We start from the raw sequence: 57671 nt of genomic DNA, 5'->3' as shown, positions 1-57671 counted from the left end.
TATGACCCAATAAAACCTCACGTTGGACGGTAGTGACATCGAGTTGCTGCCATTTAATATCCTTATTTACAGGCTTATTTTCAGCGTTAATTGCATTGCTATTATTCATACATTTCATCACTTAAAATGGGTAAATTAGAGGTAAAAATATCAATACTACTGCACTGTATGCCAACACCATGGGTACGCCAAGTCGAATATAGTCGCGTAACTGGTAATTGCCCGCCGAATACACCATTAAATTTGTTTGATAACCAAAAGGGGAAATAAAACTGGCTGAAGCACCAAAGGCGACCGCCATAAAAAAAGGTACCGGGTCCACCCCTAAATTCTGGGCTATGGCATAAGCAATAGGAAAAGTTAGCGCTGCGGCTGCGTTGTTTGTGACCAGTTCAGTAAATAGCCAAGTAGCAATAAATACCGCAATAAGCGCACCGTAAGCACCGCTGCCATCAAGCCACTGGATCAGCGTATTGGCGATATTACTGGCTATGCCGGTTTGGATCATCAACTGAGCTAAACCAATTGCCGAGCCGACAATAACCCATAATTCTAATGGAAAACGATTTTTTAATTCTTTTATGTTTATAGCACGACCCGCAACATAGCCTATTAACAGTATTGGTAAACTTTTAATCAGTGGAACAATACCAACAATAGCCAACATCAATGTCGCCAAAAAGCTGAATAACACCCAGTTACTCAGGCTTTTAGGCAAAGGTGCGCTGATAGATAAACCATTAACATAAATAAAGTCTTGGCTAAGTTGATGCTGGCCAGGAAAATGCTGACCAACGGATAAAATAAGTACATCTCCGGCATGCAGCACTAAGTCACCTAAGCCACCTTGCAACCGCTCATGCCCTCGGCGCACAGCAATTACTACGGCATCATATTCATGGCGAAAACGGTTTTGTTTTAAACTTTTACCGACTAAGCGTGAGCTGTAACTGAGTACCGCTTCAAGTAGCTCTCCGGGCTGCTGATCTTGGCGTAGTAGCTGTAAACCTGCAAACTGCTGTAAACGTGACACCGCCGTTATATCACCAACAAAGCGCAGCTCGTCGTCTGCTGCAATTAGTGTTTCGGGTGTTACTGGGCAAATACGTTCTGAACCGCGCTGTATTTCAGCTAAAAATAGCGCTTTAAGATCACGCAATTGATTTTGTTCAACAGTTTTCCCTATCAGTTGGCTGTCTGAGCGTACATGTGCACTTAAATAGTAGGGCGTGCTAGCACCGCTTTGCTCACGATTATCCGGCAACCAGTGGCTACCAATGATAAGCACGATACCCCCAGATATAAGCACTAAAACGCCAAGCAGGGTAAAGTCAAAAAAACCCAGTACAGGCTCGCCCGTTTGTTCAACAAAGCCGTTAACAATAAGGTTGGTAGAAGTGCCAATTAGCGTTAGCATGCCACCTAAAATAGCGCTGTATGATAGCGGTAGCAGTAACTTAGAGGCTGCGAAGTGGTTATGATGCCGTAACGAAGCCATTAACGCTGCTACCACCGCCGTGTTATTAATAAAGGCCGACATTAACGCGCTAGACAAGCTTAAACGGGCAATAACGCTGGCTAAGCAACGACCTTGAAAACCTCGACTTAACCAACTCACCAGTTGTGATTTTTCAATAGCGATGGATACTAACAGCAGTAATATTAAGGTAAGTAGTGACGGATTAGTAAAATTTTGTAGTGCAACATCCAGTGTTAACCAGCCGGCCAAATAACTTAATAGTAAAGCACCGCCAAACCACAGCGCAGGCGAGCGTTGACTAAAAATAAGCGCTGCTACTAGTGCCAATAATAGCGCAATAACACCATACTGCTGATACAGCATTACTTATCTGCCTTAAGTAACTCGCGCACGTCACGGGCACCCCAATGGCAGAAGTGCTTACGAATAAGGCTGTTAAGTTCTATTTCAAAGCCACTAATATCCGCTGCCTTAGTACTTTCTTCCGCTAAAACATTCTGAATTAAGCCGGCCGCTACAGTAGTATTGCTTAGCCGATCAATCAAAATAAAGTTACCGGTACCGGGTTGGTTTTTAAAAGTATCCAATGGCAGTGTTTCGGTCAGTTCTAATTCAACTAAGGCAATATCATTAATAGTTACATCTTCGGCAGATTCTTGGGCTAAAGTATTAATATTCACCTTATGATTTAATCGATTAATACTAACGCTGGTTTTACGCGTTGCCAGTTTTAAATCATATAATCGGCCGGTTTGTAATGGTTGGTCATTAAACCACACCAGATACGCCAAGGCGCGGTTAGTCAGGGTAACGGTTTCAGTAGAGGGCACTAACCAGTCACCCCGACTAATATCAATTTCGTCATCTAACGTCAGCGTTACTGCTTGCCCTGCACTAGCTGATGGTTGTTCGCCTGCAAAGGTAATTATTTGCTTAATGGTGGTTTTGTTACCCGATGGATATGCGGTAATAGCTTGGCCTACTGCTAAACGACCACTGACTACAGTCCCTGCAAAGCCGCGAAAATTTAAATCTGGCCGATTGACATATTGCACCGGAAAACGAGTAGCGCTACCGTTTTTTTGCGGTATGGGCAGTGTTTCTAGCAGGGGCAGTAGTGCGCTACCGGTATACCAAGGCATATTAGCTGAACGGGTTAAAATATTTTCACCCTTTAAGGCGCTAATGGGCACTATGTCTACCGTTGGCACCTGAAGTTGCGCCATTAAGGCCTGAATTTGTTGCTTAATGGCATAATAAGCCGGTTCGCTGTAACCAATAATATCCATTTTATTGACCGCAACAATTAAATGCTTAATGCCTAATAAAGCACAAATAAAACTATGACGACGAGTTTGCTTTTGTACTCCGTAACGGGCATCAATTAATAATATCGCCACATCAGACGTAGACGCGCCGGTGGCCATATTGCGTGTGTACTGCTCATGACCTGGGGTGTCGGCCAAGATAAACTTGCGCTCGGTGGTGGAAAAATAGCGATAGGCCACATCAATAGTAATACCTTGTTCTCGCTCGGCCTGCAGGCCGTCAACCAACATGGCTAGCTCTAATTCGCCATCGCTGTTCCGGCCTTTATGATCACGCTTTAATGCGTCTAATTGATCATCATATAACTGCTGGCTATCGTGCAACAGCCGGCCAATAAGGGTGCTTTTGCCATCATCGACACTGCCGCAGGTTAACACGCGCAACAGGCCTTTAGTTTGATGTTGTTGCAGGTAACCGCGAATACCTAGCGTATTTAACTGCTGATTTAATGATGTAACCGTTGCTGCTGACATTAGAAATACCCCTCGCGTTTTTTTAATTCCATACCTGACTGATCTTGATCAATAACTCGCCCTTGCCGCTCTGAGGTGCGAGCGCGCAGCATTTCTTCTACTATGGATTCAAGGGTATCGGCGGTTGATTCAATAGCGCCTGTTAGTGGATAACAGCCTAGCGTGCGAAACCGCACAGATTTTAGCTGCGGCGTTTCGCCAACCTCTAGCGGCATGCGTTCGTCATCAACCATAATAAGACTGCCGTTCCGTTCTAGCACTGGCCGCTTTTTAGCTAAATACAGCGGTACAATGTCGATATTTTCTTGCAGGATATATAACCAAATATCTAACTCGGTCCAGTTTGATAATGGAAATACCCGAATACTCTCGTTATCATTAACGGCGCCGTTATACAGTCTCCATAATTCTGGTCGCTGATTTTTAGGATCCCAGCGGTGATGTTTGTCGCGAAATGAATATACCCTTTCTTTAGCTCGAGATTTTTCTTCATCCCGTCTGGCACCGCCAAAAGCGGCATCAAAACCGTATTTATTTAGCGCTTGTTTTAAGCCAGCCGTTTTCATAATGTCGGTATGTTTGGCGCTACCATGTATAAACGGATTTATATTCATGCTTAGGCCTTCTGGATTTTTATGTACCAGCAGTTCAAAGTTATACGTTTTGGCCAGACGATCACGAAACTCAATCATTTCCCGAAACTTCCACCCGGTATCAACATGCAGCAATGGAAACGGAATTTTGCCTGGCGCAAAAGCTTTACGTGCTAAGTGCAATAATACCGATGAGTCTTTGCCTATTGAGTACAGCATGACCGGCTTTTTAAATTCGGCGGCAACTTCACGAAAAATATGAATGCTTTCTGCTTCAAGCTGTTGTAAGTGTGTTAGGGCGCTGGTTAATTCTGACATCGGTTAATCCTTAAGCCATCTGGCTTAGTTTTTGATTAAATACAGTAGCTTGACTAAAAACGGCAGGTTGATTAAGTACGGCAGGTTGCGGCCTTTGGCCAAACCAATGTAAGTCCTGTTGCAAACTCACTACATCACCAATAACCAGTAGTGCGGGAGAGCTGATTTGATGTTGTTGTACTAACTGGGCTAAATCTTGTAATTGACCTGACACAATACGTTGTTCAAGCCGAGTGCCGTTTTCAATGATGGCGACTAATGTTTCGCCGCTACGCCCCGCGCGAATAAGCTGCTGCTGAATATGGCCCGCTTTCATTAACCCCATGTAAATGACTAGGGTTTGATTTGCCTTGCTCATGCTTAACCACTCGGGTTCACTGCCTTCACTTTTGCAATGACCCGTAACAAACTGCACACTTTGAGCATGATCACGGTGGGTTAACGGTATACCTGCATAAGCAGCACAACCGGCAGCAGCGGTAATACCCGGCACGACCTGAAAAGCAATTTTATGTGGCACTAGGGCTTGTATTTCTTCCCCGCCACGGCCAAAAATAAAGGGATCACCGCCTTTTAAACGGCAAACTTTTTTACCGCTAAGCGCTAAATCTATTAGCAGTTGATTGGTGTCTTGCTGCGGCACTGAGTGCTCACCGGCTTTTTTACCGACACAAATTTTCTCGGCGTCACGACGCACCAACTCTATGATCTGTGGTGATACTAAATAGTCATACACCACCACATCCGCTTGTTGCATTAATTGCAGTGCTTTAAGAGTCAGTAACTCCGGGTCGCCTGGACCAGCGCCAACAATATAGACTTCTCCGCTTAACTGTTGCGGAGCATTAAGTAACTGCTGTAAATGTTGCTCGGCTTTGTCTAATTGATTAGCTTGTACCTCGCGTACCACAGCAGAATTAAATACGCCCTCCCAAAACTGCCTACGTGCCGCAAAGCTAGTAAACTTAGCCTTTACTTTGCTACGAAAGCCGCCCACTAGCTGGGCCAATGTACCTAAATGTTGCGGTAACAGTGCTTCTAATTTTTCACGCAATCGCCTTGCTAACACTGGCGCGGTGCCAAAACTAGAAATGGCAATGAGAATAGGGCTACGATCAATAATGGCAGGGAATATAAAGCCACACTTAGCTTGGTCGTCTACGGTATTTACCAGCATATTGCGCGCAGTTGCGGCTTTATACACAGCAGCGTTAACCCTATCGCTGTTGGTAGCAGCAATCACCAATAGTTTGTTATCAAGCAAACTAGGCACAAAATAGCCATGAATTAACTCAGCCTTACCCTGTTGTTGCCAGGCGATAAACTCAGCAGCAAACTCGGGGGCAACCACAATTAGCTTAGCGCCAGCACTTAACAGCGTACCAGCCTTGCGCAGCGCAACCGAACCGCCACCCACTACCAAAACGGGTTTATCCGTTAACTGAACGAAAATAGGTAAATACTGCATGGCCACTCCTACACCGTAATTAAAACAATAAAGATTCACTTTGCAGCATTTAGATTAGACATCTAAACGTCTTTACGGTAATAATTAATTACGCTTGTATATAACGAAATAGAATTAGCAGAAGGATTAATATATTTACATTGGCTAATTTAATGACTCATTACGCTAACTGTAATACTTATAGCGCCAATAAAAAGTCAAAAAAAAAGCGGCAACCGAAGTTACCGCAAAGAGGAAGAGCTAGGAGTGATAAGAGTGAAATAACCCAAATTTACAACTTTTACTTAAAAGCGAACTTAGTGGCGAATTAAGTAATCAAATGCGCCTAACGAGGCCGTGGCACCGGCACCCATGGCAATAATAATCTGCTTAAACGGTGTTGTTGTCGCATCGCCGGCGGCAAATACGCCAGGCATAGAGGTTTGGCCACGGTCATCAATAATAATTTCGCCACGAGGTGATAACTCAATAGCGCCACGTAACCATTCAGTATTAGGCACTAAACCAATTTGGACAAAAATACCTGCCAACTCAACATGGTGCGAGTCGCCTGTTTTACGATCAGTGTAGTTAATACCGTTTACTCTATTGCCATCACCAGTGACTTCTGTGCTTTGAGCGTCAGTAATAATAGTAATATTGGCCATAGAATTAGCTTTTTTAATTAATACTGCATCGGCGCGTAATTCCGGCGCAAACTCCAGTACAGTGACATGTTCAACAAGACCAGCTAAATCGATAGCGGCCTCGATACCCGAATTACCACCACCAATAACGGCAACACGTTTACCTTTAAATAACGGGCCATCGCAATGTGGACAGTAAGCGACGCCTTTACCGCGATACTCTTGCTCACCCGGCACGTTCATTTCACGCCAGCGCGCACCTGGAGATAATACTAAGGTTTTACTGTTCAGTACCGCACCATTAGCTAATTCCAGCTGAATTTTGTCGCCTTTACTTAACTTAACCGCACGTTGACCATTCATGATATCCACATCGTATTCACGAACATGGGCTTCTAGATTGGCAACTAACTTAGGCCCTTCAGTATGTTGAACCGAAATAAAGTTTTCGATACCCACGGTATCAGCCACTTGGCCACCAAAGCGCTCGGCAACAATGCCGGTTTGTAAGCCTTTACGGGCAGCATAGATAGAGGCTGCTGCACCTGCTGGGCCACCACCGACCACCAGAACATCAAAGTCGGCTTTATTTTTTAGGGCTTCAGCTTGGCGTTGTTCAGCATTAACATCAATTTTTTGAATGATTTTTTCTAAGGTAATGGCGCCTTGTGAGAATAGCTCACCATTTAAATACACCGACGGTACCGACATCACATTTTTGTCCGCGACTTCTTGCTGGAACAAAGCACCATCTATCATCACGTTGGTGATATTAGGGTTTATGGCCGACATAATGTTTAATGCTTGCACCACTTCAGGGCAGGTTTGGCAACTTAATGACACAAAGGTCTCAAAAGCGAAGTTACCCGGTAATTGACTAATTTGTTCAATAATCTCGGCATCCTCTTTAATAGGATGGCCACCTGAGTGTAATAAAGCTAGGACTAAAGAGGTAAATTCATGGCCTAAAGGTACGCCAGCAAAGGTAATTTCAGTGCCCTTTGCCACAGAGCGTACTAGCATCGATGGTTTTCGTTCTAGTGCTTCATCATCGCGACGCAATGTTACCAGATCAGATAATTCAGCAATTTGCGTTGCTAGGTCATTAACTTCTGCAGCTTTAGCGCTATCGTCTAAAGAGACTACCAATTCAACCTCAGTTTTTAGGTTCTGCAGATAGGTTTTCAAAGCTTGTTTAAGGTTAGTATCTAACATAAAAACTCCTTAATGTGTTTAGACGATAAATTTTGGGCACAACTAAGCTAAAACCTGGCCGTAACCTGAATCCAGATTGATAAAAGCTGAGCTTGGGGAAAGCCGGGCGAAGTAAATCACCCGGAGATAACACGACTAAAACTACTCGTATTGTAGCTAACTGGGGTAAATAACCGCAGTCAGCATTTGCACAAAGGCTGTGCCTTAGATTTTACCGACTAAATCTAATGATGGAGCTAAAGTTGCTTCACCTGGAGTCCACTTAGCTGGACATACTTCGCCATCATGGTTAGCAACATATTGTGCCGCTTGTACTTTACGGAACAATTCTGCAGCACTACGGCCAATGCCTAAGTCGTGAATTTCAGCAACTTTGATTTCGCCTTCAGGGTTAATAACGAAAGAACCACGTAACGCTAAACCTTCTTCTTCAATCATCACGCCAAAGTTACGCGTCATAGTACCTGTTGGGTCACCGATCATTGGGTAGGTAATTTTCTTGATAGTTTCAGAAGCATCATGCCACGCTTTGTGCGTGAAATGAGTATCTGTTGATACTGAATATACTTCAACACCAGCTTCTTGGAATTTAGGGTAGAAATCAGCTAAGTCGCCTAACTCTGTTGGACAAACAAAGGTGAAGTCAGCTGGGTAAAATACTACTACCGACCATTTACCGGCTAAATCTTTTTCTGAAACTGGTACGAATTTACCTTGATGAAATGCAGTTGCATTGAACGGCTTAATTTTTGTATTAATAATAGAAGACATAGTCTTACTCCTTTAGGTTAGTTCATAGTTTTTGTTCCAACTGCAGCTATCATAGCCCAGTACTCTTTACTTTTAAAACGAATAAAACAAATCACATCAATCGCTTTAATCGATTAGCATTTATTTTTTAATTATTCTGTTCAGCTGACAACAAGCTAAGCTTTGTCATAATCATCAGCAAATTAAGAATAATTGGAGTGAAAATATGCTATTTTTTAAACGTCTAACAGTTTTTTCTGCTGCGGCTTTACTTGCCGCCTGTCAACAAGTTAACTTGCCGCAAGGTGACTATCAGCAACTATCAGCTGAAGAAACTGAAAAGCCATTACAACTCTTATTACAAGAAGGTAAAATTTCTGGTTTTACTGGCTGTAATAACGTAATGGGCCAATATAGCTTAGATAAGGGCGAGCTTGTTGTTTCTCAACTGGCAAGCACCATGATGGCCTGTGCACCTGAAGATATGCAGCGTGAACAACAGTTTAATCAGTTTTTACAAAACAGACCCAAAGTCAGCATAGAAGATAACGTATTAATCTTAAGTGAAAATGAGACAATTTATCAATTTAGCTTACGCTAAAACATAGTGTTAATTATTATTTATACTGTTAGTTTTGCAAGCAGAAGCAATAATGCTTTTGCTTGTGATCTTACTTTTACTTTAGAAAGTTTAAATACCGTCACCGTCTACATGTAAACCACATTCGCGGCCAAAACCATTAAATCGGGTATCTTCTTCACTCATTCCCAGCTCTAACTTACGCGTGGAATGGGTATCACCAACCGATACATAGCCCTGCTCCCAAAGCGGGTGATAACTTAAGCCATGTTGTTTTAGGTAATAAAATATGTCTTTATTACTCCAATCAAGAATCGGCTGTACTTTTACTGCTCCGCGGCTAATTTCAACTACGGCTATATCGGCACGAGTACTACTTTGACTACGGCGTAAGCCGGTAAACCAACAGCCTACTTGCAGCTCTTTAAGTGCCCGTTGCATAGGCTCTACTTTATTGATTTGATTATATTGTTTAATACCTTCTGCACTTTGCCATAAACGACCATAACGTGCTTCTTGCCAAGCGGGGGTTAGGTTAGCGCGATACACCTGTAAATTTAGTTTCAGCTGCTGAGTTAACTGCTCTATAAACTGATAGGTTTCAGCAAATAGATAGCCTGTATCAACGAGTACCACGGGAATATCCGGTTGCTGTTGTGACAATAAGTGCAACATTACCGCAGCTTGAATGCCAAAGCTTGAGCTTAGCATTGGCTGTTGTGGCAAGTACTCTAGCGCCCAATTCACTCGCTGTTGTGCAGTTAATGGCGCTAGTAATTGATTAATTTGATCTAACCATAGCTGTTGCGTCGTGGCATCTTGATTCAAAATAGTCCGAAATTTATGATTTTCCACTTTAGTTATCATTGCAGTTGTGGCCTGTTTAGCTATAAAAGTCATCTTTAGGCACCACTACCGGCGTCACTACGCCAGCCCTTATTACAAAATCGCCAAAACCTTCACTATTATTGCTACGCTCGCTGGCCCAGCGGCCAATAAGGCTATCTAAGGTCGCTAAAATCTCGGCTTCGGCCACATTATCCAACAGTAAACGCGGAATACGCGTACCTTCGCGGTTACCGCCTAAATATAGATTATATTTACCCGGCGCACGGCCAACTAAGGCGACTTCCGCCAGCATGGTGCGACCACATCCGTTCGGGCAGCCTGTTACGCGCAGTATAATATGCTCATCGCCAATATTATGTTTAGTGAGCAAGGTTTCAACTTTACTAACAAATGCCGGTAAATAGCGCTCGGCTTCGGCCATCGCCAGCGGGCAAGTTGGTAACGCCACGCACGCCATCGAGTTTTTACGCAGTGCACTATGGCTATCATCAATTAAGCCGTGAGCACGGGCAATCGCTTCAATTTCTGCTTTTTTCGCCGCTGCTACGCCGGCAATAATCAGGTTTTGGTTAGCCGTAATGCGAAAGTCGCCTTGATGTATGGCGGCAATTTTGGCTAGACCGGTTTTTAAGGGTTTATTGGCAAAATCTAATACCCGACCATTTTCAATAAATAGGGTTAAATGCTGTTTACCATCAATACCTTGTACCCAACCAATTCGGTCACCGCGACTGGTAAAGTGATACGGTTTGATGGCTGCAAAGGTAATGTTAGCACGGCTTGCTACTTCGGCTTTAAACACCTCAAGACCAATCCGATCTATAGTATATTTAGTTTTTGCATTCTTACGATTTGAACGGTTACCGTAATCTCGCTGCACACTGACCACGTGCTCTGCCACTTTTAACGTATGCTGTAATGGCACAAACCCTAGCTCATCGGCCATGCGAGGGTAGGTTGCTTTATCGCCCCAACTCATGGCTAGCCCTCCACCCACTAACACGTTAAAGCCTATTAATTTGCCATGTTCAGCAACAGCAACAAAGCTTAAGTCATTAGCATGTAAATCAATGTCATTATTTGGCGGTATTACCACAGCGGTTTTAAATTTTCGCGGTAAATAGCTATCGCCTAAAATAGGTTCAACTTCGGTGGTTTCGATTTTTTCTTCATCTAACCAAATTTCAGCATAAGCTCGGGTTTTAGGCAGTAAATGCTCACTAATCTTTGCCGCCCATTCATAGGCTTGTTGATGTAATACAGATTCTACTGGATTAGGCGTGCACAGCACGTTTCGGTTAACATCACCGGCCGTAGCAATACTATCAATACCAATATGGTGTAAAAACTGATGCATAGGTTTAATATTTGGCTTTAATACACCATGAAATTGAAACGTTTGCCGTGTCGTTAAGCGAATGCTGCCATATAAGGTGTTGTCTGCGGCAAACTGATCCAGTGCCAGCCATTGCTTGGGGCTAATAATGCCACCCGGCAGTCGAGCCCGTAACATCACATTGTGCAAGGGTTCTAATTTTTGCGCAGCTCGCTCGGCACGAATATCGCGATCGTCTTGCTGATACATACCGTGAAAGCGAATTAACATAAAATTGTCGCCAACAAAACCACCAGTGATCGGGTTCGTTAAATCCCCCGCAATAGTACCGCGTAAATGCTGACTATTGGCCTTTAACAGCTCGTTACCCGACAGTACGCCCGGTGCCACTAAATCTGGGTTAATTGTAAATTGACTCATTAGTACACATCCTTCTGATAACGTTTGGCGACTCGCAGCTGTTCTAAATACTGCTCGGCTTGTTCTGCGGTTTTATTGCCATGTTGCTGCACAATAGCCAGCAGCGTGTGCTGTACATCTTTAGCCATCCGGTTGCCATCACCGCACAGGTACAAATGCGCACCCTGCTCTAGCCATTGCCAAATATCCTTACCGTTTTGGCGCAGTTTATCTTGCACATAAATTTTTTCAGACTGATCACGGCTAAACGCTAGGTCTAACTTGGTTAGCAGGCCAATTTTCAAATAGTTTTGTAGCTCTAGTTGGTATAAAAAGTCTTGGGTAAAATGGGGGGTGCCAAAAAACAGCCAATTTTTACCATTGGCAGCACGTGCTTCACGCTCTTGTAAAAATGCTCGAAATGGCGCAATACCGGTACCCGGTCCAATCATAATGGTGGCAGTATTGTCATTCTCAGGTAGGCGAAAGTTGTTATTCTGCTCAATAAACACCTTTACCTTATCACCCTCGGCTAACCGCTCTGCCAGAAAACCAGAAGCACCACCTAAATGAGTTTTATCAAATGCGTTATAGCGCACCACACCTACCGTTAGGTGCACTTCATCACCCACTTCAGCTTGTGATGAAGCGATAGAGTACAGCCGCGGTTGTTGCTTGCGCAGCGCATTTACCAGCTGCTGAGCTCGAATAAGCCCAGGGTGTTCGCGAACAATATCAATAATTTGTCGATTGTTAATGTAGTCTCGTAACATGGCTTTATCGCCACTAAGTGCGATTAGCGCTGAGTTATTACTAGCAATCGCATATTTCTCCACAAAGCTTGGATAAGATTGAGTAAGCTCTAACTGCTCGGTTAAGGCTTGACATACCGTTAAGCTAACGCTGCCTAAATTTACCGGCGTATCGGGTGCAATGGCGGTTAACAACAATAATTCCCGCACTAATTGCGGGTCGTTTAAAAAATATAGGCCTAATGCATCTCCCGGCTGATAATTTAAGCCCGAGTTGGCCAGTGAAATTTCAATATGGCGCACATCTTTAGTGGAGTTACGACCGGTAATTTTTTGCAGCGTATATAGCTCTGCTGCATACGGGTTTTGTTTACTGTATTGGCTAGCCTTGTCGCTAGTATAGTGGCTGGCTGTCTGACCCGCTGCCTGATTGGCATCGACACCCGGCCAGGCAATAACCTGTGCCGATAATGGCGCACTAGGCTCGTTGTTCGCAATTAGCTCAGGCTCTAGCTTAGTCATCACGGCCTCAGTCCAGCTGTCAGCTTCAGTCTGATAATCAACATCTAACTCAGCTCGAGTTTGCACCGATGTTGCTCCAAGCTCCGTTAAGCGTTGGTCAAAGTCTTGTGCTGTTTTGCAAAAAAACTCATAACTGGAATCACCTAAACCTAAAACAGCATATTTTAACCCAGCCAGTTGCGGCGCTTTTTTACTAAATAAAAAATTATATATACTGACTGCATTTTCAGGTGGCTCGCCTTCGCCATAAGTAGAAGTGATGATAATTAGATATTGCTCGTTTTTAGCTGGCTAGTTTTGTAATCAGCCATATCAATAATTTTCGCCGTAATGCCTTTAACTGTTACTTGTTTTGCTAGTGCTTCAGCAAGATGGCGAGCGTTGCCGGTTTGCGAACCAAATAAAATGGTCAGACTGGCGATAGCTGGTGCAGGCTGAGGCGCACCCTGAATCTGACCTTGAAGCGCATTCTGCCCAGCTAGCTGGGCGCCGGCAGCAAGATAGCCGCTGACCCAAGCTTGTTGAAGTGGGTTTAATTGGCTAACCACATTTTGCAGCTGACTTATTTGCTGCTCAGACAATGGGCTGGCCTGCGCCACTAGCGAAGATAAAAGCATAAAGCATCCTGTATACTTAATTGTTTCAGATACTTTAGCCATCTATACGTATATATGTATAAGAATGGATTTCTCTTTGATATTCCAAAAAGTAATTAAAAATATATATTAGTCGTCTATCCAACCTAGATATTTTAATTTAAGTTGTTCAGCTTACATTAGGTCTAGCCGTACCATAATGCTGAACAATTCAGGATGATTGGAGCAAATAGATGCTAATTAAACGTTTATCGGTGTTTTCAGCTATGGTGTTATTGACAGCATGTCAACAAATTAACTTGCCACAAGGCGACTACCAACAGCTAGAGGCAAATGCGACACAAAAGCCGTTACAAATAGCATTACATGAAGGTAAAATTTCTGGCTTTACCGGCTGTAATAACACTATGGGTAACTACCAAATAGATAATGGCGAGTTGGTGGTTTCTCAATTAGCTAGCACTATGATGGCTTGTGAACCCAGCGCTATGGAACGTGAGCAAGCTTTTAGTCAGTTTTTGCAAAACCGACCGCAGGTCGCTATTGCCGGTAAAACCCTGACCTTATCTAAAGCAGATCAGCAGTACCAATTTAGCTTACAACCTGACTTAAGCAATGCCACCACAAAGTTAGTCTATGTTGCTGCCGAACGCCAAACCTGCACCGGTGTTGCGGTACAACAGTGCTTAAAAGTACGTGATACTAAGCAAGCAGAATGGCAATTATTTTATGATGAAATTGAAGGGTTTACGCCACAACCCGGTGTAGCTTATCGCTTACGTATAAAAGAAGTTACGTTAAAAAATCCAGCCGCAGACGCTTCTAGTGTGCGTTGGGTTCTTGATATGATTATCGAACAAGAAGTAGTAAATCCATAATTAGCGGTTACTGTTTATTAATCATTATATTTAGCGGTGCATGTTGATACTGATCTCAAGATTTGTTGATACTCACCGCTGGTTTTCAATAACCAAAACATTTCGCTCTCAACACTATTTTTCCTCCTATAACGATATTATTATTTCTATTACTGTTAGATTTTTTTAACTATTTAATGGTTAAATGCACTAACTTATCCTCAACTCTCAGCCAAGATAAAATTTAAATCGTTTAAAAACAACAATATAAAACTGGCCTTAAGTTTGCTTTGTTTAAGTCATATTCACGCCAAAACGCGTTTAAAACATAATGACTAACAATATTAAGAAAGGACAAACTTATGAAAGCCATCATCATCGCCAGTAGCTTACTCCTCAGCACCGTCAGTCAGGCTGCACTCGCCAAGTCAGAGCACAGCTGTGACATCCATTTAGATAAAGATCTGGTGGTTAATTCTCAAAATGTGGCCATAAAAGCGGCTGATAAAGAGCTTTGGCGTATTAATACTCAGGGCCAGTTATGGTTAAAAAACCAAAACATTGCAACGGATCGCGCTACCCAACAAAACTTACAACAGTTTCAAGCTGATATTCGGCAGCAAACTATTCAAACACTAAGCTTAGTAGAAGATAGCTTAGTGTTAGCTAGCGATGCCATTAACAGTGCTGTCAGCGAGTTAACCGGAGAACCCATTGCAAAGTTACCAGCGCTAAATCAAGCTGTTACTAAAATTAAAGCTTATAGTGAACGCTTAGTTTTACAGCAAGAAGATGGCATAACCGTGTACGGTAGCCGCTTTGATACCCTAGATGATGTGTTTGACCAAGCGTTTGAACAAGCCATTGAGCAAGCCGTTACGCAATCAATTGGCAGTATGATGCTGGTGGTTGGCAAAGCGTTAACGACTGGCGAAGGCAGCTTTGAACAGAGAATGGATGCCTTCTCCCAGAAAATGGATAACTTTGGTACTCAATTAGAACAACGTATCGAAAGCCAAGTTGGTATGTTGGAGCAGCGTGGCGAAGCGTTATGTGATAGCTTAATTAAACTAGATGCTTTAGAAACAGCAATACAACAAGCCATACCGCAACTACGCCAATATGACTTAATTGATGCTAAGCGGAATGATAAAGCTTAACTAAATTGATCTTTTGCTGTGGCTAGCGTAGCTTTTGAACCTGTCACTCATATAGTGTCACTGGCCTAGCTTAATGCTGTATATTCAAGCTACTAGCTTTAACAAGTTAATGGCTAAATGGCCTTAAGCTAAAGTAGATTTAATTAATGGAGTAACCTAGGTGAATATAGCCACCCTTTGGATCATTGCCGGTATAGTCCTGATACTGACTGAGTTAATGGCAACCAGTATTGTTGCCGTATTTTTTGGTATTGCTGCCATTATTGTTGGTTTATTACTTAATTTCGGCATTATTGATAGCTATAGCCTGCAGTTTTTAATTTTTGCTGTGTTATCACTGGTGTTGTTGTTTAGTGTCCGTAGTCAGTGTAAACGCTGGTTTGTTGGCTATACCGCTGACAGTTCAGAACAGCCCTCAGCCGTTGCTTCCGATATTGGTAGTCGGGTTATTGTCCACAGTACCTTTGAACATGGTGCCGGACGTGTCGTGTTAAATGGCGTACAGTGGGATGCCGAGTCCGAGCAACCACTGCAAGCAGGCGATGTTGCTTGGGTTATTGCTAATCAAGGCATTAAGCTACAGGTAAGTACCATAAAGCCACATTAATAAACTAAAACAATATACTAAACGTAGTTCCATCTATTTAAGGAGTAAATTTGATGGTTGAGATTAACATTAATACCATTTTAATGGCGGGTTTTGCTTTAGCCGTTATTATTACCATTATTAAAACCGCACGCGTAGTGCCGCAAAAAAGTAACTTTGTTATCGAGCGTTTAGGTAAATATTCTCGCACCTTAGATTCTGGTTTTCATATTTTAATCCCCTTTATCGACAAAGTGGCTTATACCCACAGCCTAAAAGAAGAAGTGATCGATGTGCAGCGCCAAACCTGTGTTACTCGCGATAATATTCAAGTGGGTATTGATGGCATTTTATATCTACAGGTTATAGACCCGCACAAAGCTAGCTACGGTATAAACAATTACCGTTACGCCTCAGCACAGCTAGCCCAAACCACCATGCGTTCTGTTATTGGCCAAACTGATTTAGATAAAACCTTTGAAGAACGCGCCAAGATTAATGAAGAAGTGGTTAAAGCTTTAGACGAAGCGGCCGCACCTTGGGGCGTAAAAGTATTGCGCTATGAAATTGCTGATATTGAGTTACCGCATAGTATTAAAGACGCGTTAGAGCAACAAATGCGCGCTGAACGTGAACGCCGTGCCGCCATTGCTCGGTCAGAAGGCGAGCGCCAAGCCATGATTAACGTGTCGGAAGGCCATCAACAGGAAGTTATTAACCTGTCAGAAGCGGATAAAATGCGTCAGATCAATGAAGCCGAAGGTCGCGCGCGTGAAATTGAGCTAATTGCTATCGCTACCGCAGAAGGTCTGCGTAAAATTGCCGAGGCCATTAATCAGCCAGGTGGTTCAGAAGCGGTAAGCTTACGTGTTGCCGAACAATACGTTAAAGAGTTCGGTAATTTAGCCAAAACCAATAACACGATGATAGTGCCGGCTGAACTAGCCAATATTGGTGGTGCAGTGGCGGGTTTAACTGAAATTTTACGAGTGGCAAGACCAAAAGCGTAATGCAGTATTATTACCTGTTTAAGTATTTAGCGGTTTAAGTATTCAACGGTTTAAGCTTTTAACTTTAAGCTTAAACCGTTCTATTACTCGCTAAGTGCGCCTTTAAACCTGATCTGAAGAAGGTAAGTCTTTAGCCGCAAAATCTTCAGTTGTTTCGGCTAATAACACCGCAACTTGTTGCTCTAATTGTTCCAGCTTTTCTCGGGTACGTAATAATACTTGGCGCTGAACATCAAATTCTTCCCGGCTTACAAAATCCATATCCGCTAATTTCTGTTGTAAAATTTGTTTAATTTTACCTTCAGCGCTATCGGCAAACTGCTTTAACTGAGGCGGAATAACGTTACTAATTTGTTTGGCGATATCTTCAATTTTCTTTGGATCGATCATGCTGTTCTCCTTGGCCACTATACAACTTGGCGTTATTAAATTATCAGTCTTACTATTCTAGTGGCTAAATTTGCTAGGTGCATGCTATTTGCTTTCAATTTTCGTTACAATAGCTAACTAGGGCGTATTAACGTTTACTGGTTGTTTTTGCAGCTGTGTGCTTAATCTAGGTGTGTAAATGAAGTTAAATTCGCAACAAAATGCCGCTGTTCATTATATTTCTGGGCCTTGTTTAGTGTTAGCAGGTGCAGGAAGCGGTAAAACTCGCGTAATTATTAATAAAATCGCCTATTTAATTCAGCAATGTAATTTAAGTGCTCGGCATATTGCTGCGGTAACCTTTACCAATAAAGCCGCCCGCGAAATGCGCGAACGTATCAGTCAACAATTACCCAAAACGGCAACGCGCGGTTTAACCATCTCGACCTTTCACACCTTAGGCTTAGATATTCTTAAAAAAGAATACCGCCATATTGGCTATAAGGCTAATTTTACCTTATTTGATGCCCAAGACAGTTTAGCTTTGATTAAAGAGCTTAGTCAGAGCGATATTCAAGGTGACAAAGATTTATTACGCGCCTTACAAAGCCGGATTAGCCATTGGAAAAACGAGCTTATTTTACCGGCCAAAGCCATTGCCGATGCATCGGACCCACAAGATATAAGCTTTGCTAATTATTACCAGCAATATGTTAAACAACTCAATGCTTATAATGCCTTAGATTTTGATGATTTAATTCTTATGCCAACGTTATTATTTCAGCATAATCAGGCAGTAAAAGAAAAGTGGCAGCAAAAAATTCAATATCTGTTAGTCGATGAATATCAAGACACCAATACTAGTCAGTATCAATTAGTGAAAGCCTTAGTTAACGAGCGACAGCGCTTTACTGTGGTGGGCGATGATGATCAGTCTATTTATTCATGGCGCGGCGCTAAACCGCAAAATTTATCGTTACTTAAAACCGACTTCCCCAGCTTAAAAGTAATTAAATTAGAGCAAAATTATCGCTCAGCAGAGCGTATTTTAAAAGCGGCTAATATTTTAATTGCTAATAATCCACATGAGTTTGAAAAAAAGCTATTTAGTGAAAATGGTTATGGTGTGCCGTTAAAAGTATTGCCGTGTAAACATGAAGAAGATGAAGCTGAAAAAGTTGTGGCCGAAATCATCTCGCATCGGTTTATTAATCGCAGTCATTATCGCGACTACGCTTTATTATATCGCGGTAACCATCAGTCTCGGGTGTTTGAAAAAGCGTTGATGACTAACCGTATCCCGTACAAAATTTCTGGCGGTACCTCGTTTTTCTCACGCAGTGAAATTAAAGACATGATGGCGTATTTGCGCTTAGTGGTAAACCATGATGACGACAATGCGTTATTGCGCATTATTAATACCCCTCGCCGTGAAATTGGTGCCGCGACATTAGAAAAAGTTGGCCTATTAGCTAATGAAAAGCAAATTAGTTTATTTGCCGCTTGCTGTGAGTCTGAGCTGTCGATGCATTTATCCGCGCGCAGCCAAAATGCGGTACAACAATTCGCCAAGTGGATTAGTTTAATCGCCGATAATGCGCAGCGCGCCGATCCTGCTGAAGCCATTCGCGATTTAATTCGCCAAAGTCATTATGAAGCCTGGTTATTTGAAAGCAGTACTAGCCCTAAAGCAGCTGAGATGGCATTAAAAAACATCAATGAACTGTACCGCTGGATCAGTGAAATGTTGGCAGGTAAAGAAGACGAGCCGGCTATGACCTTACCCGAAGTTGTTACCCGCTTAACCTTACGCGACATGATGGAGCGGCAAGAGCAAGAAGATAATGCCGATCAAGTCCAGTTACTCACCTTCCACGCTTCGAAAGGGTTAGAGTTCCCTTATGTGTTTATGGTGGGTATGGAAGAAGGTATTTTACCGCATCAAACCAGTATTGATGAAGGCAATGTTGAAGAAGAACGCCGCTTAGCTTATGTTGGCGTTACGCGGGCGCAGCGCGAGCTTATTTTTACTTATGCCAAAGAGCGCCGGCAATTTGGTGAAGTGATTAAGCCAGAACCTAGTCGTTTTTTACTTGAATTACCGCAAGATGACTTAGACTGGCAAAAACAAGCGCCAGTTAAAACCGAGCAACAACGACAACAAACCGGTCAAGCTCATTTAGAAAGGCTGCGTCAGCTATTAAATAAATAACCAAAGCATAGGGTTAGCTTACAGACTCAGAAGCAGGATCTTTAAAGACAATAAATTGATTTCGTCCTTGAGACTTAGCTTGATACATAGCGGTATCTGCATCACGTAACAAGGCTTCTGCAGTGGTATGCTCTGGTTTCATGTAAGCTAAGCCAACGCTAGCACCAGAGTGAACCTGATGCTCATCCAGTTGAAACGGCTGCTCTAAAGAATTAACGATACGCTGGGCTATTTCTTCAGCGTCATGCTTAGATTGTAAGTTTGTTAATAAGGCTACAAACTCATCACCGCCTAATCTAGCAACGACATCATGCTCACGAATTAATCGCTTTAAACGCTGGCTAGCTTCAACTAAAAAGGCATCCCCCATATGATGACCTAAACTGTCGTTAATGTTTTTAAATCGATCTAAATCAATATACAACAAAACCATCTGCAGTTTTGGTTGCCGTTTACTTAAAGCAAATTGCTGCTTTAATAACTGTAAAAACATTTGTCTATTCGCTAAGCCAGTTAAAGCGTCATGATTGGCTTCATAAAACAATTTCGCTTCGACTTTTTTGCGCTCTTCAACTTGCTGGCGTAAAAACAGATTAGTTTGTCTAAGCTCTTGAGTGCTTTCAAACACTCTGCGCTCAAGCTCTTCTTGATGTTGTTTTTGTTGCTCTGTTGCTAACTTGCGCTGAATAGCAATGGCTATATTTTGTGACACAAAACGTAAAATACTCAGGTCTTGCTCACTATATTGATATTGCTGATGGTAAGCCTGCACCGTTATCACGCCTATGGCTTGGCCTTCAACTAAAAGAGGAGCACCTAACCAGCTAGTACAAAAGTGATTTAACTTATTTGGATTTGAAACTTCACGTTGTATTTCACCCGCTAAGACTAATTTAGTGGCATATTCAGCATTAATCAGTTTTGCTTCACCACAGCGCAATATATATTCAGTGAATCCTCGACCTAGTGGCCGCTCTATTGCTGGTTCAGAATACTGGTCAAGATAAAATGGAAAGCTCAATGTCGATTTATCTTTATTTAATAAAGCAATAAAGCAATTTTCTGCCGGCATTAACTCTGCTAATACTTGCTGCATGGCTAAATAAAAGCTGGCCATATCTTGGCTACTGCCCGTAATCTCTGAAATTCTATACAGCGCCGCTTGTAATTTTTCAGCATAAATTTTTTCTTGAATTTCTTTTTCTAACGATATATTTGTGCTTTGTAATTCTTTTGTACGATGCCGCACAGTTTCTTCTAACAACTCACGATTTTTTACTCGATCTAAGGCAGTAATAGTGTGGCCACCAATACTGTTAAACAATGCTAAATCAACTTCGGTATAACGATATTGAGCATTATAAGATTGGATCGCCATCACACCGATAACCTGACCTTCGCGGCACAACGGAATACCTAACCAATGAGCACAAGGTGAACCTTGCGCTTGAATCTCACCTTGTTCAACTAAGGTGTTAAATAGCCCTTCATCACATAACAGTGCTTGACGAGTACGAGCGACATAGCCGGTTAAGCCTATAGAAAACTCATTTGAGGATACTTGGTCGATAATGGCTTGATCTTTTTCATCTGAAAAATATTGTGCAGAATATTGGTTAGTACTGTTATCGTAAAACACCACATAGAAATTTTCTGCATGCAGAAACTCAGCCACCATTTTATGAATAGCGGGATAAAAATCGCGCATATCACTAATGGTACTGGCTAACTCAGATAATCTAAGTAGGGCACCTTGGGTAATATAAGCCTGCTTATAGCGCTGGATTAATAATTTTAGCCGCCGCAGATGGATGTTTTTATTTTTAGACACAGATTTAGCTCTTATCTTCCCTATAGGCTAAGTTTAGCTTGCTCTTATTCTGTACCACTTAAGGGCACTAATGTTAACACTTCAATTATGCATAAATTTTCGCCAGATGGAAGCTTTATCGATGTTTATTTGTCTGCTTAGGCTTATATAAGTGCAGCAATAAAAAAGCCGCGATTATCGCGGCTTCCAAAATAAATTTTATTTAGTCTGAGTATTACACGCCGTCAGTCATAAATTTAATCGCTGCGGCTAATTCATCATCAGAACAATCGGCACAAGTACCGCGGGCAGGCATGTTACGAATACCTTCAATAGAATGTTTTAATAAAATATCAAAACCTTGCTCTAACCGTGGCTTCCATGATGCGTCACCTTTTTTTGGGGCATCTAATGCACCCGTACCATGACAAGCAAAACAACTTGTTTGATAAACTTTTTCCCCACTACGAGGACCTGAAGCGTCAGTTGAGGCAACAACGGCCCCAGCAACATACACTTGTCCTACTGGTGCTAAGCGTTTAGCTAACTCTGCATTATCTGATTCTGAGCTAGCATTGACACCTAACGTCATTAAAAGCAGGGCAATAGCAATGGTCAGTTTGTTCATTATCTGTGATCCCGTCATGAAAGCCGTAGAAATTTGTTGCATTATAGCCCCCAAGCAATAAAAAGTGGAAGCTTAAAACACGCGCAAACCGCAGTTAGCTGCTAATAAAGTGGCAACTAGTCGCTAATTTAACTGCGATTATCATAGCAGATTTTTTTTAAATGATTAACCTTTGCCGCTGCAGATATTGCTAAGCCAAATGCTTTAAGCCAAATAAAGTGATATTTAATACAAAATATTTTTTGTTTTGGTTGGTTTCTGCTAACTTTATGCTAATCTAACTGGCTAAGTGGATTAGTTTTTTCGGTACTAGTTAACGCTAGTAACACAAAGTTAAAACAGTTTTCCACAAAATGGATATATAGTAACAATGACTAAGGAATAGTTGCCACCGCCACAAAAACAAAGCTAATTCAACGACTTACAAATAAACCCGCCAGTGCTTCAGTTTAAGCTCGCTGCGCTTACTCCTAGGTTTTGCACAAAGTTATCCACAGGTTGTGCTTATGCTAATTCTCTAATGAAACTAGCAGCATAAGGCCTGCTGTGGCATGCTATAGCTTTATTTCTGCAGGATGTTTAATTCATGACTAGCAACGCAGACAGTCCACTTATTTTAGTTGATGGTTCTTCCTATTTATTTCGTGCCTACCATTCGCCACCGCATTTAACCAATTCCCGTGGCGAAGCAACGGGGGCCATTTATGGTGTCGTTAATATGCTGAAAAGTTTATTACGCCAATATAAACCGACACAAATGGCGGTAGTGTTTGATGCTAAAGGCCCTACGTTTCGCAATGAAATGTATAGCGAATATAAAGCTAATCGCATCGCCATGCCGGATGATCTGCGAAGTCAAATTGAACCTTTGCATAAAATTATTAAAGCCATGGGCTTACCGTTAATTTGTATTAGCGGAGTTGAAGCTGACGATGTTATTGGTACTTTAGCCAAACAAGCGACGGCAGTCGGTCGAGACATGTTAATTTCGACTGGTGATAAAGATATGGCCCAGTTAGTGAATCAGCATGTCACGCTAATTAATACCATGACTAACACTATCTTACAGCCAGATAGCGTCGTCGAAAAATTTGGCGTTACACCAGAGCAAATTATTGATTACTTAGCTTTAATGGGTGATAAGTCTGACAATATACCGGGGTTACCTGGCGTAGGCGAAAAAACGGCTGTGGCCTTATTACAAGGCATGGGCTCAATTGATGCCATTTATCAACAGTTAGATAAGGTGGCAACCCTAAGTTTCCGTGGTGCAAAAACCATGAAAGCTAAGTTAGTTGAGTTTAAAGACCAGCTTGAACTGTCTCTCCAACTAGCCACCATTAAACTTGATGTTGAATTGCCGGTTACGCTAAATGATCTCACTATTACTGAGGTTGATACCGCTAGTTTGACTGCTTTATATCAGGAATGTGAGTTTAATCGCTGGTTAAAAGAAATATTAAGTGCGGCACCCGACGAAGTAATAACTGAAAACACGCCTGCAGAATTGGTGGCAAATGAAATAACAGCCGCAGAGCCACGCATAACCGACTATCAAACTGTGCTTACCCAAGCTGATTTTGCCGTTATGCTGGACGCTTTACGCCAAAGTGAATTAACCGCTTTTGATACCGAAACCACAAGTCTCGATTATATGTTAGCCGAGTTAGTGGGGTTATCAGTGGCTACCAGTGTTGATAAAGCTTGGTATGTACCCGTTGCCCACGATTATATTGGTGCACCTGAACAGTTAGATCGCGACTGGGTATTGCAACAATTAGCATTTTGGCTAGAAAGTGATGATTTTGCTAAAGTTGGCCAAAATTTAAAGTACGACCAAAGTGTACTAGCTCGCTATAATATTCAGCTTAAAGGTATTAAGTTCGACACCATGCTGGAGTCTTACGTGCTGAACTCTGTAGCAGGTCGCCATGATATGGACAGTTTAGCCTTAAAGCATCTGGGCAAAAAAACCGTCAGTTTTGAAGAAATAGCGGGTAAAGGTGCCAAGCAACTGACCTTTAATCAAATTGAACTCGAGCAAGCTGCAGTGTATGCCGCTGAAGATGCCGATATTACTCTACAACTGCATCAAGCATTGTGGCCTCAGCTACAACAGCAACCACAGCTAGTAGAAGTATTGCAGCAAATTGAAATGCCGCTAGTAGACGTTCTATCCCGCATGGAGCGTCATGGCGTGCTAATTGATGCTAAGTTATTACAAACCCAAAGTAAGCAGATAGCCGAGCGCCTAGCAACATTAGAGCAGCAAGCTTACGAGCAAGCAGGCAGCACCTTTAATTTAGCCTCACCTAAACAGCTACAAGAAATTTTATTTAACCAGATGCAATTGCCGGTATTAAAGAAGACACCTACCGGAGCACCGTCTACCGCCGAAGATGTGTTGGCTGAATTAGCCTTAGAATATGAGTTCCCTAAGCTGATTACAGAGCATCGCGGTTTAAGTAAATTAAAATCAACTTACACCGATAAACTGCCCAAAATGCAGCATCCGTTAAGTGGCCGTGTCCATACCTCTTATCACCAAGCGGTTACTGCCACAGGTCGTTTAAGCTCAACCGATCCTAATTTACAAAATATTCCTATACGGACTGAAGAAGGTCGGCGAATACGCCAAGCATTTATTGCGCCGAAAAATAAACAAATTGTTGCCGTCGATTACTCACAAATAGAATTACGCATTATGGCGCACCTATCGCAAGATAAAGCCTTATTAGAAGCCTTTGCTCAAGGCCGTGATATTCACAGTGCTACCGCAGCTGAAGTCTTTGGCGTTAGTTTAGAACAAGTAACTACCGACCAACGCCGCAGTGCTAAAGCGGTAAACTTTGGTTTAATTTATGGCATGTCAGCCTTTGGTTTAGCCAAGCAACTTGGGGTTAGCCGTGCGGAAGCTCAGCACTATGTTGACCGCTATTTTGAGCGTTTCCCTGGCGTTTTGGATTATATGGATCGCACGCGCAAACAAGCTCACGAACAAGGCTATGTTGAAACTATTTTTGGTCGCCGATTATACTTGCCTGAAATTACTGCTAAAAATATGGCGCGTAAAAAAGCAGCAGAACGCGCAGCAATCAACGCTCCAATGCAAGGCACCGCGGCTGATATCATTAAAAAAGCCATGATTATTGTCGATAATTGGCTACAACAGCAAAATGACGATAGTGTCAGCATGATTATGCAAGTGCACGATGAATTAGTGTTTGAGGTTGATAGCGACAAAGTAGACCAAGTTAAACAACAGTTGGTTGACTTAATGGCTACCGCCGCAAATTTAGATGTGCCATTAGTGGCTGAAGCCGGCCATGGTGATAATTGGGACCAGGCGCATTAACGCGCCTAAGCTGCTAAAAAATAAGCCTATAAATCGCATTTAATGAGCGCAAATCTTTTGGGGCTTTCTATTTATCAACATAATAAACGCAGTGTGTGAAAATAAACGACTACTTTAGAGCAATTACTTTAAACATAAAGTTTTTGCTGTATACTAGCTCTGTCTTTTTAAGACACCCTGTTGATTTAAAATTATAGCTTCTCCCCGTTTGCTATGACCGACACCTGTGAGTGTCGGTTTTTTTTGCCTTAATTTTGCTCTGAAGCAGGCAATTCGTCAGCTTGATACCAGGTATCTAATACTTGCTCTACTTCGTCTAAGCCGAATTTATTTAATGAGCTAAACAAATGTACCGTTACATCACCCATAAACGCCATAGACGCTTCGCGTACTTCTAACAATATTTTTTTCCGTGCGCCTGAAGCTAACTTATCAGCCTTAGTTAACAACACTAATACCGGTAAATCACTGGCAACAGCCCAAGAGATTAAGTCTTGATCTAAGTCTTTAAGTGGATGACGAATATCCATCAATACCACTAAGCCTTTAAGACTTTGCCGTTTCTGTAAATATTCAGCTAACGATTTTTGCCACTTTTCTTTTACCGCTAATGGCACTTTAGCAAAGCCATATCCAGGTAAATCGATTAATCTGCGATCGGCATCTAAGCTAAAAGTATTAATTAATTGCGTTCTACCCGGTGTTTTACTAGTTCGGGCTAAACTGTTTTGTCTGGTTAAGGTATTTAACGCGCTCGACTTACCCGCATTTGAACGACCAGCAAAGGCAACTTCTATACCTTGATCAGCTGGTAACGCCTTGATATCAGGCGCACTGGTTAAAAAAGTTGCACGTTGATAATTGATTTTTGACTTGTACACGGCCTACTCCGGCTATTTATTTATAGCTATTGTAACGGATCTACTAGATCGGCAGAAGCTTTTGCATGCTTTATGGGATTTTACTTTCTGTCGATTCGTGTAAAATAGACTTAAGAATTAAGGTTATTACTCCTGAATGCCAGTATGCTGGCACTTTACTGCGGACAGAGACGGATAAAACATGAAAAAACTTCTATTTCCATTGATGCTAATGTTTGGGCTTATCGGTACAGCCCATGCTTTCGACGGCGACGCCGAAGCGGGCAAAGCCAAATCGACCACTTGTGTCGCTTGTCATGGTACTGATGGCAATAGCCAGGTTGATATGTATCCAAAAATTGCTGGCCAGCATGCAACTTATTTATATAAGCAACTTAAAGAATATAAGTTGGGTATGGAAACTGGCGGCCAACAAGGCCGTAATAATGCCATTATGTTTGGTATGGTTGCCGCATTATCAGATCAAGATATGCAAGATTTAGCGGCTTATTTTTCCTCACAAAAAATGAAACCAGGTACAACTCCGGAAAATGTTATTACAGCCGGTGAAAAACTTTACCGTGGCGGTGACGCTGAGCGTGGTATTGCCTCTTGTATCGCATGTCATGGCCCAACCGGTACCGGTAGTGGTTTAGCCAAGTTTCCTAAAATTGCCTTCCAAAATACAACTTACTTAAAAACAACCTTAGCTGAGTTTCGTGAAGGCAAGCGAGCTAATGATCCAAATGGCATGATGCAAGATATTGCCAGAAAGCTAACAGATGCCGATATTGAGTTATTAGCTCAATATTTAGGTGGCTTACACTAAGCTAAAACTGCAAAAGTAACCTAAGCCGGTGTATTTAACCGGCTTTTTTGTAAGTTCATCGCAGAAAAATGTGCGATATATCGCACAAAGACCGTAAGAAATTGACCAAACTTCTCCGTTCCATATCCAGCCAACAAAACAGAAGTAACAATAAGCCATTGTTTAATATCATTAAAATATTTATTTGATTTTTACATTGAACTTTTTTTGTACTAGTACCTTGCCATATATTAGAAACAGCGTACATTAATAGCGGTTACACTTAGTGACAAATAATAACAGGGAATTTGCGCAAGGAAGGGACAGTACTTAAATATTAATGTCTTACATCTACTGTAAGTACTTTTATTGTAAGTACCTTCAGATTAACACATCAGGAAGATGTGCCGCGTGTTTCACGCGCAAGGACGACTAATAAAGTATCAGGATGATCGTAAATAATAAAAATCATGGAAGAGAAATAATAAAAACACGGAACTTGAGCTGATAGGGTGTTTACCTAGCGTCAGGATGACGACAGCGCACAATAAAAATAGTGTCCACAGACACACAAAAAAATCCAGGGCGATAAGTTAACTTATCGCCTTTTTCTTAGGTTCAAAAACTAGATAAGTCTGTTGCCGCGATGCCAAACCAACATTGCCCTCTGTGTCAGGAAAACACTCATTTTTTTTGCCAAGACAAATTACGTTGTTATTGGCAATGCAACTGCTGCGCTTTAGTATTTGCCGATCGAACCACGCTACTTTCTGCGACAGATGAATTAAAACATTATCAATGCCATGATAATGACATTAATGACATAGGTTATCGCCAGTTTTTGCAGCGTTTAGCCCAACCGCTGCAGCAGCATTTAGGCCGGTCTAATCTAACGGGTTTAGATTATGGTTGTGGCCCTGGGCCATTATTAGCAAAAATACTGCAGCAACAAGGCCACCATATGGCGATTTGGGATCCCTACTTTGCGACAGATAAGCAAGTGTTAAGCCACCAATACGACTTTATAACCTGCACTGAAGCCATAGAGCATTTTGTGCAACCTGCTATTGAGTGGCAAAAATGGCAAAATTTGTTAAAGCCCAGTGGTGTTATCGCCATTATGACCAAACGTTATACTACGCTTGAACAGTTCCAAAATTGGCATTATAAGACCGATCCGACCCATGTTAGCTTTTTTTCTAAGCATACTTTTAGTTTTCTTGCTAAACGTGACGGCTATAAATTGCATTTCCCGGTAAATGATGTTGTGATCATGCAACGCACAAAGCATTAGTGTTTATAACCAAAAGTGGTTAAAATGTGCGCCCTTTTTTGTAGGTATTCAACATGACTCGCCAGAAAAAAACTCGCTCTGCAGGCCCTAATGGTTTGCGCAACTTAACTGCAGAGGATGCCCGTAAAACACGGCAACCTAAAGAGCAAACAAAGAAAAAGGGAGCTGGATTAAAATCCGGTAACCGAAATAGTGTTGCGGCTACGACTAAGCCAGAACACGCAAATAAAGCGGCACAAGACAAACGCCTAGGCAGTAAAGCGCCGGTTGCGTTACGGCCAGAAGTAGAAGTTATTGCCAAAGAGTTACAGCCTCGTGCTAGTTTAAGCAAAGCTAAACCCGTTCCTCTCGCTCCAGAAGTTGAATTAGCGGCTATTGAAAACGATGTTTATTTACAGCAATTACTAGAAAAAATTGAAAAAGATGAGCAGTTAACAGGTAAAGACGCGAAGTACTTTAATGCTAAAACTAAGCGTTTAACTGAATTGTTAGCCGAACTTGGTTTAGATCAAGATGAAGAAACTGCTGAGCCAGAAGATGCTTTAACCGCCTTTGAAAAAACTGATTGGCGTAAAGATTTATTAGGTGATGACGACTAATGTTTAGCACTACAGCAATAACGTTAATAATTTCAGGTGCATTAATAATTGCAGCGCTGGCCTTTTATGCTGGAAAATTATTATGGCAATTGCAACAACAGCGACAACAGATGCAGCAAAAACAGCAGCAATTAACCGCTGAACGCAAAAAGTATTTAACTGACAGCATAGTGCTTATTTGCAAAGCCATGCTAGAGCAGCAGTGCGAGCTATCTGAAGGCGCGTTAAGGTTATGGGTGCTATTAGACCATCTAGCGCCTGATCGTATACCAGAGCCTAACACCACTTATACCGGCTTATACCAAATGTATCAGGTAGTAAAAGATATGCCTACACATGAGAGCCGGAATAAACAAGATAAAGTGGTTACTAAACAGCAAGATAAAGTACGTTTGCAAGCTGAAGAAGAGTTAAAATCTGCAATTTTAGCCGATACAGCCGCTTTACTAACACGTTTTAAACCGGAGTAATCCCGTTTAAAACGTGTTGTTTATTGCTTACTGACGAAATATTTCGCCCGCTTTCATCACAAAATTCACTTTACCCATCTGCTGAATATCCTGCAAAGGATCACCTGGCACCGCAATAATATCGGCTATTTTACCCACAGTGATACTGCCAAGTTGATCTTCAACGCCCAATAAACGTGCACCTTCTATGGTGGCACTTTGGATTGCCGTTAATGCTGGCATGCCGGCTTCCGTCATATAAATAAATTCACGCCAATTGTCACCGTGCTCAAAAACACCGGCATCGGTACCAAAAGCAATTTTTACGCCGGCTTTATAAGCATTAGCAAAGGTATTTTGAATTAAACCGCCAATAGTGGCCGCTTTAGGTCGAACAATATCAGGGAAAAAACCCTCTATATGCGACTTTTCTTCAGCCCATTTACCCGCGCTAATCGTCGGCACAAAGTAAGTACCATGTTTACGCATTAAGGCCATGGTATTTTTATCCATGTAAGTACCATGTTCAATAGAGGCTACACCGGCTTTAATTGCCCGCTCCATACCGTCTTTGCCATGAGCATGCACTGCGACTTTAAAGCCATAATCGTTGGCTGTACTGACAATTGCCGCCAGTTCTTCATCCGTAAACTGGGCATTAGTGCCACTTTTAGCCACGCTTAATACACCGCCAGTAGCCGTAATTTTAATCAGGTCAGAACCTTCTTTATAACGTTGCCGAACCGCTTTACGGGCATCATCAACACCATTAATTACGCCCTCTTTCGGCCCCGGATCTTGCATTAATGTATAAGCTACACCGTTTGTAGGGTCCGCATGACCGCCTGTGGTAGCAATAGTCTTACCCGCAGCATAAATACGTGGCCCTTTTACATAGCCTTTGGCGATGGCTTTTTTTAATGCCACACTAATTTGATAGTTATCGCCAAGCTCGCGTACGGTAGTAAAACCCGACATTAAGGTTTTTTCAGCAAAGGTTGCCGCTCTTAATGCGATATCGGCTTCGTTCATAGTAAAAGGTTCAGTATAAACCGTGGCACTAAACTGGGTATAAAAGTGGGTGTGCATATCCATTAAACCCGGCATCACAGTATGCTGGCGTAAGTCGATAACCTGATCATTATCGGTCGCGGTTTTATAACCAGATTCAATAGCGATTATTTTATCGTTTTCTACTACAACTGTTTGGCTAGACTTTACTTTATCACTATCAGCTGTAATCAGTTTTCCGGCATAAATTAAGGTCGCAGCAGACGCATAATGGCAAAAACCTAAAGAGATAAATAAAAGGGCTAATGGTGTTTTTTGCATATTGTTATAACCAAAAATTATTATTGTTATTCAGTGATAGCAGCTAGCACTAAATGAACAATACTATTGCGATAGTTAACCCATTTTTACCGACCAGCGTCAGATTGTAGCGCTGAAATACTATAATGAAGTTCTATTGTGGGTTGGTTGGATTTATTGTTCCTTTTAACAGATTTTAAATCCGAATTACGTGTTATTTCATTAGCACCTAATGTGCTACTTTACAGCTAGGCAGAATTGTGGGAGTTTCTCATTATTCGCTAGTTAATTGCTAATAAATGCTAAAGCAAGGAACCTAAGATGGTCTGGGTATTTTCTTTATTAACTTTTGTTATTGTTTTAACAACCTTGCTGCCGCTTTGGCGCCATCCACACTGGGCAGTACGCGGCTGGGATTTTCCTCGACTACAACTTGCTAGTCTTGCCGCACTGCTGGCAGTATTTCAATTCATTGTTCTCGATTTTACTGCGCCCAGTAGCTGGCTAATGTTGCTGGCCGTTTTGCTCTGCTTAAGCTGGCAGTTATGGTGGATTTTACCTTATACACCTCTATGGCCGGTTGAAGTAAAAACCACTGCCGGCAGCCGCTCTGCTGGTACAGATAATCAGCTTAGTATTATTACGGCAAATGTTTTGGCTTCTAATCATAAGTCTGAGCTGTTAATTAAACAGGTGCAGCAACATCAACCGGATGTACTGGTTACCCTAGAGTCTGATCAATGGTGGCAACAACAGTTAGATAGCTTAGAAGTTAGCATGCCCTACAGCTTAAAATGCCCACTTGATAACTTATACGGCATGCACGTTTATTCGCGCTTACCGTTAACTGACACCAAGATTGCTTTTTTAGTCGAAGATGAAGTGCCATCAATGCATGCTTTATTAACGCTAGAGAGTGGTCAGCAAGTTCGGGTCCACTTTCTGCATCCAGCACCACCAAGTCCTACCGAAAACTCACAATCTATCGAGCGTGATGCCGAGTTAGTTATGGTCGCGCGTAGTATTGCCGACACTCAGCAAGCCACCATCGTCACCGGCGATTTAAACGATGTAGCATGGTCTCGCACCACCCGCTTATTTCGTAAGCTCAGTGGCCTGTTAGATCCTCGTGTTGGCCGTGGTATGTATAACACCTTTCATGCTCACTATCCCTATTTACGCTGGCCACTGGATCACTTGTTTCACAGTCATCATTTCACGTTAAATAATATTCAGCGCTTACCATCAATCGGCTCCGATCACTTTGCGTTACTAACAACCCTCACTTACACACCAGAACAAGGAGCAGATCAAGAGGGCATAACCGCAGAGCCTGAAGATAAAGCCTTAGCAACAGACATTACACAGCAGCAAGGCGTGAATAAAGCTTCAGTACCTGAGCCTGGCAAGTAATAAAATAAGTTTTATTGCGATATAAAACAGCTATAAATACTAAATTGGATAGGAATAGATATGCAAAAACTATTACAAATAGATTTTCCTTTTAACGGTCCTTTTGGCGAAGAAATGTCGACAGTACTCGCTGAGTTAGCCCAGTCAATAACAGAAGAACCTGGGTTTATTTGGAAAATTTGGACTGAACAACAAAGCTTAAAAGAAGCCGGCGGTATTTACTTGTTTACAGACGAACCCAGCGCACAAGCCTACCTTGAAAAACATACTGCCAGATTAAAAAGCTTGGGTGTGAATGAAGTTAGAGCCCGCATTTATGATGTTAATCAAAGCTTATCAAAAATAACAAAAGCGCCAATAAAATAGTACTGCTTAATTACTAAACATTAATTTAGTGGAGCAATAGCAAAGGTATAAGGGAAGCCAGCACTTTTAAGTTGATAATGCTGCTGGCCATTGCAATACACTGTACTCACTTGCTCGGCAAGTTGGTAATACACATTGCGGCTTAATTTAGCCGTTAGCCCACGCCACATTTGCACATAAGGTAACCAATCTTGCTCTGCAGATAAAGCCAATAAAATAGGGTGCTCAGGGCTAACTAATACTTTATCGCCTATGCTGCTAGTTAAAGCTAATACCGGTAAGTCATTACTGGTTAGCCATTGCCAATCGGTAATAATAAAGGCGGCATCAGCGACTTTAATGCGCATTTTTTCAACTGGAGTTTGTAAGAAGTGTTCACCATCTTGATACAGTAATACTGAAGCGAATAACTTTACCATCGCCGGACGTTGGATCAGGCTGTTATTATAAAACCATTGCCCGTCTGCATCGATATATAACGGTATATCGCCGCAAAACTTTGGCTGCCATTGTTCAACAGGGGCTAAATTAGGTTGCTGCAATTGCTGTTGCAAAGCTTTTAAATCTATCACCGACAATAACTCTACATTATTAAGGACGTTGTATATTCAAGCTTAGCAGATATGGGGCGAAACAGAAGAATGGGGTGACTGATGGGGATCGAACCCACGACAACCGGAATCACAATCCGGGGCTCTACCAACTGAGCTACAGTCACCGCAGATAGGCGCTATATTAGCTAATTTTACGGCTAACACCAAGCTTTTTTACTGTTTAAAGATTTGTTGCTTAAGATCTGTACCATTTACTGCCGTCATTTTCGATTTTATGTTAGAATTTTGCGGTTTTTAGTCTGTAAGTCAGTAAATGGAGAGGATGATGGAAGAAATCACCAAGTTTTATCAGGAAAACAATGCAGTCATAGTCGGTTATTTTTTACAATTTATTGCTGCTATCGTTATTTTCTATGTGGGTCGTTTAGTTGCAAAAGTAGTAAAACGTTTATTAGAGCGCGCTTTATTGTCTCGTCATATAGATAAAGCCGTTGTGTCTTTTATGGCGAGTATTGTTTATGCCATTATCTTAATTGCTACTGTACTCATGGCACTGTCGCAAGTCGGAGTTGAAACCACCTCATTCATTGCTATTTTAGGTGCTGCCGGTTTAGCCATTGGTTTAGCCTTACAAGGCTCTTTAGCTAACTTTGCTTCTGGTATTTTGATTATTCTGTTTCGCCCCTTTAAATCTGGCGATTATATCGATGCTGGCGGCGTATCAGGTACCGTTGATAAAATTGAAATATTCCAAACCATCATGACTACGCCTGACAATAAACGCGTTATTGTGCCTAACGCCAAAATAACTGGCGGCCCCATTACTAATTACTCAGCCGAGCCCACCCGCCGCGTAGACATATTAGTTGGTATCGCTTACGACGCTGATTTACGTTTGGCAAAAAAATTATTAGAAGAGATTATTAATGCTGACGAGCGAGTATTACCTGCTCCTAAACCATTAATTGCTGTGGCAGCTTTAGCCGACTCATCCGTTAATATTCATGTTCGTCCCTGGGTAAATGCGGCTGATTATTGGGGCATGTACTGGGACACATTAGAGAAAATTAAACTTACTTTTGATGAGCACGGTATTGGTATTCCTTTCCCGCAAATGGACGTGCATATCAAAAAAGACACTCAGGAGTAATCATGCGAAAGTTATCTTTACTGGCAGCGGCCATCGCTGTTGTCAGCGTTAATGCGAATGCGAATACAGCTATTGATAAAACGTGGACCACGTCAGCAGAACTTGGTGCCATTACCACTACGGGTAATACGGTAGGTACCTCAGTAACTGGTAAAATCGATGCTAAACAAGAGTTAGAAAGCTGGAGTAATCAGTATATTTTTAGTGCCTTTTTTAAAGAGGACGAAAAAACTGATGTTGATGGTAATAAAGTAAAAGAGCGTTCTGCAGAGCGTTATTTAATTTCAGCAAAAGCCGCGTATAAACTTGATGATGAGTTTGAGAAGCTGTTTATGTATGGTTCTTATACTGATGATAAATTTGGTGCTTATACCAAGTACACCACAGTTGCAGTCGGTTACGGTACTCGCTTATATAACAGTGAAGATATGTCTTTAGATGCTGAAATTGGTCCGGGTTATTTTACCGGCGAGCGATCTACTGGTGAAACGGAAAACGGCTTAATTGCCCGTGCCGCCGCCAGCTATAAGTGGACGTTAAGTGAGTCCGCCACCTTTGCTCAAACCCTGAGTGTAGAATACGGTGACGATAATACTCGTACTATTGCCGAAACCTCGCTAGCAGCAAAAATAAATGGTTCACTGCAAATGAAAGCGGCTTTTTTAATCCAAAATGACTCTGAGGTACCGGTAGATAAAAAAGCCACCGATACCCAAACAACATTAACCTTGGTTTATTCGTTCTAGTCCCTAGTGTTAATACGTAACTATTAAACCTAGCGAAAACATTGGTTATAATATGCATAAAAAGGCCGCTAATCGTGTTGTTAGCGGCCTTTTTTCTACCTTTTTATTTAATGCTCGATGCTTATTTTACTAAAGCCTAACCCTTGCTGCTTCTCTACTTTTATCTGCACCGGAATACGTTGTTTTAACGCCTCAACATGACTAATAATGCCAACCATTTTGCCGCTAGCATTCAAGTTATCTAACGCACTTAGCGCACTATCTAAGGTGTCGGCATCTAAAGTTCCAAAACCCTCGTCTAAAAATAACGAGTCAATTCGGGCATTACTGCTCACCAGATCCGACAAGCCTAACGCTAAAGCTAAGCTGACTAAAAAGCTTTCGCCGCCAGATAGGGTTTTAGTATCACGCGCACTATCAGCTTGCCAGGTGTCTAGCACCACTAGCTCTAACTCCGCACTTTCATGTGCTGCTAATTGATAACGGTTATGCAGTAGCGCCAGCTGGCGATTAGCTAATAAAATTAACTGGGCTAACGTCAGGCTTTGGGCAAAACGGCGATAACGCGCACCGTCAGCAGAGCCTATTAAACTATTTAAACGCTGCCATAACTCGTATTGCAGTTGGCCAGCGCTAATATCGGCCAATAATTGCTGCTGCTGTTGGCGGCGTTTTTGCTCTGCAGTTAATTGCTGGGAAATTTCACCGCGTTGTTGGCTTAACATATTCACTGTCTGTTCGGCTTGTTGTAACAAGTCGGTAATGCTGGCTAAATCTAGTTCAGTTAACTTAGCTTGCTGCAGTAACTGCAATTGCTGTTGCCGATCTAGTAATAAGCGCTGACTACTAATACTGGCTTGGGCTAAGCTTTGCTGTAATTGTTGCAGCTGCTGCACCTCTGCATCCGTTAATAGCGCAACTTTAAATGCTGCTTCGTCGGCAAAAACACTTTGGCTTAGGTTAGTTTGCCATTGCTGTTGTTGCTGCTGATAGTGTAACTCGGCTTGGCTTAATGCGTGTTGCACCGCTTGGCGTTGGCCTAGTAGCAATTGCACTTGCTGCTGAGCTAGCTGTAGCTTGGCTTCTACGCTGATAATGGTCTCATTAACGCTAACCTGCGTTGGTGCTGCTAATTCTAGTTGCTGCCATTGCTGCTGCCAGTTATGGGTTTGTTGTTGCAGCCTAACCAGCTCTAGCTCTGCTTGTTCGGTTTGGGCTGTTAATAATTGCTGCTGATGCAAGCCTTCTCGCAACTGCTGTTGTTGGGTGCTTAATGTATCTCGGGCTAATTGCCATTGCTGCTGCAACTGCTCTAACTGCTGGATCTGCTGCTGTCGCAACTGTTGCTGTTGGTTTATTTCAGTAATCGTTGTTGCTATGGCTTCAACCGTTAATACTGTTATCTCAAGTTCAGCTGTGGCAGTTTGTATTAAGTCTTTAAGCTGCTCAAGTTCTTGTTGCACTTGTTGTTGTTGTAATTGTAACTGCTGCATGGCCGCCACCATAGCGGCATGTTCCGCTTTAACCTCTTCACCGGCAGCTTGAACTGTGGTTTGCTCTTGCTCAGCTTGCTCTAGCTGCTGGCTAGTTTCAGAGCTATTAAGGCGTTGATACTCAGCAATAGCAGGGTGCTCCGTTGCCCCACATAGGGGACAATTTTCACCAGGTTTCAATTGGGCACGGTGATCGGATAACTGCAAAATAAGTTGTTGCTGCTGCAATAATAACCGCTTGTCTTTAACTTGCTGCTTCACCTCAGCATAACGGCTACGTAACTGGGTTAAGCGTGTAGCTAATTGCTGTTGTTGCTGATCTTTGGTGGTTAATTGCTGCTGTATTTGCTGTAGTTGCTGCTGAAACTTATCCTGCAGGGTTAATTGCTGCTGCAATTGCTGTAGTTGCTGCAATCGGCTTTGCTGCTGTTGATACTCCGCTTGTAACTGCTGACTACTCCCTTGCTGTTGTAACTGTTGCAACTGGCTAGCTAATTGCTGCTCGCTGGCCGTTTGTAACTGTTGTTGTTGCTGCCAAGCTGAAATTTTTTGCTCAAGCTCTATTTGCTGTTTTTGCCGCTGCTGTTGTTGGCGTTGGGTGTTATTCACTTGCTGCTGCAAAGCTTGCCAACCTTGCCATAAATAAGTTGCTTGTTGCTGCTGCGCCGACGCTAGGCTGCTATTTAGTTGGCTTAAGCTGTGCTGTTGTTGCTTAAACTGCTGCTGACTTTGTTGCACTGCTTGATATAACGGCGCTAATTTATGCGCCGGTTGATAAGCCTGTAACTTTGCTAGTTTTGGTTGTTGTAAGTTGGCATTATGCTCGACTTGCTGAGCTTCTTGCTCGGCTTGTAGCAAGGCTTGTTCTGCCTGTTGCAATTGTTGGCGCCAATGTTGTTGTTGACGTAATTGGCTTAAACTAGCTTGTTTAGTGCTAATATCAGCGCTAATTTGCGTTAACTGTGTCGTTAACTCCGCTTGTTGCTCCGCCGTTAATAGCTCTACTGTCGATAACTTCGCTTGCAACAATTCTTGCTGCTGCTTGTGCTGGCGACATTCAGTAAACACTTGAGCGGAAATTTTGGCATAAATATCAGTACCGGTAAGCTCTTCTAGTAGCTCTGCCCGTTCATTCGCTTCCGCATTTAAAAACGCCGCAAAACCACCTTGCGCTAACAACATAGATTTAGTAAACCGACTAAAATCTAGCCCCGTAATCTCAGCTACTAAGCGCTGCTTATCATTAATTTTCTCTGCCAAAATAGTGCCGTCTAAGCGGGCGAGTTCTACTTTTGCAGCTTGTAAGTTACCGTCACTTTTACCGCGCGCTCGGCGCTGACTCCAAAAGGCTCGATAGCCCACATTTGCTACTTCAAACTCGACTTCGGCTAAGCACTCGCTGGTATGACGGGTCATTATCTCATTACTGCTGGCAGACGTTTTTAAGCGCGGGGTTTCATGATACAAAGCTAAACAGATGGCATCTAAAATGGTGGTTTTACCCGCGCCGGTGGGCCCAACAATAGCGAATAAGTTAGCTTGATTAAACGGTGCTAGCCGAAAATCAATCGTCCACTCACCGCGCAAAGAGTTTAAATTTTGTAGTCGTACCGACAGGATCTTCATTCTGCCTCCTGCTGTACAGTTGCTAGCACTTGCTGATGTAGCTGGGTTAATTGCTGTTCCTGCTCAGCAGTTAACTGCTCTTGGCTTAATCTGGCCTGCCACACCTCAGCGGGCGTAAGCTCGGCTAAACTTTGTTGATTTTGCTGGCTTAACAAGCCAGTTGTCGCCGAGCGCTGACGGCGTAAGCGCAATAGCTCTAGCGGTAAATCTGTGCACAGTTGCTCTACTCGCTGTTGTAAATCAGTTAGATAAGCATCGGTTTCTGTGACAACAATCTCTAACCATAATCGCTCATCTTCGGCTAACTCTGCTATTGCCAGCTCTAATTTTTTTTCTAGTGACACTAAATCAGACTTAATACTTAGCAGGGGCTGAAAACAGGGGATAGAGATTGATGTGACTTGCTTCTGTTTACCATTAAATTCAATTAACCATAATTGCTTTTGCTGCTTGGCTTCATCAAAACTTAGCGCTATTGGTGAGCCGCTATAGCGTATATCCGTCGCCGCTTTTACTTGCTGTGCCTGATGTATATGGCCCAACGCAATATAATCCGCTGCAGGGAATTGGTCGGCCGCAAAGGCTTCTAAGGTACCAATATATATATCCCGCACTGACTCGGTTCGACTAACGCCTAGCGTGGTTAAATGGCCGGTCATCACAATGGGCAATGCTAGATTATGCTGTTGATTATATTGCTCTGCTTGTAAATAAAGCTGTTGATAATGCGCGGCAATCGCTTGCTGTAAACTAAGTTGTTTATCACGTTCGCTTTGTCCGCCTTGGCTTTGTAATACATCACGGGCGCGGATAAACGGAATGGCAGCAACTAATGCTGCTGGCTGCTGCTGGCGGTTATGTAACACACACAGTTGTTGCGCGATATCTGTCATCACACTGGGTATTACTTGCACATTTAAACAGGCTAGCAAGTCTTTACTTTCTGACAGTACGGCAACCGAGTCATGGTTTCCTGCTAATAGCAGTAACTGACAACCGGTTGGCTGTAACTGCACAATAAATTGGTTATACAGCTCGCGGGCATAACTTGGCGGGGTAGCGGTATCAAAAATATCACCGGCGACAATAATAGCGTCAATCTGCAGTTGGCTAACTTGCTCAACTAACCAGTTTAAAAATGCCTGATGCTCAGCAGCACGGCTTCTACCAATAAAATGCTGACCTAAATGCCAATCAGAAGTATGCAAAATGCGCATAATAAATTATCTCAATCTAATACCAAGCGCCAGCATAACGGATAGCCTGACGTAGGGCTAGGTAGCAAGTCTTGGTTGCCAATCTACTACCCCTATCAAACTGGCTGAGCTTAGTGCTAGTTTGACAAAACAGACAATAAAAAAAGCCAGTCATAGTGACTGGCTTAGTGATTAACTTATTGATTAACTATATGTTTTCACCAAGTTTAGTGATTAACTTTTAAATTATTCACCACGTTTTTCACGTCTTTGGTTTTTTTAGCAATTGCCATTGCTAAGTCTTTTTCAGCAGATGAATCAACATGACCATTTAATGTTACGGTACCATCTTTGGTATCAACATTAATTGATGTACCACTAACTTCTGATTCAAATAATAAGCGTGTTTTCACTACGGTAGTAATTTTGGCATCGGTTAATGCATTGCCATCTTTACCGTTTCTATCGTAGTTTTTATCGTGGTTTTTATTCTTAGCCGATTTATCCACCATCAATTTATTATCGACACTTCTAACACCGTCTAAATTTTCAATTAACTCTTCGGCTAAAGCTTTATCTACTTCATTTTCAACATTACCTGTTAAAGTAACCACACCATTTTTTACATCAGTATCTATGGTGAAAGAATTAAGATTACCGTTTAATAATAATGTTGTTTCAGCTTTGCCATCAATCCACGCATCTTTGGAAGCATCCTTCCAATCATTAGCGGCTACGGTTGCTGAAGTTGCAGCTAAGGCAAATGTCATCATTACTGCTAAAGTTGTACGTTTCATCATGTCACTCCTTTTTTGTGAGACGCTATAAACTATGCCAGTTTGATGCCAGATTGCTAACCATTGATTTATAAGAATTTATTTTAGCTATTCATTTTATGTTAATTTTTCTGTTTACATTTTTACTGGGTAGTCGGTAAAATTTTCACTGTTAAAACGCTGCAATTACTGATCTGAAACAGGCAAGCTTGTGACAGGCAACATGACATATAAAGATGCCGGCATAATACTAATATCTAACTTATCGGCCTGATGCAGCTCACCATCAATAACATAATTAATTTCATGCTCAGCGCTTATTTGCACTCGCTTAGCTAAACAATGCTGCACATTGCCATCTAGTGTTATTTGGGTAAGGCCAACAAAGGCAAGCTCGGCCAAACTACCGATGGCACTTTGATTTTCAAGATCATTTTTCAGCCAAGTGACATCTAATTGACCATCGGTAATATTGGGCATACCTTTACCCTGTGCCAGTACCGTAGTGGCTGGCGCCGCATTAGCAACAATTAAACTGCTGGTTTCTATAACTTGCGCTGGCAAATCATCAAATTGTACCGTTAAGTGCTGTACTGCACTTATTTGTACTGCTCGCCATAAACCATCTAAATAGGCTAATTGACCCAGCTGATTTTTACGCTCTCGATCAGCTGACGCTATCATCTGTTGGGCAAATCCAATGCCGGCGAGTAACAACACTAATTGCTGATTGCATTTAGCCGTATCAATAGCTTGGCTCTGGCCTTCAATAATATTTAAACAAGCTGAGCGAATAGGCATTAACTTGGCACTAATACCCCATAACGCATGACTTAACGCATTAGTGGTTCCCAGCGGAATAATGCCTAAACGGATATCGGTATTCACTAACTCAGAGGCAACCTCACTAACAGTGCCATCGCCACCACAGGCAATAATCAAATTGGCACCATTCTGTTTCGCTTGCAGGGCTAGCTGTTGTGCAGTAATTTCTGGGCTAGTCTGCTGCACAGTTAGGCTCATATAAGGTGATAACAGTTCGATAATTTCATCCTGTGCTTGCAGCCATTTTCCGGCGCCAGAAACCGGATTGGCAATTAAACATGCTTTAATATGGTGACGACTTTGATAATCTGCCGCAAACTGCCTTAACGCTTTTAGTTGGCGTTTATTCAGCCGTGCGGTAACTCGAACCGCTTTAATTAATGCCACCGCCTGCTCGGCGGAACGACTATTTTGCTGGCTAAATAAATACGCTGCCAACACCAAAACAGAACGCCCCCGACCTAAAGCGCAATGAACTAAAATCTTTTTTTGGCCAGCTTGTTGAGCATGCAACCAGCGCACAGCTTGGCTTAATTGATCATCAGTAGGAATGGCATGGTCAAGAATAGGAATATTTAAATATTGAATGCCTTCGTCGCTAGTCGCCCAATCTAATGCTGCGAATTCAGCCGTTACATCGAGTACCGCAGTAATACCTTCAGCGTTTAATTGCGGGATATCATTTTCTGTTAACCGCGCACCTAAATAGACTTTATTAGTAATGCGCTGGATGGGGGGGACTTTGTCATAGCGTCTGGCTAAAAAGTTATAGCCCCGACTAAACACAAAAATCGGGATAAATAACCAGCGGCTATACCAGGGTATACTGCCGTTGCTACGCTTACGAAATATGCTGGCACTATTTAACCAATATGCGCTGCTGACAATAAATAAAGATAGCGCAATCCAGCCAAATAGCAGCTGTAACATCCAATGCGAAGAAATAATGGTAAAAATTAAGAATAGGACACTAGGCAGGAGATAATAGAGTGCAATTTTCATACTGCGTCACTCCAAAATAAAACCGGTAGCTATAGCTATACTATGACTATGACTATGCCACCGGTTTAGATTTCGATATTTTTAACAATCAGTATCTTTTGCGTTCGCTTCTTTTTTAACATCTTCGCAAACATCTTCAACTTTATTACCTACGTCGGTAACTGCTTCATCGATTTTCTCACCGGCTGTTTCTGCATCATTGTCGCTACAAGCAACAACGGTAAACGCTAATGAGCCTACTAATAAACTACGTAATAATAATGTCGATAAATTCATAACTAACTCCCTATTTTATAATTTTGGGGTTCGACCACGTAATGCACCGACTATTAATGAAATAACCAGTAACACGATAAAGATAAAAAAGATTATTTTTGCGATACCTGCGGCTGTACCAGCAATACCACCAAAACCTAATACTGCTGCAATTACCGCTATCACTAGAAAAGTTAATGCCCAACCTAACATAACATGCTCCTTAGTGCAGACGTTGCTGCGCTTGTTTTTTAGTCGCATTAACTTAAGCTAAATCTATGCCATAACGGAAAGACAAAAATAAACGTTATAAAATCAATGATTAAGCTTTATCAAGATGACAGTAAAACTATAGAAGGATAATTAAGAGTTAGCAAATTTTACCGGTTAATCGGTAACAGTTTCACAATCATTGTCATAAATGAAAATAGTTAAAGCATGAAATTCATTATAATTTTTAGCTATTGAGCTGGTATTGGCTACTTATTTTCAGTTAAGGATGGCGTAATAAAGCGATCTCCCATCAAACCGGCACCTAAATGACCGACTTTAACGTAAATTAATGCGCCTTGTTCTAGGGTAAAAGGGCTGTGTTTACTATATCTGGGGTTTCGCAACCAACTGCCTGCTGGGTACTCACCAAACTCATCACAAAATAGGCCTTCAAGAACTAATATTTCTTCGCCACCAACATGAATATGCTGATTAAATTGAGTATTAGGTGCCCAACGTACTAGTGCAGTGCTTACCCCATTATGCTCATGTAATGGCAGTACCGTTAATCCCGGTACCATTCCTTGCTGCCAGTTAGCATTGTCGGTCGTTAACGCCAACTGTGTTGTGTCATCTTCGGCAAATTGCCATAGTTTAACTAACAGAGTGCAGCCGTCAGCTGAAAAGGGTTTGTGCGAAGTACCCGGCGGGTTGCGTAAATAAGTACCCGCGGGATAATCGCCATGCTCGTCAGAAAAAACACCGGCTAACACCAGTATTTCTTCACCGCCATTATGAGTATGTGCGCTATAACCACTACCCGCTGCATAACGTACTATGCTGGTAGCGCGCGCCACTTCTTCTCCAGCCCGATCTAGCATCATTCGGCTAACGCCCGCTAAAGGTGAAGCAATAAATTGATACTGCTGTGGCAGAATGACGACGCGCTGACTAAAGTCGCTATTTATTTGCATGTTGCACCTTAACTAGTACCTTAAATTGCACCTTAAATTGCAGCTTAACCAAAAAAGCTAAAGCAGAGTTTATTGCCATCCGCATCTTTGACATAAGCGCCATAAAACACATCCGGAATACGTTGCCCTGGCGCACCATCACAGCTTGCACCTAGTGCTATAGCTTTATGATACAGAGTATCTACCGCCGCTTTGCTACCTGGTGCAAATGACACCATATTGCCATTACCCGGATTGGCTGGCGCTTGGTTATAAGGTACACAGACTGCTAGCATAGGCGCCGCCATGCTTTTACCAATAAAGCTAATCCGGTCCATATCTACTAATACTTTGGCACCAACATCTGCCAACAATTCGCCATAAAAAGCTTTAGCTTTAACTAAATCGCTTACACCCAAAGTTACATAATTAATCATTTTGCTCATTCCAATTAAAAGGGATTACACCTATTGCACGTTATCTCGCGCTATATTACGCCTAATAATCGCTGCTAGTACACTAAGGTTGGTTTTTTAGTCGTTTTACGTAGTAAGTATACGTTATTTCATCCAGCACTAACTCTCTTGTTAGCATCTGGTAAATCGACAATAAATACACCAGTACAATAACGCTCGCGATAGCCAGCACCCTCGCATCTGGAAACACATACCATGCCAGCACAATTAACACCGCTCTTAGTACTGCATGAATTAAGCCTACTGGATGGCTTACTATCCATGAGTAAACAACCCAGTGTAAGCCTAAGCCGACGCCTAAACTTAGCGGCACAAACTCAGGTGCATTTAACAACAATGGGATATGTACCGCCCATAATAGATTAACCATTAGTACGCACATCCCCATCAGTTTGGCTAACGGGTTTTGCGCAGAAACTAAGTTTTCATGACGAAACTTAGCAATTAGCAAAGCCAGTGGAAATATAGCCCCTGTGGCAAATAGCAAAATATAAACTGCAAACCTGGAATCTACTTGGGTACTTAACGCTGCTACCACCGCCCACACAATAGCGCCAGCAATAGGCATAGATACCGCTCTGTTCGAGCCTTGTTCAAAGTTTTCTCTATACTCAACTAGGGTCACAATATCACTCCGATATTTAAGAGTCGGCTATTAACGCCTTCTTCATGCTACATCTCTGCAGACATATTAATAATGCCAGATTAGGCTTAATAGTGTTTTTTTACAACAACTTACTAAAGCAAGTCTTTACAGAAAGGAAAGATGATATTGCAGAAATAAAAAAGGCTCTTATTAAATAAGAGCCTTTGGTAAATATGAACTTTTAGTATATATGAAACTATTAAGCTGATTTACGACGTAATAACCTTAATCCCATAAAGCCTAAACCAAATAAGGCTAAAATGCTTGGCTCTGGCACCGATGCAGATGCAAAACGTAAGGTTTGCCCTTGTAAATCAAAGTCTCCACTAAATTGCTGATATATTGTTGCTGTATTTGCCCATAAACCACTAGTAGAAAAATCAACGGCGGTACCTGTAGTACCATTACCTGCAGAAATACCAACTAACATATCGGTTGAGGTTAAGCTGTTAAATAATATTTCAATAGCGCCATCACTATAAAGGGTGATATCAAAACTATTACTGCCTGTAGCAAAAAATTCAGGCACAAGATCATAGCTAACACTGAACGAGCTAGCGCTGCTAGTTGTAGTCACTGTGCCGCCCGTGGCTGGGTTAAAATCATCCCATACCGCAATTCGAGGCTGGTCATTTAAAAACTCAGCTACACTCTCAGACCAATCCGTATCTCCTGAACCAAAGGTTAAATAGCCGTTGGAGCCAACATATACCGTGTTGTAAGTGGTACCAAAAAAATTAAAACCAAAGCCAATGGTTTCAGCGCTGAAATCATCATCACTTAAAGTCAGTAAACCAGCACTTGCTGATTAGCTTGCGAAAAGCAGCGTGGCAAATGTAGCAACTAATAAACTTTTAAATTTCATTTTCTAATCCAAAAAGTAGTTTAAATAATCTATTAGTTATTAAGCATTTTTTACGCCACTTATTAAGCATCTGTTTTAACTTGCTTTTTTAAGGTTATCAGTTTGAGACTTAGTGTTTTTGTAAAGTAATTGGACGCTTAGAATTAAATGTAACGCTATGAGCATACTTTCCTTCCAAGCAGAAAAAAGGCCGCAATAAATGCGGCCTATACTGAAAAATCTACATTTTTAAAACTATTCCCGAACTAGAACGGGATATCGTCATCAAAGTCGATATTTGGCTCTACTGGCTGCTGAGCAGGCTTTTGTTGGGGTTGCTGATAGCCACCTTGTTGTTGTGGCTTTTGGTAGCTTTGCTGCTGCGCTGGTTGTTGCGCTGGCTGCTGATAACCGCCTTGCTGAGGTTGCTGCTGTTGATAGCCACCCTGTTGTTGTTGAGACTGCTGCGGCTGGCTTGGCTTTTGATAGCCACCTTGTTGTTGTTGCTGGCCAGCTTGCTGTTGTGGTCTTTGGTAACCACCTTGTTGACCGCCTTGCTGTTGGTTATCACCACCGCGGCCATCTAACATTTGCAGTTCGTTGGCAACGACTTCAGTGGTATAGCGCTCTACACCTTCTTTATCTTGCCATTTACGGGTTTTTAATTTGCCTTCAATATAAATTTTGCTGCCTTTACGTAAGTATTCGCCAGCAATTTCGGCTAAACGGTTATAAATAACCACGCGGTGCCATTCGGTTTGCTCTTTCTTTTCATTGGTGGCTTTGTCGTTCCAGCTTTCTGACGTGGCTACGGTTAAGTTAGCTACAGCACCACCTTGCGGCATATAACGTACTTCTGGATCTTGGCCTAAGTTACCAATTAAAATAACTTTGTTTATTCCACGCGACATCTAAATTCTCCTGAAAAATATTAAGCTTCGGCGGCGGCAATAATTGCTTCTGCCTGCGCCGTATCAAATTGTGCTGAGCTAACCTTTAAATAACAACGCTGCTCTGCCAGTAATAATGTTACTTCTTGTACGCCGGTTAAGGCGCTAAGTTGTGCTGCAAGTTGCTGTGCTGCTAATTCAGTTTCTACTGCTACCGCCAACGATAGTCGCTGCGCGCGCTCTGGAATAATCAGTGTACTGGCAACCAGTAACCAAAGTAAACCAATAACCGCTAGCACCATAAACAGGGCTTGGTTACCAAACTGTTGAACGACAGCGCCGCCGATAACGCCGCCTAAAAAAGCCCCGAAAAACTGGCCGCTAGAATAAATACCCATAGCGCTACCGCGTTGTCCGGCGGGTGCTATACGCGACACTAATGCCGGTAAACTGGCTTCTAAAAAGTTAAAACCAATAAAAAATAGCAGCATACCAATAATTAAACCAACAAAGTTTGCCAGTAATAACACCGTAAGCATGGCACTAACCAGCAAGCCAATGGCGAATAAAAAGAAACCTTTTTCTTGTGATTTACGCATGGCGACAATTAACATCGGTACCATTAACACAAAGGAGCCGGCTAATATGGGTAAATAAAACTGCCAATGCTTAATCGAGTCTAAGCCAGTGTTAGTTAACAATTGCGGTAAGGCAACAAAAATGGCGGTTAGCATAAGGTGCAATAGCATAACGCCAATATCTAACTGCACTAATTGCCGGTGCTTTAACATAGCCTTTAAACTTTGCGGTAAGGCTAACGTTTCTGCCATAGGGGCTTTTTGTACACTTACCGGCACCACAAACCACACTAACGCCATTGCCACTAAGGCTAAAATGGCGGTAAACCAAAATACGCCGCTTAAGCCCGCCATACGCGCAACTAATGGTCCTATTATCATCGCCACCGCAAACGACAAACCAATGCTAACGCCAATAATGGCCATAACCTTTGGTCGTTGCTCTTCGCGGGTTAAGTCTGCGGCTAAGGCTAATACGGCACCAGCGATAGCGCCACCGCCTTGCAATACGCGGCCGAAGGTGACCATATACACAGAGTCTGCTAAGGCAGCGACAACCGAACCAGCTGCAAATAGCATTAAGCCACCCAGCATCACTTTATGACGGCCAATGCGATCCGACAGCCAGCCTAAAGGGATTTGTAAAATGGCTTGGGTTAAGCCGTAAGCGCCAATAGCCAAACCAATCCATAACGGCGAAAAACCTGCTAGTTCACTACCATAAAGCGCAAACACCGGTAGCAACATAAATAAGCCTAGCATACGGCTAGAGAATACTAAGGCTAGGGCCACGGCGGCGCGTTTTTCAAGAGAATTTAATTGCTGCATTGGCTTAAATGAACGCTTTAACAAGGCTGAAAATAGAGCGTGAGTGTAACATAAAATAGCCCAGCTTTAAGCTGAGATTACTTATGAACACTTATGTTCACTGATAATAAATAAGCATGTCTTATTTATTTCATAGTGAATGCTGACTCTGCCACTAACATCGCCCTTAAACTGACGAATTTCGGGCTTAGTTTAGCAGTAGTGCAAGCAATAGGTGTATATTTTTACAGTTTATACTGGGCAATGCTTAAAAAAAACGCATAGATCTGCAATAATAGTGAGTGCGTATAAAAGCGAAACTTGAAATAAGGCTGAAATGAAGAAAATTGATATTCGTGGTGCCCGTACCCACAACTTAAAAAACATTTCGCTGGTTATACCGCGTGATAAATTAATTGTTATTACCGGTTTATCAGGCTCAGGAAAATCATCACTCGCATTTGATACCCTATATGCCGAAGGCCAACGGCGTTATGTTGAGTCTTTATCCGCTTATGCTCGGCAATTTTTAAGCTTAATGGAAAAGCCAGATGTCGATCACATTGAAGGCTTATCACCAGCGATATCGATTGAGCAAAAATCGACTTCACATAACCCGCGTTCGACTGTCGGGACTATTACCGAGATTTACGATTATCTGCGACTGTTATTTGCTCGCGTTGGCGAACCGCGTTGCCCAAATCATAATTTGCCCTTAGCCGCGCAAACCATCAGTGAAATGGTGGATAAAGTGACCACCTTTGATAACGATACTAAATTAATGGTGTTGGCACCTGTGGTGCAAGATCGTAAAGGCGAACACGTTAAATTATTAGAAGGCCTGGCTGCGCAGGGTTATATTCGCGCTCGCATAGATGGCGAAGTGTGCGATTTATCTGATCCGCCAAGCTTAGACTTACACAAAAAACATACCATTGAAGTGGTTATCGACCGGATAAAAGTCCGTGACGACGTTAAATTACGCTTAGCCGAGTCGTTTGAAACGGCGTTAGCATTATCCGGCGGCATAGCTAAAGTGGCGTTGATGGATGATCCCGACGCCGAAGAATTAGTGTTTTCGGCTAATTTTGCCTGTCCTACTTGCGGTTATTCCATGGCAGAATTAGAGCCGAGAATGTTCTCGTTTAATAACCCCGCTGGCGCATGTCAAAGCTGTGATGGTTTAGGCGTTAAACAATATTTTGACCCCAAAAAAGTGATTGTCAGTGACGAACTTAGTTTAGCGGGCGGTGCTATTCGCGGTTGGGATAAACGTAACTTCTATTATTTTCAAATGCTAAAATCACTAGCTGCGCATTATAAGTTTGAGCTAGATGTGCCCTTTTCTAGCTTAAGCAAAGCCCAGCAAAAAGCCATTTTGCAAGGTAGTGGCCATACTGTTATAGAATTTAAGTACTTAAACGATCGTGGCGATATCGTACTGCGTAGCCACCCATTTGAAGGCATTTTGCCTAATATGGAACGGCGCTATCGGGAAACAGAGTCTAACTCGGTGCGCGAAGAGCTAAGCAAATATTTAGCCACCCAGCCTTGCCCTAGTTGTAGCGGCACTCGGTTACGTGAAGAAGCACGCCACGTGTTTATTGGTAAAACTAACTTACCTAATATTGTTGAGCTATCCATTGGCGATTGCATGGTTTATTTCCAGCAACTTAGCCTTAAAGGTCAAAAAGGCCAAATTGCCGAAAAAATATTAAAAGAAATTCAAGATCGGCTTAGTTTCTTAGTCAACGTTGGCTTAAATTATTTAAACCTGTCGCGCAGTGCCGAAACCTTATCTGGCGGTGAAGCTCAGCGTATTCGCTTAGCCAGCCAAATTGGTGCCGGTTTGGTCGGCGTTATGTATGTGCTGGATGAGCCGTCGATTGGCTTACACCAACGTGATAACGACCGCCTGCTTGGCACCTTGCGCCATTTACGCGACTTAGGTAACACCGTTATCGTAGTCGAACACGACGAAGAAGCTGTGCGCTTAGCTGATCATATTATTGATATTGGCCCAGGTGCCGGTGTCCATGGCGGTTATATTGTTGCTCAAGGTAGCTTAGAGCAAGTCATGGCTGAACCTAAATCGTTAACCGGACAATACTTATCTGGGGCTCGTAAAATTGCCATACCAGAGCAGCGTACGCCCGTGGGCGACAAATGGCTTAAAGTGCTGGACGCGACCGGCAATAACCTAAAAAATGTCGACTTAGCCATTCCGTTTGGTTTAATGACCTGTATTACTGGCGTGTCTGGTTCAGGCAAATCTACCTTAATTAACGACACCCTATATCGGGTGGCGCAACGGGTATTAAATAGAGGCGAAGGGCCCGATCCGGCCGCGCATCGTGAAATTACCGGTTTAGATCACTTTGATAAAGTTATCGATATTAACCAAAGCCCTATTGGTCGTACACCACGTTCAAATGCCGCCACTTACACCGGCATTTTTACTGGCGTACGTGAGTTATTTGCTGGCACCCAAGAAGCTCGTTCACGTGGTTATCAAGTTGGTCGCTTTAGCTTTAACGTTAAAGGTGGCCGTTGTGAAGCTTGCCAAGGTGATGGTCTTATTAAAGTAGAAATGCACTTTTTAGCCGACGTCTGATCGTGCCTTGCGATGTGTGTAACAGTAAGCGTTATAATCGCGAAACCTTAGAAATTAAGTATAAAGGTAAAAATATTCACCAAGTGTTAGATATGACAGTGGAAGATGCACTGGAATATTTTGCTGCAATACCGGCGATTAAACGTAAATTACAAACTCTGATGGATGTCGGCTTAAGTTATATCAAGCTTGGCCAGTCGGCGACAACCTTGTCTGGTGGTGAAGCACAACGGGTTAAATTAGCCCGTGAGCTAAGCAAACGTGACACCGGTAAAACCTTGTATATTTTAGATGAGCCAACCACTGGTCTGCATTTTTATGATATTCAGCAATTACTTAATGTGTTGCATCGTTTGCGTGACCACGGCAATACTATTGTTGTGATCGAGCATAATTTAGATGTAGTAAAAACCGCCGATTGGGTAGTCGATTTAGGCCCAGAAGGCGGTAGCGGTGGTGGTGAAATTTTAATTGCCGGCACGCCAGAACAAGTAGCCGATTGTGAGCAGTCTTATACAGGCCATTACTTAAAGCCGCTTTTAGCGTAAGCAAATGATTTGCTAACAGCTACTGTTTAAATACAATTCTAAAGCAACTGCCGGGTGTAATGCTCGGTTTGTTTTTTATAGTATTGCTCGACATGCTATTCGACAAATAGCTTGGTAAATACTGCAATTGTGCATCCTGCGCCTGTAATAATGCACGTGATAAACTCAAGCCAATACCTGATCCTGTCTGTTTAGTGGTAAAAAACGGGATAAATATCTGCTGCGCGACTTGCTCGCTAATGCCTGGCCCATTATCAACAATATCTAGCTGCCAAAGTTGCTGGATATTGTGCTGTAAGTTTATCGTTAACTGCTTTTGTACTACGTCATACATAGCATCAAGCGCATTTTGCAGTAAATTAATGATTACTTGCTCTATTAATGCTTCATCTAACCATAACTTTACTTGAGGCGGCATCATCAGTTGCACCTCAATAGACTGCTGTTGAAATGCTTCACGCTGTAAAGCTAAGCAATTCTTTATCACTTCGACTAAATCTATCTGCAGTAAACGAGGTTGCACCGGTTGGCTAAGCTGGTTAAATGATAGAATAAATTCGGTTAAATGCTGGCCGCGGCGTAAAATGGTCGCCAAAGCGTCGGTTAAATCAGTATGCTGCTCTTGGTTTAATACCGTGTCAGCAGCAGGTAAAATATGCTGGCAACTTTGTGCCAGCGATGCCATCGGCGTTACCGAATTAGCAATCTCATGAGTCAATACTTGAGTCATTTGCTGATAGGCTTGTACTTCTTGTTGCAATAATGCCTGGTCAATACTTTGTAGCGTAACCAACTTACGTACCTGCCCAGCGATACGGGTACAAACTATACTTAGCGCTAAACGGTCGGTATAACCTAGTTGTTGCCACTGAAACTGGCCCTGATAATGGGTATTTGTTTGCTGTAAAATTATGGCAAGCTGTTGTAAATTGGCAGGTTCAAACTGACCTTGTTGCAGTTGTTTGAATTGCACCACTGATAACAGCCGTTGTGCCGCAGGGTTAGCCTGCAACAATTCACCACTATCAGTAAACTCAAGAACCGCAATATCTAACTGGCTAAGTAATGTTTGCAAATACTGCGCTTTAGCTTCTGCTTGACGCCGGCTTTCACTAAGTTGCTGTTGCACCTCTGCCAATAAACTCTGCAAGCGCGGCTGGCCACGTATGGTTAACGACGTATCTTGATTAGCTAACGCCTTTAATACTAACGTTGTTTGTCGTTGCTGTAATTGGCTGTGTTGCCAAATCTGCCAAGCTATTAACGCCGTAGTGAGTGTTAGCAAAATTGCTAATGCCGAAGGCCCGTTTAACCAAACGTTAGCGGCGCACAATAGCAACACACCAAAGCTACTTAATAGCACAAGTAAACGCATATTAAAGCCCATATTTTTCTAAGCGCCGATATAAAGCACCTCGAGTTAAACCCAAGGCTTTAGCAGCCTGACTGACATTACCCTGAAAATACTGCAAGGCTTGGCGAATGGTTTTTTCTTCAACTAGTTCCAACATAAAGTCGGCATCTTCTGCTTGAGCAGTATTTGAGTCAGTTAATGCCAACGCTTGCTCTGAGGTACTTTGTAACTGGCTGAAATCCAGCTTGCCCTTATCAGCAAGCACTACCGCACGCTCAACTGCATGCGCTAACTGCCGCACATTTCCCGGCCAATCATATTGCTGTAATAAACGTTGATCACAGCTACTGATTTGTAAATCAGTGCGCTGATAACGTTGGCCATAATACTGTAAATACCAGTTTAGTAACGGAATGATATCTTGTTTTCTTGATCGCAGTGGCGGTAATGTTATTTCGACTGTATTAATACGGTACAACAAGTCTTGGCGGAATAAGCCACTAGCTACAGCCTGATGTAAGTCTTCATTAGTGGCACAGATTAAACGAATATCAACTGCTACCGGCTGGCTAGCGCCGACTGGCACCACAGTGCGGTTTTGTAAGGCAGCTAATAACTTAGTCTGTTCTGGCAAGGCTAAATTAGCCAACTCATCTAAAAATAAAGTACCACCAGTCGCTTCAACAAAACGGCCAGCATTATCGGCTTTAGCATCGGTAAAAGCGCCTTTTTTATGGCCAAATAACTCACTTTCTAGCAAGCTACTGCTTAAACTGCCCATATCAACACTAACCATAGGCGCTGCAGCACGATTAGATGCTTGATGAATAGCCTGTGCTACCAAAGTTTTACCGGTACCGCTTTCACCAAGCAACAAAATATTGGCATCAGTAGCAGCTACTTTTTCAATAGTGCGCAGCACTTGCTGCATAGCTCTGCTATCACCCAAAAGCGGGATCCTATCTATTATAGAAGCAGCTGATGTCCTAGCTTTTGCCAGCATATTTGCTGGCTTCGGTGAAGGCTTAATAGTGGTTTGTAATGCCTGCTGCAACGCCTGTAATAACTGCTCATTCTGCCAGGGCTTTGCAATAAAATTAACCGCACCCAGTTGCATTGCCCGCACTGCTAACGGCAAGGCTGCGTAGGCAGTCATCATAACCACTTTTAACTGGGGTTGAGCTTTTAACGCCTGCTGTAAATAAAACAGTCCTTCTTCACCACTTTGGGTATCTCGGCTAAAGTTCATATCTAGTAGTAGTAAATCAATCGGCTGACTGCTTAACGTGCTAAGCAACTGAGCGGGATCATGCAATGTAGTTATTTGCGCAAAATGTTGCTTCAAAAAAATTCGACTGGCAATAAGAATATCCTGATTATCATCCAGCACTAGCACATGATATGGCTGCTTCATCGAAAAACCCCAACGTTGTAATCACTGCACCCTACCGAAAAGGCTACAACTTGGCAACAAGCTTTCAATGCATGCAGCTTATGTCATTGCCAAACTGTTCACTTGTGGACACTTAGCTGTACCACCAGCGGACACAATTAAATAATACACAATATAAAATACTGATCTTAAACAACTTTATATTTGGCACATCCATTGCTCTAGTACTTGTATGAGTACTGACATAAGTAAAAGCAACCCTATCTTAGGAGCTAAAAAATGGATAAGAAACTAAGCCGCTCAACTTCGCACCGCATATTAAAACCGGCAATTGCGATCGTGGTTGTTATTACCGCAGTCTGGTTTGGCATTACATGGCAAAGCAACGCTACAACATCGGTGCTATTACCTATTAGTTCAGTTAGCACCGCAGTAGTAAAGCTACAAGTTTTGCAAGAAAGTATCGCCTTACGTGCCAATGTGTTACCGCAAAAAACCGTATTTCTAGATGTTATTGAAGGCGGTCGCGTAGAAGAAAAACTAGCCGAGCAAGGTCAGTTCGTCACCAAAGGCCAGCCGTTAGTACGGCTTAGTAACACTGCGTTGCAGTTAGATTTAATTAGCCGCGAAGCACAAGTTACTGAGCAGATGAATTTTCTGCGTAATACCCAAATGACAATTGAAACTAACCGGCTAAATCTAAAGCGCGATGTGCTAGATATTGAACATCAAATACGTACGCTAAAACGCAACCTTAGCCAAACCGAGCCATTGGTAAAGTCTGGCGTACTAGCAAAAGAAAGCTTGCTAAATATGCAACAAGACTTGAGCTATCAACTGCAGCGTCTTGAGCTAACACAGCAGCAACAACAGCAAGAGGAAGCCATTCGGCAACAGCAACTTAGTCAGTTAAGCGAAAGCGTACAAATGTTGACAAAAAACCTGGAATTTGCCCGCCTAAACGTGACGAACTTATTGGTTCGTGCGCCAATTAGCGGTTATTTAAGTGAGTTTAATGTTGAAGCTGGTGAGTCTAAAGCGCCAGGCAGCCGTATGGGTCAGATTGATATTCCTGACCGTTACAAGTTAGTTGCCAGTGTTGATGAGTTTTATTTAAACCGCGTTAATTTGGCCATGCAAGCTACTGCGTTACTCAATCAGCAGGAAATTTCTCTTACTTTGAACCGTATTGACAGCCGAGTGATCAATAACCAGTTTCAGCTTGAATTTAATCTACCAGAAGTAGCCGAGATCAAGCGCGGCCAGTCAGTAAATATCACCTTGCTGTTAGAGCAGCAGCAACAAACTGCATTAGTGCTACCTCAGGGGGCTTATTTGGCCGACAGCGCCGCTAAATATGTCTATGTATTAAACAGCAAAACCGCTATCGCGCATAAACAAGCAGTAACGCTTGGCCGACAAAGCGCAAACCAAATTGAAATTATCAGCGGTTTAAATGTTGGTGATCAAGTTATTACTTCAGGCTATCGCGACTTTGCGCAAGCCGATACTATTCAACTACAGCAATAAGGATATTATCATGATTAAGTTACAACAATTAAACCGTGTATTTCGCACCGCCGAGCTAGAAACCACTGCACTAAACCATATCGATTTACACATCGAACAGGCCGACTTTGTTGCTATTATGGGGCCTTCAGGCTGCGGTAAATCTACGCTACTAAGTATTCTCGGCATGCTAGATAGCCCAAGCTCTGGCGCTTATTTATTTCAAGGTGCTGATATTGCTAACTACAATGAAAAACAACTGGCACAGTTAAGAAAAACCCAGCTAGGCTTTGTATTTCAGAGCTTTAACTTAATTGATGAGTTAACTGTCTTTCAAAATGTTGAACTACCGCTACAGTATCAAGGCATCGCCGCGGCTGAGCGTAAAGTACGAGTTGAAGCCATATTAAAACGGATGCAAATTGACCACAGGGCCGATCATCTACCGCTGCAGCTATCTGGCGGCCAGCAACAACGTGTCGCGGTAGCGCGAGCTTTAGTCATTAACCCAGCACTCATATTAGCCGATGAACCAACCGGTAACTTAGATTCAAAAAACAGTGAAGAAGTAATGCTGATGCTACGCCAGCTAAATAGCGAAGGTACTACGATAGTCATGGTAACCCACTCTGAGCATGAGTCACGCTATGCCAGCCGCATAGTACGAATGCTAGATGGTCAAATTATTACCGAACGGGCACTGGAGGCAAAGTATGCTTAATACAATGACTATGTTGGGTAATTATTTAACGACCAGCGCGCGTACGGTACTGCGCCATAAAACCCACTTAACACTAAATCTGCTGGGGCTAACGGCCGGCCTAGCTTCTGCGCTGTTAGTTTTACTGTATGCTAATTACGAAATGGGCTTTGATAAAATGCACCCTAACGCAGATAATACCTACCGCTTGGAGCAGTTATTTGTCCCGGTTAATCAACGTTTTCCCGTTTCTAGTCCTGCAATGAAAAACTTGCTACAGAACTATGACGAAAGGATCAACCTGACACGATTAAATAACGATGCCTTGTCAGTTCGTCTGAGCGAGTCTAGCCAGCAGCTAACACTAGAATGGTCGCTGGCTGTAGAAAGTAACATTACTGACTTTTTTCAGATAGAGGTAGTGTCTGGTGATTTAGCCGCAACACTGGCGCAACCGCATCAAATTGCCTTATCCGAATCACAAGCTAAGCGGCTATTTGGTAGCGAAAACGCGATAGGCCAAAAATTGCAAGCGTCTGAGCAGCATTATACGGTAACTGCAGTTTATAGTTTGCCGAAACAAAGCCATTTGCAAGCCGATTCTCTTCGCCGAATTAGTGATGGCGTAGAGGCCAGTAGTCTAGCGATGAATAACGTTTACAGTTATCTTTATCTGCCCGATGATGTTAATAAAACCGCGATGTTGCAGCAGCTATCTAACCAGCTAAATCAACAAGCCTATGCCGGTCAACATATCTCTGAGTTACAACTGCGGCCGCTAACTGATATTCATCTCCACTCTGCTTTAGCTTACGAATTTAAAATCAATGGCTCAGCTAACACTGTAAATATCTGTTTATTTCTTGCGGCTCTTCTACTACTCATTGCGGCTATTAACTTTATCAATATGAGTACAGCCCGGGCTGCAACACGTGCTAAAGAAGTAGGTGTACGTAAAGCCTTAGGAGCGAGTCGTAGCCAATTATTTGTGCAGTTTATGTTGGAATCTATCCTGATGGCCTGTTGTGCTGGTTTACTAGCAACGGTAGCCGTAGAGCTAGTTTTACCCCAATTTAATCTGTTGATAGACCGCCCACTTGAGCTAATTTATGTCGGTTCTTTTGGTTTGATTTTACTCGGTAGTGTATTTAGTGTGGGTATTTTAGCAGGTATATACCCGGCAGTTTTTATCTCAGCTTTTGATGCTAAAAAAGTACTTAGTGGGGACTTTCAGCGCGGTAACACTGCCATCTGGCTGCGTAAAAGCTTACTCGTATTGCAAGGTGCGATTACTATTGCTCTTTTGGTAGCCAGCATTGTGCTACAACAACAACTACAACTACTGCAAAATCAGCCAACCGGCTATCAACGTGATGCTAGGCTAATCATAAAAGATATTGATAATGAACAACTATTCTGGGACGAAAGCCAAAGCTTACTGCAAAGTTTGCTTAAGGTTGAGGGAGTAAATACTGCATCAATACTCGATATGCAGCTAACACATTCAATTTCTCAAGCAATGGAAATTCATTTACCTGGGCAAACTCAAACCAGCGCTCTGCCACCAGTCGCCCAGATGGGAGCAGGCTTTAATATTGCTAGAACGGCAGGCTTAACACTCTTGGCTGGGCGAGATTTTAGTGAGGCTTACCAGAGCGACTGGTATCAAATTCATAGTGATCATGCCACTGCAGCGATTATAATTACCGAATCTCTGGCGCGTAAAGCCGGCTACAGCCAGCTGCAAGATGCCATTGGTCAACAATGGCTACTTCCCGGCAACACGCCGACTTTGCGAATGAAAATAGTCGGTGTTGTCGCTGATATTCAAATTGGTTCGGCACTAACGCAGCAAGAACCCTTATTACTGATCTGTGGTCGTTCGCCAATGAATTACAGTAATATTATGCTAAAAATACAAGCTGAGCAGCCGATGATGGTGCGGGCTAATATAGAGCAAGTATTAAGTAATCGGTTGCAACGTCAAGACTTACGACTTAGCTGGCTAAACGATGACTACACTTCCTTATACCAGAATCAGCAACGGCAAGGTAAAGTAATAGCAATATTCGCCGCGTTAGCCATTGCCTTAACCTGCATCGGTTTATTTGGTTTGGCAGCCTTTAGTGCAGAACAGCGCTCTCGTGAAG

General features: G+C 42.5%; 47 protein-coding genes, 1 tRNA gene and 2 pseudogenes (2 of these 50 running past the window's edge). 19 read left to right on the top strand and 31 right to left on the bottom strand.

The annotated features are described in order from the left end of the window. The 7 genes from cysC to ahpC all read right to left on the bottom strand — a co-directional run. On the bottom strand, window positions 1–109 hold the 5' portion of the coding sequence (gene cysC, locus BI198_RS01595) for an adenylyl-sulfate kinase (protein WP_070047971.1). Its footprint begins 527 nt before the window's first position; only the first 109 of its 636 coding nucleotides appear in the window; it begins with the start codon at window positions 107–109; its stop codon lies beyond the left edge, outside the window. A gap of 12 nt (window positions 110–121) precedes the next feature. Next, the gene (locus BI198_RS01590) at window positions 122–1843 is read right to left on the bottom strand and encodes an SLC13 family permease (protein WP_083256527.1); all 1722 of its coding nucleotides are present in this window, start codon (window positions 1841–1843) and stop codon (window positions 122–124) included. Then, window positions 1843–3282 (bottom strand): sulfate adenylyltransferase subunit CysN, encoded by a 1440-nt coding sequence (cysN, locus tag BI198_RS01585; protein WP_070047970.1) that lies wholly within the window; start codon window positions 3280–3282, stop codon window positions 1843–1845. The genes BI198_RS01590 and cysN overlap by 1 nt, the downstream gene beginning before the upstream one ends. Beyond that, window positions 3282–4193 carry a sulfate adenylyltransferase subunit CysD gene (cysD, locus tag BI198_RS01580; RefSeq protein ID WP_070047968.1) on the bottom strand — a complete coding sequence of 304 codons (912 nt, stop codon included), beginning with the start codon at window positions 4191–4193 and terminating at the stop codon, window positions 3282–3284. The genes cysN and cysD overlap by 1 nt, the downstream gene beginning before the upstream one ends. 10 nt (window positions 4194–4203) lie before the next feature. Further along, window positions 4204–5661: a siroheme synthase CysG gene (gene cysG, locus BI198_RS01575; protein WP_070047967.1), complete on the bottom strand. Its 1458-nt coding sequence runs from the start codon at window positions 5659–5661 to the stop codon at window positions 4204–4206. A 296-nt stretch (window positions 5662–5957) separates the two neighbouring features. Beyond that, complete coding sequence (gene ahpF / locus BI198_RS01570; RefSeq protein WP_070047966.1) at window positions 5958–7502, bottom strand: alkyl hydroperoxide reductase subunit F; 1545 nt, start codon at window positions 7500–7502, stop codon at window positions 5958–5960. A 204-nt stretch (window positions 7503–7706) separates the two neighbouring features. Then, window positions 7707–8273 carry an alkyl hydroperoxide reductase subunit C gene (gene ahpC / locus BI198_RS01565; protein ID WP_070047965.1) on the bottom strand — a complete coding sequence of 189 codons (567 nt, stop codon included), beginning with the start codon at window positions 8271–8273 and terminating at the stop codon, window positions 7707–7709. 205 nt (window positions 8274–8478) lie between these two features. Between ahpC and BI198_RS01560 the strand changes: the two genes are divergently transcribed. Next, a complete protein-coding gene (locus tag BI198_RS01560) occupies window positions 8479–8853 on the top strand; it encodes an META domain-containing protein (RefSeq protein ID WP_070047964.1) in 375 nt (124 codons plus the stop codon). A 90-nt stretch (window positions 8854–8943) separates the two neighbouring features. Here the strand turns inward: BI198_RS01560 and BI198_RS01555 are convergent, their stop codons facing one another. The 3 genes and pseudogenes from BI198_RS01555 to BI198_RS01545 form a co-directional block, all read right to left on the bottom strand. Beyond that, entirely contained in the window at window positions 8944–9699 is a 756-nt protein-coding gene (locus BI198_RS01555; protein WP_070050551.1) for a phosphoadenylyl-sulfate reductase, read from the bottom strand. Between the two features lie 16 nt (window positions 9700–9715). Then, a complete protein-coding gene (cysI, locus tag BI198_RS01550; protein ID WP_070047963.1) occupies window positions 9716–11437 on the bottom strand; it encodes an assimilatory sulfite reductase (NADPH) hemoprotein subunit in 1722 nt (573 codons plus the stop codon). Then, window positions 11437–13307, bottom strand: a pseudogene (locus tag BI198_RS01545) (assimilatory sulfite reductase (NADPH) flavoprotein subunit). The gene cysI and the pseudogene BI198_RS01545 overlap by 1 nt, the downstream one beginning before the upstream one ends. Window positions 13308–13519: 212 nt before the next feature. On the opposite strand from BI198_RS01545, the gene BI198_RS01540 reads away from it, so the two are divergent. The 4 genes from BI198_RS01540 to BI198_RS01525 all read left to right on the top strand — a co-directional run bounded on the left by BI198_RS01540 (window position 13520) and on the right by BI198_RS01525 (window position 16899). Beyond that, window positions 13520–14164 carry an META and DUF4377 domain-containing protein gene (locus BI198_RS01540; RefSeq protein ID WP_070047962.1) on the top strand — a complete coding sequence of 215 codons (645 nt, stop codon included), beginning with the start codon at window positions 13520–13522 and terminating at the stop codon, window positions 14162–14164. Between the two features lie 341 nt (window positions 14165–14505). Continuing rightward, the gene (locus BI198_RS01535) at window positions 14506–15303 is read left to right on the top strand and encodes a DUF2884 family protein (RefSeq protein WP_070047961.1); all 798 of its coding nucleotides are present in this window, start codon (window positions 14506–14508) and stop codon (window positions 15301–15303) included. 160 nt (window positions 15304–15463) lie between these two features. After that, on the top strand, window positions 15464–15910 hold the full coding sequence (locus tag BI198_RS01530) for an NfeD family protein (RefSeq protein ID WP_070047960.1): 447 nt from the start codon (window positions 15464–15466) through the stop codon (window positions 15908–15910). 53 nt (window positions 15911–15963) lie between these two features. Then, the gene (locus tag BI198_RS01525) at window positions 15964–16899 is read left to right on the top strand and encodes an SPFH domain-containing protein (RefSeq protein ID WP_070047959.1); all 936 of its coding nucleotides are present in this window, start codon (window positions 15964–15966) and stop codon (window positions 16897–16899) included. A gap of 102 nt (window positions 16900–17001) precedes the next feature. On the opposite strand, the gene ubiK is transcribed toward BI198_RS01525, so the two are convergent. Next, a complete protein-coding gene (ubiK, locus tag BI198_RS01520) occupies window positions 17002–17289 on the bottom strand; it encodes a ubiquinone biosynthesis accessory factor UbiK (RefSeq protein ID WP_070047958.1) in 288 nt (95 codons plus the stop codon). A 178-nt stretch (window positions 17290–17467) separates the two neighbouring features. Between ubiK and rep the strand changes: the two genes are divergently transcribed. Beyond that, window positions 17468–19480 carry a DNA helicase Rep gene (gene rep, locus BI198_RS01515; RefSeq protein WP_070047957.1) on the top strand — a complete coding sequence of 671 codons (2013 nt, stop codon included), beginning with the start codon at window positions 17468–17470 and terminating at the stop codon, window positions 19478–19480. A gap of 13 nt (window positions 19481–19493) precedes the next feature. Here rep and BI198_RS01510 read toward each other — a convergent pair whose 3' ends face one another. Both BI198_RS01510 and BI198_RS01505 read right to left on the bottom strand, forming a co-directional pair. Next, on the bottom strand, window positions 19494–21311 hold the full coding sequence (locus tag BI198_RS01510) for a sensor domain-containing diguanylate cyclase (RefSeq protein ID WP_235605195.1): 1818 nt from the start codon (window positions 21309–21311) through the stop codon (window positions 19494–19496). Between the two features lie 214 nt (window positions 21312–21525). Continuing rightward, entirely contained in the window at window positions 21526–21918 is a 393-nt protein-coding gene (locus BI198_RS01505; protein ID WP_070047955.1) for a c-type cytochrome, read from the bottom strand. Window positions 21919–22504: 586 nt separating this feature from the next. Here BI198_RS01505 and polA point away from each other — a divergent pair. After that, the gene (gene polA / locus BI198_RS01500; RefSeq protein WP_070047954.1) at window positions 22505–25273 is read left to right on the top strand and encodes a DNA polymerase I; all 2769 of its coding nucleotides are present in this window, start codon (window positions 22505–22507) and stop codon (window positions 25271–25273) included. Between the two features lie 248 nt (window positions 25274–25521). Here polA and yihA read toward each other — a convergent pair whose 3' ends face one another. Beyond that, window positions 25522–26154 carry a ribosome biogenesis GTP-binding protein YihA/YsxC gene (gene yihA, locus BI198_RS01495; RefSeq protein ID WP_070047953.1) on the bottom strand — a complete coding sequence of 211 codons (633 nt, stop codon included), beginning with the start codon at window positions 26152–26154 and terminating at the stop codon, window positions 25522–25524. A gap of 181 nt (window positions 26155–26335) precedes the next feature. On the opposite strand from yihA, the gene BI198_RS01490 reads away from it, so the two are divergent. From BI198_RS01490 to BI198_RS01475, 4 genes are all read left to right on the top strand, one after another. After that, complete coding sequence (locus BI198_RS01490; RefSeq protein ID WP_070047952.1) at window positions 26336–26962, top strand: c-type cytochrome; 627 nt, start codon at window positions 26336–26338, stop codon at window positions 26960–26962. Between the two features lie 625 nt (window positions 26963–27587). Further along, window positions 27588–28235 (top strand): class I SAM-dependent methyltransferase, encoded by a 648-nt coding sequence (locus BI198_RS01485; protein WP_070047951.1) that lies wholly within the window; start codon window positions 27588–27590, stop codon window positions 28233–28235. 53 nt (window positions 28236–28288) lie between these two features. Next, window positions 28289–28834, top strand: coding sequence for a Der GTPase-activating protein YihI (gene yihI / locus BI198_RS01480; RefSeq protein ID WP_070047950.1), 546 nt, complete (start codon window positions 28289–28291; stop codon window positions 28832–28834). Further along, window positions 28834–29304 (top strand): DUF2489 domain-containing protein, encoded by a 471-nt coding sequence (locus tag BI198_RS01475; protein WP_070047949.1) that lies wholly within the window; start codon window positions 28834–28836, stop codon window positions 29302–29304. Before yihI ends, BI198_RS01475 begins: the two co-directional genes overlap by 1 nt. Before the next feature lie 27 nt (window positions 29305–29331). Here BI198_RS01475 and BI198_RS01470 read toward each other — a convergent pair whose 3' ends face one another. Then, window positions 29332–30615, bottom strand: a complete 1284-nt coding sequence (locus BI198_RS01470; RefSeq protein WP_070047948.1) for a metal-dependent hydrolase family protein — start codon at window positions 30613–30615, stop codon at window positions 29332–29334. Between the two features lie 300 nt (window positions 30616–30915). Between BI198_RS01470 and BI198_RS01465 the strand changes: the two genes are divergently transcribed. Both BI198_RS01465 and BI198_RS01460 read left to right on the top strand, forming a co-directional pair. Continuing rightward, on the top strand, window positions 30916–32007 hold the full coding sequence (locus BI198_RS01465; RefSeq protein WP_070047947.1) for an endonuclease/exonuclease/phosphatase family protein: 1092 nt from the start codon (window positions 30916–30918) through the stop codon (window positions 32005–32007). A 60-nt stretch (window positions 32008–32067) separates the two neighbouring features. Beyond that, window positions 32068–32373: a monooxygenase gene (locus BI198_RS01460; RefSeq protein WP_070047946.1), complete on the top strand. Its 306-nt coding sequence runs from the start codon at window positions 32068–32070 to the stop codon at window positions 32371–32373. A 20-nt stretch (window positions 32374–32393) separates the two neighbouring features. On the opposite strand, the gene BI198_RS01455 is transcribed toward BI198_RS01460, so the two are convergent. Together BI198_RS01455 and BI198_RS01450 are read right to left on the bottom strand one after the other, a co-directional pair. Beyond that, entirely contained in the window at window positions 32394–32945 is a 552-nt protein-coding gene (locus tag BI198_RS01455) for a DUF1285 domain-containing protein (RefSeq protein WP_235605194.1), read from the bottom strand. A 70-nt stretch (window positions 32946–33015) separates the two neighbouring features. Next, window positions 33016–33091: transfer RNA gene (locus BI198_RS01450), tRNA-His, on the bottom strand. A gap of 161 nt (window positions 33092–33252) precedes the next feature. On the opposite strand from BI198_RS01450, the gene BI198_RS01445 reads away from it, so the two are divergent. Further along, the gene (locus tag BI198_RS01445; RefSeq protein ID WP_070047945.1) at window positions 33253–34077 is read left to right on the top strand and encodes a mechanosensitive ion channel domain-containing protein; all 825 of its coding nucleotides are present in this window, start codon (window positions 33253–33255) and stop codon (window positions 34075–34077) included. 2 nt (window positions 34078–34079) lie between these two features. Next, window positions 34080–34823 (top strand): DUF481 domain-containing protein, encoded by a 744-nt coding sequence (locus tag BI198_RS01440; RefSeq protein ID WP_070047944.1) that lies wholly within the window; start codon window positions 34080–34082, stop codon window positions 34821–34823. Window positions 34824–34930: 107 nt separating this feature from the next. On the opposite strand, the gene sbcC is transcribed toward BI198_RS01440, so the two are convergent. The 12 genes from sbcC to BI198_RS01380 form a co-directional block, all read right to left on the bottom strand. Continuing rightward, on the bottom strand, window positions 34931–37942 hold the full coding sequence (sbcC, locus tag BI198_RS01435) for an exonuclease subunit SbcC (RefSeq protein ID WP_070047943.1): 3012 nt from the start codon (window positions 37940–37942) through the stop codon (window positions 34931–34933). Next, on the bottom strand, window positions 37939–39159 hold the full coding sequence (gene sbcD / locus BI198_RS01430; RefSeq protein ID WP_070047942.1) for an exonuclease subunit SbcD: 1221 nt from the start codon (window positions 39157–39159) through the stop codon (window positions 37939–37941). The genes sbcC and sbcD overlap by 4 nt, the downstream gene beginning before the upstream one ends. A 206-nt stretch (window positions 39160–39365) precedes the next feature. Then, window positions 39366–39938, bottom strand: coding sequence for a BON domain-containing protein (locus BI198_RS01425; protein ID WP_235605193.1), 573 nt, complete (start codon window positions 39936–39938; stop codon window positions 39366–39368). A gap of 162 nt (window positions 39939–40100) precedes the next feature. Next, complete coding sequence (locus tag BI198_RS01420) at window positions 40101–41741, bottom strand: diacylglycerol kinase family protein (RefSeq protein WP_070047940.1); 1641 nt, start codon at window positions 41739–41741, stop codon at window positions 40101–40103. 81 nt (window positions 41742–41822) lie between these two features. After that, the gene (locus tag BI198_RS01415; RefSeq protein WP_070047939.1) at window positions 41823–42017 is read right to left on the bottom strand and encodes a hypothetical protein; all 195 of its coding nucleotides are present in this window, start codon (window positions 42015–42017) and stop codon (window positions 41823–41825) included. 15 nt (window positions 42018–42032) lie between these two features. Beyond that, window positions 42033–42209 (bottom strand): DUF1328 domain-containing protein, encoded by a 177-nt coding sequence (locus tag BI198_RS01410; RefSeq protein WP_070047938.1) that lies wholly within the window; start codon window positions 42207–42209, stop codon window positions 42033–42035. Window positions 42210–42475: 266 nt separating this feature from the next. After that, on the bottom strand, window positions 42476–43183 hold the full coding sequence (locus BI198_RS01405; protein WP_070047937.1) for a cupin domain-containing protein: 708 nt from the start codon (window positions 43181–43183) through the stop codon (window positions 42476–42478). Between the two features lie 44 nt (window positions 43184–43227). Further along, complete coding sequence (locus tag BI198_RS01400; protein ID WP_070050548.1) at window positions 43228–43599, bottom strand: VOC family protein; 372 nt, start codon at window positions 43597–43599, stop codon at window positions 43228–43230. Between the two features lie 82 nt (window positions 43600–43681). Next, a complete protein-coding gene (locus BI198_RS01395; protein ID WP_070047936.1) occupies window positions 43682–44263 on the bottom strand; it encodes a DUF7010 family protein in 582 nt (193 codons plus the stop codon). Window positions 44264–44483: 220 nt separating this feature from the next. Continuing rightward, complete coding sequence (locus BI198_RS01390) at window positions 44484–44861, bottom strand: PEP-CTERM sorting domain-containing protein (protein WP_070047935.1); 378 nt, start codon at window positions 44859–44861, stop codon at window positions 44484–44486. 533 nt (window positions 44862–45394) lie between these two features. Next, window positions 45395–46039 carry a single-stranded DNA-binding protein gene (gene ssb, locus BI198_RS01385; RefSeq protein WP_070047934.1) on the bottom strand — a complete coding sequence of 215 codons (645 nt, stop codon included), beginning with the start codon at window positions 46037–46039 and terminating at the stop codon, window positions 45395–45397. 20 nt (window positions 46040–46059) lie between these two features. After that, window positions 46060–47424 carry an MFS transporter gene (locus tag BI198_RS01380; protein ID WP_070047933.1) on the bottom strand — a complete coding sequence of 455 codons (1365 nt, stop codon included), beginning with the start codon at window positions 47422–47424 and terminating at the stop codon, window positions 46060–46062. Window positions 47425–47740: 316 nt separating this feature from the next. On the opposite strand from BI198_RS01380, the pseudogene uvrA reads away from it, so the two are divergent. Beyond that, a pseudogene (uvrA, locus tag BI198_RS01375) lies at window positions 47741–50565 on the top strand (excinuclease ABC subunit UvrA). 19 nt (window positions 50566–50584) lie between these two features. Here the strand turns inward: uvrA and BI198_RS01370 are convergent. Then, on the bottom strand, window positions 50585–51940 hold the full coding sequence (locus BI198_RS01370) for a sensor histidine kinase (RefSeq protein ID WP_158007081.1): 1356 nt from the start codon (window positions 51938–51940) through the stop codon (window positions 50585–50587). Window position 51941: 1 nt separating this feature from the next. Beyond that, window positions 51942–53333 (bottom strand): sigma-54-dependent transcriptional regulator, encoded by a 1392-nt coding sequence (locus BI198_RS01365; protein WP_070047931.1) that lies wholly within the window; start codon window positions 53331–53333, stop codon window positions 51942–51944. A 258-nt stretch (window positions 53334–53591) separates the two neighbouring features. On the opposite strand from BI198_RS01365, the gene BI198_RS01360 reads away from it, so the two are divergent. The 3 genes in view from BI198_RS01360 to BI198_RS01350 are tightly spaced (at most 10 nt apart) and all read left to right on the top strand, a layout consistent with a single transcriptional unit that may run on beyond the window. Continuing rightward, window positions 53592–54842: an efflux RND transporter periplasmic adaptor subunit gene (locus BI198_RS01360; RefSeq protein WP_070047930.1), complete on the top strand. Its 1251-nt coding sequence runs from the start codon at window positions 53592–53594 to the stop codon at window positions 54840–54842. A gap of 10 nt (window positions 54843–54852) precedes the next feature. Then, entirely contained in the window at window positions 54853–55542 is a 690-nt protein-coding gene (locus BI198_RS01355) for an ABC transporter ATP-binding protein (RefSeq protein WP_070047929.1), read from the top strand. Beyond that, window positions 55535–57671 carry the 5' portion of an ABC transporter permease gene (locus BI198_RS01350; RefSeq protein ID WP_158007080.1) on the top strand. The gene runs 281 nt beyond the window's last position, so only the first 2137 of its 2418 coding nucleotides appear in the window; it begins with the start codon at window positions 55535–55537; its stop codon lies off the right edge, out of view. Before BI198_RS01355 ends, BI198_RS01350 begins: the two co-directional genes overlap by 8 nt.

The organism is Rheinheimera salexigens (assembly GCF_001752395.1).
Classification (GTDB): domain Bacteria; phylum Pseudomonadota; class Gammaproteobacteria; order Enterobacterales; family Alteromonadaceae; genus Alishewanella; species Alishewanella salexigens.
The sequence above is the reverse complement of the archived record's forward strand: the minus strand, read 5'-3'. Positions and strand labels throughout refer to the sequence as shown.

Coding starts and splice junctions, on each gene's coding strand:
- BI198_RS01590 (WP_083256527.1), bottom strand. CDS start 1,843: ATGCTGTATCAGCAGTATGGTGTTATTGCGCTATTATTGGCACTAGTA.
- cysN (WP_070047970.1), bottom strand. CDS start 3,282: ATGTCAGCAGCAACGGTTACATCATTAAATCAGCAGTTAAATACGCTA.
- cysD (WP_070047968.1), bottom strand. CDS start 4,193: ATGTCAGAATTAACCAGCGCCCTAACACACTTACAACAGCTTGAAGCA.
- cysG (WP_070047967.1), bottom strand. CDS start 5,661: ATGCAGTATTTACCTATTTTCGTTCAGTTAACGGATAAACCCGTTTTG.
- ahpF (WP_070047966.1), bottom strand. CDS start 7,502: ATGTTAGATACTAACCTTAAACAAGCTTTGAAAACCTATCTGCAGAAC.
- ahpC (WP_070047965.1), bottom strand. CDS start 8,273: ATGTCTTCTATTATTAATACAAAAATTAAGCCGTTCAATGCAACTGCA.
- BI198_RS01560 (WP_070047964.1), top strand. CDS start 8,479: ATGCTATTTTTTAAACGTCTAACAGTTTTTTCTGCTGCGGCTTTACTT.
- BI198_RS01555 (WP_070050551.1), bottom strand. CDS start 9,699: ATGATAACTAAAGTGGAAAATCATAAATTTCGGACTATTTTGAATCAA.
- cysI (WP_070047963.1), bottom strand. CDS start 11,437: ATGAGTCAATTTACAATTAACCCAGATTTAGTGGCACCGGGCGTACTG.
- BI198_RS01540 (WP_070047962.1), top strand. CDS start 13,520: ATGCTAATTAAACGTTTATCGGTGTTTTCAGCTATGGTGTTATTGACA.
- BI198_RS01535 (WP_070047961.1), top strand. CDS start 14,506: ATGAAAGCCATCATCATCGCCAGTAGCTTACTCCTCAGCACCGTCAGT.
- BI198_RS01525 (WP_070047959.1), top strand. CDS start 15,964: ATGGTTGAGATTAACATTAATACCATTTTAATGGCGGGTTTTGCTTTA.
- ubiK (WP_070047958.1), bottom strand. CDS start 17,289: ATGATCGATCCAAAGAAAATTGAAGATATCGCCAAACAAATTAGTAAC.
- rep (WP_070047957.1), top strand. CDS start 17,468: ATGAAGTTAAATTCGCAACAAAATGCCGCTGTTCATTATATTTCTGGG.
- BI198_RS01505 (WP_070047955.1), bottom strand. CDS start 21,918: ATGAACAAACTGACCATTGCTATTGCCCTGCTTTTAATGACGTTAGGT.
- polA (WP_070047954.1), top strand. CDS start 22,505: ATGACTAGCAACGCAGACAGTCCACTTATTTTAGTTGATGGTTCTTCC.
- BI198_RS01490 (WP_070047952.1), top strand. CDS start 26,336: ATGAAAAAACTTCTATTTCCATTGATGCTAATGTTTGGGCTTATCGGT.
- BI198_RS01485 (WP_070047951.1), top strand. CDS start 27,588: ATGCCAAACCAACATTGCCCTCTGTGTCAGGAAAACACTCATTTTTTT.
- yihI (WP_070047950.1), top strand. CDS start 28,289: ATGACTCGCCAGAAAAAAACTCGCTCTGCAGGCCCTAATGGTTTGCGC.
- BI198_RS01475 (WP_070047949.1), top strand. CDS start 28,834: ATGTTTAGCACTACAGCAATAACGTTAATAATTTCAGGTGCATTAATA.
- BI198_RS01470 (WP_070047948.1), bottom strand. CDS start 30,615: ATGCAAAAAACACCATTAGCCCTTTTATTTATCTCTTTAGGTTTTTGC.
- BI198_RS01465 (WP_070047947.1), top strand. CDS start 30,916: ATGGTCTGGGTATTTTCTTTATTAACTTTTGTTATTGTTTTAACAACC.
- BI198_RS01460 (WP_070047946.1), top strand. CDS start 32,068: ATGCAAAAACTATTACAAATAGATTTTCCTTTTAACGGTCCTTTTGGC.
- BI198_RS01445 (WP_070047945.1), top strand. CDS start 33,253: ATGGAAGAAATCACCAAGTTTTATCAGGAAAACAATGCAGTCATAGTC.
- BI198_RS01440 (WP_070047944.1), top strand. CDS start 34,080: ATGCGAAAGTTATCTTTACTGGCAGCGGCCATCGCTGTTGTCAGCGTT.
- sbcC (WP_070047943.1), bottom strand. CDS start 37,942: ATGAAGATCCTGTCGGTACGACTACAAAATTTAAACTCTTTGCGCGGT.
- sbcD (WP_070047942.1), bottom strand. CDS start 39,159: ATGCGCATTTTGCATACTTCTGATTGGCATTTAGGTCAGCATTTTATT.
- BI198_RS01425 (WP_235605193.1), bottom strand. CDS start 39,938: ATGATGAAACGTACAACTTTAGCAGTAATGATGACATTTGCCTTAGCT.
- BI198_RS01420 (WP_070047940.1), bottom strand. CDS start 41,741: ATGAAAATTGCACTCTATTATCTCCTGCCTAGTGTCCTATTCTTAATT.
- BI198_RS01415 (WP_070047939.1), bottom strand. CDS start 42,017: ATGAATTTATCGACATTATTATTACGTAGTTTATTAGTAGGCTCATTA.
- BI198_RS01410 (WP_070047938.1), bottom strand. CDS start 42,209: ATGTTAGGTTGGGCATTAACTTTTCTAGTGATAGCGGTAATTGCAGCA.
- BI198_RS01405 (WP_070047937.1), bottom strand. CDS start 43,183: ATGCAAATAAATAGCGACTTTAGTCAGCGCGTCGTCATTCTGCCACAG.
- BI198_RS01400 (WP_070050548.1), bottom strand. CDS start 43,599: ATGATTAATTATGTAACTTTGGGTGTAAGCGATTTAGTTAAAGCTAAA.
- ssb (WP_070047934.1), bottom strand. CDS start 46,039: ATGTCGCGTGGAATAAACAAAGTTATTTTAATTGGTAACTTAGGCCAA.
- BI198_RS01380 (WP_070047933.1), bottom strand. CDS start 47,424: ATGCAGCAATTAAATTCTCTTGAAAAACGCGCCGCCGTGGCCCTAGCC.
- BI198_RS01370 (WP_158007081.1), bottom strand. CDS start 51,940: ATGCGTTTACTTGTGCTATTAAGTAGCTTTGGTGTGTTGCTATTGTGC.
- BI198_RS01365 (WP_070047931.1), bottom strand. CDS start 53,333: ATGAAGCAGCCATATCATGTGCTAGTGCTGGATGATAATCAGGATATT.
- BI198_RS01360 (WP_070047930.1), top strand. CDS start 53,592: ATGGATAAGAAACTAAGCCGCTCAACTTCGCACCGCATATTAAAACCG.
- BI198_RS01355 (WP_070047929.1), top strand. CDS start 54,853: ATGATTAAGTTACAACAATTAAACCGTGTATTTCGCACCGCCGAGCTA.